The organism is Enterococcus cecorum DSM 20682 = ATCC 43198 (assembly GCF_000407565.1).
GTDB classification, from domain to species: Bacteria; Bacillota; Bacilli; order Lactobacillales; family Enterococcaceae; genus Enterococcus_E; species Enterococcus_E cecorum.
The window spans coordinates 966,716-1,024,386 of the sequence record NZ_ASWI01000004.1 but is presented as its reverse complement, the minus strand read 5'-3'; the positions used below and the strand labels follow the sequence as shown (position 1 = coordinate 1,024,386).

Annotated in this window: 57 protein-coding genes, 1 pseudogene and 1 riboswitch (2 of these 59 running past the window's edge); of the genes and pseudogenes, 47 read left to right on the top strand and 11 right to left on the bottom strand. The window is 34.7% G+C overall.

Annotated features, from left to right (window positions below):
• From I567_RS11020 to I567_RS12545, 12 genes are all read left to right on the top strand, one after another.
• Positions 1 to 523, top strand: the 3' portion of a protein-coding gene (locus I567_RS11020; RefSeq protein WP_016252304.1) for an NAD(P)-dependent oxidoreductase. Its footprint begins 107 nt before the window's first position; 523 of the gene's 630 nt are visible here — the last part of the coding sequence; the start codon falls outside the window, past its left edge; it ends in the stop codon at positions 521 to 523.
• A gap of 89 nt (positions 524 to 612) precedes the next feature.
• A complete protein-coding gene (locus tag I567_RS11015) occupies positions 613 to 1,044 on the top strand; it encodes a hypothetical protein (protein WP_016252303.1) in 432 nt (143 codons plus the stop codon).
• Positions 1,045 to 1,085: 41 nt separating this feature from the next.
• A complete protein-coding gene (locus tag I567_RS11010; protein WP_016252302.1) occupies positions 1,086 to 1,715 on the top strand; it encodes an HAD family hydrolase in 630 nt (209 codons plus the stop codon).
• Positions 1,712 to 2,122 carry a peptide deformylase gene (locus tag I567_RS11005; protein ID WP_016252301.1) on the top strand — a complete coding sequence of 137 codons (411 nt, stop codon included), beginning with the start codon at positions 1,712 to 1,714 and terminating at the stop codon, positions 2,120 to 2,122. The genes I567_RS11010 and I567_RS11005 overlap by 4 nt, the downstream gene beginning before the upstream one ends.
• 12 nt (positions 2,123 to 2,134) lie before the next feature.
• A complete protein-coding gene (locus I567_RS13060) occupies positions 2,135 to 2,266 on the top strand; it encodes a pyridoxamine 5'-phosphate oxidase family protein (RefSeq protein ID WP_016252300.1) in 132 nt (43 codons plus the stop codon).
• Between the two features lie 27 nt (positions 2,267 to 2,293).
• Positions 2,294 to 2,608 (top strand): pyridoxamine 5'-phosphate oxidase family protein, encoded by a 315-nt coding sequence (locus I567_RS11000; RefSeq protein ID WP_016252299.1) that lies wholly within the window; start codon positions 2,294 to 2,296, stop codon positions 2,606 to 2,608.
• A gap of 84 nt (positions 2,609 to 2,692) precedes the next feature.
• The gene (locus tag I567_RS10995) at positions 2,693 to 3,655 is read left to right on the top strand and encodes an L-lactate dehydrogenase (RefSeq protein ID WP_016252298.1); all 963 of its coding nucleotides are present in this window, start codon (positions 2,693 to 2,695) and stop codon (positions 3,653 to 3,655) included.
• A 1-nt stretch (position 3,656) separates the two neighbouring features.
• Positions 3,657 to 3,974, top strand: a complete 318-nt coding sequence (locus I567_RS10990) for a thioredoxin family protein (protein ID WP_016252297.1) — start codon at positions 3,657 to 3,659, stop codon at positions 3,972 to 3,974.
• Positions 3,975 to 4,019: 45 nt separating this feature from the next.
• Positions 4,020 to 4,340 carry a hypothetical protein gene (locus tag I567_RS10985; RefSeq protein WP_016252296.1) on the top strand — a complete coding sequence of 107 codons (321 nt, stop codon included), beginning with the start codon at positions 4,020 to 4,022 and terminating at the stop codon, positions 4,338 to 4,340.
• A gap of 31 nt (positions 4,341 to 4,371) precedes the next feature.
• Entirely contained in the window at positions 4,372 to 5,727 is a 1,356-nt protein-coding gene (locus I567_RS10980; RefSeq protein WP_018345282.1) for an MATE family efflux transporter, read from the top strand.
• A 61-nt stretch (positions 5,728 to 5,788) separates the two neighbouring features.
• Positions 5,789 to 6,058: a DUF1294 domain-containing protein gene (locus tag I567_RS10975; RefSeq protein WP_016252294.1), complete on the top strand. Its 270-nt coding sequence runs from the start codon at positions 5,789 to 5,791 to the stop codon at positions 6,056 to 6,058.
• Between the two features lie 74 nt (positions 6,059 to 6,132).
• A protein-coding gene (locus I567_RS12545; protein ID WP_111736131.1) for an IS3 family transposase occupies positions 6,133 to 7,553 on the top strand; the annotation gives its coding sequence in 2 pieces (ribosomal slippage) (positions 6,133 to 6,700 and positions 6,700 to 7,553; 1,422 coding nt in all).
• Between the two features lie 76 nt (positions 7,554 to 7,629).
• Here I567_RS12545 and I567_RS10960 read toward each other — a convergent pair.
• Positions 7,630 to 8,406, bottom strand: a complete 777-nt coding sequence (locus I567_RS10960; protein WP_016252293.1) for a MerR family transcriptional regulator — start codon at positions 8,404 to 8,406, stop codon at positions 7,630 to 7,632.
• 83 nt (positions 8,407 to 8,489) lie between these two features.
• Here I567_RS10960 and I567_RS10955 point away from each other — a divergent pair, with 83 nt between their 5' ends.
• The 6 genes from I567_RS10955 to I567_RS10930 all read left to right on the top strand — a co-directional run bounded on the left by I567_RS10955 (position 8,490) and on the right by I567_RS10930 (position 15,854).
• Positions 8,490 to 10,442 carry a heavy metal translocating P-type ATPase gene (locus tag I567_RS10955; protein ID WP_016252292.1) on the top strand — a complete coding sequence of 651 codons (1,953 nt, stop codon included), beginning with the start codon at positions 8,490 to 8,492 and terminating at the stop codon, positions 10,440 to 10,442.
• Positions 10,443 to 10,570: 128 nt separating this feature from the next.
• Complete coding sequence (gene abc-f / locus I567_RS10950; protein WP_016252291.1) at positions 10,571 to 12,046, top strand: ribosomal protection-like ABC-F family protein; 1,476 nt, start codon at positions 10,571 to 10,573, stop codon at positions 12,044 to 12,046.
• Positions 12,047 to 12,156: 110 nt separating this feature from the next.
• Positions 12,157 to 12,525, top strand: coding sequence for a hypothetical protein (locus tag I567_RS10945; protein WP_016252290.1), 369 nt, complete (start codon positions 12,157 to 12,159; stop codon positions 12,523 to 12,525).
• Positions 12,518 to 12,835 carry a hypothetical protein gene (locus I567_RS10940; protein WP_231940201.1) on the top strand — a complete coding sequence of 106 codons (318 nt, stop codon included), beginning with the start codon at positions 12,518 to 12,520 and terminating at the stop codon, positions 12,833 to 12,835. Before I567_RS10945 ends, I567_RS10940 begins: the two co-directional genes overlap by 8 nt.
• Before the next feature lie 123 nt (positions 12,836 to 12,958).
• Complete coding sequence (gene uraA / locus I567_RS10935) at positions 12,959 to 14,218, top strand: uracil permease (RefSeq protein WP_018345292.1); 1,260 nt, start codon at positions 12,959 to 12,961, stop codon at positions 14,216 to 14,218.
• A gap of 244 nt (positions 14,219 to 14,462) precedes the next feature.
• On the top strand, positions 14,463 to 15,854 hold the full coding sequence (locus I567_RS10930; RefSeq protein ID WP_016252287.1) for an L-cystine transporter: 1,392 nt from the start codon (positions 14,463 to 14,465) through the stop codon (positions 15,852 to 15,854).
• Between the two features lie 48 nt (positions 15,855 to 15,902).
• Here the strand turns inward: I567_RS10930 and I567_RS10925 are convergent, their stop codons facing one another.
• Positions 15,903 to 16,319, bottom strand: coding sequence for a DUF4809 family protein (locus I567_RS10925; RefSeq protein ID WP_016252286.1), 417 nt, complete (start codon positions 16,317 to 16,319; stop codon positions 15,903 to 15,905).
• A 146-nt stretch (positions 16,320 to 16,465) separates the two neighbouring features.
• Between I567_RS10925 and gloA2 the strand changes: the two genes are divergently transcribed.
• The 10 genes from gloA2 to holA all read left to right on the top strand — a co-directional run bounded on the left by gloA2 (position 16,466) and on the right by holA (position 26,279).
• Entirely contained in the window at positions 16,466 to 16,846 is a 381-nt protein-coding gene (gene gloA2 / locus I567_RS10920; RefSeq protein ID WP_016252285.1) for an SMU1112c/YaeR family gloxylase I-like metalloprotein, read from the top strand.
• Between the two features lie 42 nt (positions 16,847 to 16,888).
• A riboswitch (Fluoride riboswitch) is annotated at positions 16,889 to 16,962 on the top strand.
• Between the two features lie 45 nt (positions 16,963 to 17,007).
• Complete coding sequence (locus tag I567_RS10915) at positions 17,008 to 18,228, top strand: chloride channel protein (protein WP_016252284.1); 1,221 nt, start codon at positions 17,008 to 17,010, stop codon at positions 18,226 to 18,228.
• A gap of 317 nt (positions 18,229 to 18,545) precedes the next feature.
• Positions 18,546 to 19,211, top strand: a complete 666-nt coding sequence (locus I567_RS10910; protein WP_016252283.1) for a 3D domain-containing protein — start codon at positions 18,546 to 18,548, stop codon at positions 19,209 to 19,211.
• Positions 19,212 to 19,373: 162 nt separating this feature from the next.
• Positions 19,374 to 19,640 (top strand): ACT domain-containing protein, encoded by a 267-nt coding sequence (locus tag I567_RS10905; RefSeq protein ID WP_016252282.1) that lies wholly within the window; start codon positions 19,374 to 19,376, stop codon positions 19,638 to 19,640.
• 13 nt (positions 19,641 to 19,653) lie between these two features.
• Positions 19,654 to 21,003 (top strand): PFL family protein, encoded by a 1,350-nt coding sequence (locus I567_RS10900; protein WP_016252281.1) that lies wholly within the window; start codon positions 19,654 to 19,656, stop codon positions 21,001 to 21,003.
• Between the two features lie 110 nt (positions 21,004 to 21,113).
• A complete protein-coding gene (locus I567_RS10895; RefSeq protein WP_016252280.1) occupies positions 21,114 to 21,731 on the top strand; it encodes an HAD-IA family hydrolase in 618 nt (205 codons plus the stop codon).
• A gap of 71 nt (positions 21,732 to 21,802) precedes the next feature.
• On the top strand, positions 21,803 to 22,468 hold the full coding sequence (locus I567_RS10890; protein WP_016252279.1) for a ComEA family DNA-binding protein: 666 nt from the start codon (positions 21,803 to 21,805) through the stop codon (positions 22,466 to 22,468).
• Between the two features lie 27 nt (positions 22,469 to 22,495).
• Positions 22,496 to 22,966, top strand: coding sequence for a ComE operon protein 2 (locus tag I567_RS10885; RefSeq protein WP_016252278.1), 471 nt, complete (start codon positions 22,496 to 22,498; stop codon positions 22,964 to 22,966).
• Positions 22,938 to 25,214, top strand: a complete 2,277-nt coding sequence (locus I567_RS10880) for a DNA internalization-related competence protein ComEC/Rec2 (protein WP_016252277.1) — start codon at positions 22,938 to 22,940, stop codon at positions 25,212 to 25,214. Before I567_RS10885 ends, I567_RS10880 begins: the two co-directional genes overlap by 29 nt.
• Positions 25,215 to 25,268: 54 nt before the next feature.
• Positions 25,269 to 26,279, top strand: a complete 1,011-nt coding sequence (gene holA, locus I567_RS10875) for a DNA polymerase III subunit delta (RefSeq protein WP_016252276.1) — start codon at positions 25,269 to 25,271, stop codon at positions 26,277 to 26,279.
• 43 nt (positions 26,280 to 26,322) lie between these two features.
• Here the strand turns inward: holA and rpsT are convergent, their stop codons facing one another.
• Positions 26,323 to 26,577: a 30S ribosomal protein S20 gene (gene rpsT, locus I567_RS10870; RefSeq protein WP_016252275.1), complete on the bottom strand. Its 255-nt coding sequence runs from the start codon at positions 26,575 to 26,577 to the stop codon at positions 26,323 to 26,325.
• A 288-nt stretch (positions 26,578 to 26,865) separates the two neighbouring features.
• Between rpsT and I567_RS10865 the strand changes: the two genes are divergently transcribed.
• Positions 26,866 to 27,897: an inorganic phosphate transporter gene (locus I567_RS10865; RefSeq protein ID WP_016252274.1), complete on the top strand. Its 1,032-nt coding sequence runs from the start codon at positions 26,866 to 26,868 to the stop codon at positions 27,895 to 27,897.
• Positions 27,898 to 27,909: 12 nt separating this feature from the next.
• On the top strand, positions 27,910 to 28,533 hold the full coding sequence (locus I567_RS10860; RefSeq protein WP_016252273.1) for a DUF47 domain-containing protein: 624 nt from the start codon (positions 27,910 to 27,912) through the stop codon (positions 28,531 to 28,533).
• A 59-nt stretch (positions 28,534 to 28,592) separates the two neighbouring features.
• Here the strand turns inward: I567_RS10860 and I567_RS10855 are convergent, their stop codons facing one another.
• The 3 genes from I567_RS10855 to I567_RS10845 are packed head-to-tail and all read right to left on the bottom strand — an operon-like array spanning position 28,593 to position 30,777.
• On the bottom strand, positions 28,593 to 29,420 hold the full coding sequence (locus I567_RS10855; protein WP_016252272.1) for an undecaprenyl-diphosphate phosphatase: 828 nt from the start codon (positions 29,418 to 29,420) through the stop codon (positions 28,593 to 28,595).
• 13 nt (positions 29,421 to 29,433) lie between these two features.
• Positions 29,434 to 30,138: a histidine phosphatase family protein gene (locus tag I567_RS10850; RefSeq protein ID WP_016252271.1), complete on the bottom strand. Its 705-nt coding sequence runs from the start codon at positions 30,136 to 30,138 to the stop codon at positions 29,434 to 29,436.
• Between the two features lie 12 nt (positions 30,139 to 30,150).
• On the bottom strand, positions 30,151 to 30,777 hold the full coding sequence (locus I567_RS10845; protein ID WP_016252270.1) for an MBL fold metallo-hydrolase: 627 nt from the start codon (positions 30,775 to 30,777) through the stop codon (positions 30,151 to 30,153).
• Positions 30,778 to 30,976: 199 nt separating this feature from the next.
• On the opposite strand from I567_RS10845, the gene I567_RS10840 reads away from it, so the two are divergent.
• Both I567_RS10840 and I567_RS10835 read left to right on the top strand, forming a co-directional pair.
• A complete protein-coding gene (locus I567_RS10840) occupies positions 30,977 to 31,486 on the top strand; it encodes a hypothetical protein (RefSeq protein ID WP_016252269.1) in 510 nt (169 codons plus the stop codon).
• Positions 31,487 to 31,550: 64 nt separating this feature from the next.
• Positions 31,551 to 33,881 (top strand): ATP-dependent DNA helicase, encoded by a 2,331-nt coding sequence (locus I567_RS10835; RefSeq protein ID WP_016252268.1) that lies wholly within the window; start codon positions 31,551 to 31,553, stop codon positions 33,879 to 33,881.
• Between the two features lie 46 nt (positions 33,882 to 33,927).
• Here the strand turns inward: I567_RS10835 and I567_RS10830 are convergent, their stop codons facing one another.
• A complete protein-coding gene (locus I567_RS10830; RefSeq protein WP_016252267.1) occupies positions 33,928 to 34,533 on the bottom strand; it encodes a TetR/AcrR family transcriptional regulator in 606 nt (201 codons plus the stop codon).
• Positions 34,534 to 34,743: 210 nt separating this feature from the next.
• Between I567_RS10830 and I567_RS10825 the strand changes: the two genes are divergently transcribed.
• The 5 genes from I567_RS10825 to I567_RS12540 all read left to right on the top strand — a co-directional run bounded on the left by I567_RS10825 (position 34,744) and on the right by I567_RS12540 (position 43,433).
• Positions 34,744 to 38,967 carry a 2-hydroxyacyl-CoA dehydratase gene (locus I567_RS10825; RefSeq protein ID WP_016252266.1) on the top strand — a complete coding sequence of 1,408 codons (4,224 nt, stop codon included), beginning with the start codon at positions 34,744 to 34,746 and terminating at the stop codon, positions 38,965 to 38,967.
• 136 nt (positions 38,968 to 39,103) lie between these two features.
• The gene (gene lepA / locus I567_RS10820; RefSeq protein ID WP_016252265.1) at positions 39,104 to 40,942 is read left to right on the top strand and encodes a translation elongation factor 4; all 1,839 of its coding nucleotides are present in this window, start codon (positions 39,104 to 39,106) and stop codon (positions 40,940 to 40,942) included.
• A 70-nt stretch (positions 40,943 to 41,012) separates the two neighbouring features.
• Positions 41,013 to 41,633, top strand: coding sequence for an NUDIX hydrolase N-terminal domain-containing protein (locus tag I567_RS10815; RefSeq protein WP_016252264.1), 621 nt, complete (start codon positions 41,013 to 41,015; stop codon positions 41,631 to 41,633).
• On the top strand, positions 41,633 to 41,971 hold the full coding sequence (locus I567_RS10810; RefSeq protein ID WP_016252263.1) for a GNAT family N-acetyltransferase: 339 nt from the start codon (positions 41,633 to 41,635) through the stop codon (positions 41,969 to 41,971). Before I567_RS10815 ends, I567_RS10810 begins: the two co-directional genes overlap by 1 nt.
• 35 nt (positions 41,972 to 42,006) lie before the next feature.
• Positions 42,007 to 43,433 (top strand): IS3 family transposase gene (locus I567_RS12540; protein WP_111736141.1). Its coding sequence is split into 2 segments (ribosomal slippage): positions 42,007 to 42,574 and positions 42,574 to 43,433, totalling 1,428 coding nucleotides; the frame shifts between segments, so codons are not numbered across the junction.
• Between the two features lie 305 nt (positions 43,434 to 43,738).
• Here I567_RS12540 and I567_RS10795 read toward each other — a convergent pair.
• A complete protein-coding gene (locus tag I567_RS10795; protein ID WP_016252261.1) occupies positions 43,739 to 44,503 on the bottom strand; it encodes a putative ABC transporter permease in 765 nt (254 codons plus the stop codon).
• Positions 44,504 to 44,714: 211 nt separating this feature from the next.
• Between I567_RS10795 and I567_RS10790 the strand changes: the two genes are divergently transcribed.
• Complete coding sequence (locus I567_RS10790) at positions 44,715 to 44,975, top strand: hypothetical protein (RefSeq protein WP_016252260.1); 261 nt, start codon at positions 44,715 to 44,717, stop codon at positions 44,973 to 44,975.
• A gap of 161 nt (positions 44,976 to 45,136) precedes the next feature.
• On the opposite strand, the gene I567_RS10785 is transcribed toward I567_RS10790, so the two are convergent.
• Together I567_RS10785 and I567_RS10780 are read right to left on the bottom strand one after the other, a co-directional pair.
• Complete coding sequence (locus I567_RS10785) at positions 45,137 to 45,769, bottom strand: DUF4811 domain-containing protein (RefSeq protein ID WP_016252259.1); 633 nt, start codon at positions 45,767 to 45,769, stop codon at positions 45,137 to 45,139.
• Entirely contained in the window at positions 45,769 to 47,235 is a 1,467-nt protein-coding gene (locus I567_RS10780) for an MDR family MFS transporter (RefSeq protein WP_016252258.1), read from the bottom strand. Before I567_RS10780 ends, I567_RS10785 begins: the two co-directional genes overlap by 1 nt.
• Positions 47,236 to 47,429: 194 nt before the next feature.
• Between I567_RS10780 and I567_RS10775 the strand changes: the two genes are divergently transcribed.
• The 5 genes from I567_RS10775 (at position 47,430) to cls (ending at position 52,768) form a co-directional block, all read left to right on the top strand.
• Positions 47,430 to 47,903 carry a MerR family transcriptional regulator gene (locus I567_RS10775; protein ID WP_016252257.1) on the top strand — a complete coding sequence of 158 codons (474 nt, stop codon included), beginning with the start codon at positions 47,430 to 47,432 and terminating at the stop codon, positions 47,901 to 47,903.
• Between the two features lie 240 nt (positions 47,904 to 48,143).
• Complete coding sequence (locus tag I567_RS10770; RefSeq protein WP_016252256.1) at positions 48,144 to 48,869, top strand: GntR family transcriptional regulator; 726 nt, start codon at positions 48,144 to 48,146, stop codon at positions 48,867 to 48,869.
• A 112-nt stretch (positions 48,870 to 48,981) separates the two neighbouring features.
• Positions 48,982 to 50,154, top strand: coding sequence for an MFS transporter (locus tag I567_RS10765; RefSeq protein WP_016252255.1), 1,173 nt, complete (start codon positions 48,982 to 48,984; stop codon positions 50,152 to 50,154).
• Between the two features lie 4 nt (positions 50,155 to 50,158).
• Positions 50,159 to 51,292 (top strand): cation diffusion facilitator family transporter, encoded by a 1,134-nt coding sequence (locus tag I567_RS10760; protein WP_018345247.1) that lies wholly within the window; start codon positions 50,159 to 50,161, stop codon positions 51,290 to 51,292.
• Between the two features lie 12 nt (positions 51,293 to 51,304).
• Positions 51,305 to 52,768, top strand: coding sequence for a cardiolipin synthase (gene cls, locus I567_RS10755; protein WP_016252253.1), 1,464 nt, complete (start codon positions 51,305 to 51,307; stop codon positions 52,766 to 52,768).
• Here cls and I567_RS10750 read toward each other — a convergent pair.
• Positions 52,754 to 53,161 (bottom strand): ribonuclease HI family protein, encoded by a 408-nt coding sequence (locus tag I567_RS10750; protein ID WP_016252252.1) that lies wholly within the window; start codon positions 53,159 to 53,161, stop codon positions 52,754 to 52,756. The two genes, cls and I567_RS10750, sit on opposite strands and share 15 nt — an antisense overlap.
• A gap of 66 nt (positions 53,162 to 53,227) precedes the next feature.
• Between I567_RS10750 and I567_RS10745 the strand changes: the two genes are divergently transcribed.
• From I567_RS10745 to I567_RS10725, 4 genes and pseudogenes are all read left to right on the top strand, one after another.
• The gene (locus I567_RS10745; protein WP_016252251.1) at positions 53,228 to 53,626 is read left to right on the top strand and encodes an EbsA family protein; all 399 of its coding nucleotides are present in this window, start codon (positions 53,228 to 53,230) and stop codon (positions 53,624 to 53,626) included.
• 139 nt (positions 53,627 to 53,765) lie between these two features.
• Positions 53,766 to 55,436 (top strand): formate--tetrahydrofolate ligase, encoded by a 1,671-nt coding sequence (locus tag I567_RS10740; protein WP_016252250.1) that lies wholly within the window; start codon positions 53,766 to 53,768, stop codon positions 55,434 to 55,436.
• An 82-nt stretch (positions 55,437 to 55,518) separates the two neighbouring features.
• Positions 55,519 to 56,921, top strand: a pseudogene (locus tag I567_RS12535) (IS3 family transposase).
• Positions 56,922 to 57,185: 264 nt separating this feature from the next.
• Positions 57,186 to 57,671 carry the 5' portion of a CBS domain-containing protein gene (locus I567_RS10725; protein ID WP_016252247.1) on the top strand. It continues 219 nt past the right edge of the window, so only the first 486 of its 705 coding nucleotides appear in the window; it begins with the start codon at positions 57,186 to 57,188; the stop codon falls past the right edge of the window.

Below are 57,671 nucleotides of genomic sequence, written 5' to 3'. Positions count from 1 at the left end.
GAATGAAGGAATTGCATTTATTCAAAAGGATTTATTTGATTTAACCAAGGAAGATTTAGCCAATGTGGATGTGGTCATTGATTCATTTGGTGCTTGGACGCCTGAAACTTTACCACTTCATACAGAATCACTAAAAAAATTAGGTAATTTAGTAGCAAATACCGAAAAACGCTTATTGGTTGTTGGTGGGGCTGGTAGTTTGTATGTAGATGATTCTTTAACAACCCAATTATTTCAAACTCCTGATTTTCCTGAAAGTTATTTACCAGTGGCTAATGCGATGGGAGAATCTTTGGCTTACTTGAGAACGCGTAATGATGTTAATTGGACATATGTATCACCTGCTGCCGATTTCCAAGTAGAAGGAAAGCGTACAGGAGATTACCTTTTAGCAGGTGAAGTCTTTACTGTAAATGATCGTGGAGAAAGTGTCATTAGTTATGCGGATTATGCCATCGCAATGGTGGATGAAGCACAAAAGGGACATCATATCAAAGAGCGTATCAGTGTGTTAGCGAAATAATTTAGTAATAAGTGGATGGTCAATCATTCACTTATTTTTTTTACACCAATATTTTGTTATAATGAACGAAAAGGAATGGAGCAATTTTCATGAGGGAAATGATTAGAAATAGAAATTCAATTACTGAGTATGGTCTTCATGACAGCAGAATCAAGAAAATTACTTTAGCGGATGATCATCTGGTTTTTACTGTGGATAAAGTTTTTCACTATTCTAAGAGTGGAGAAGAACAAGGATTTGAAGCAGAAGTTATTTTTACAAGGTGTCATTTGGAAGATTGTTGGGTTTTGGTTTATGATGGTGTACTTTCAGAGGAAAAGTTTTCAGGACAAAGGATAGCCATGCAGGACTTTATTCAACAGTACAATCATCAAGAATTTGAAATTATCACTGAGTTGCATAATGGCTATTCCACATTTTTTGTTGGCTGGCTATGGAAAAATAAAATTCCTGTATCTGCTCAAGTAGAAATATTTAATTTTGGTGAAATGATTATCCGAATAGGGCAACAGTTTTTTTAGATTAAAGGTTTGTGCAAAGAATAAAGTAAGGGGGCATTAAAATGATAGATACAATTATTTATGATATGGGCAACGTACTAATTGAGTGGAATCCAGAGAAATTTTTACATTTAATTGAAACAGATGAAGAACGAATTGCCAAGTTAAGAACAGCTATTTTTACTTCGGGTTATTGGCCAAGACAAGATACCGGTGAATTAGATGCAGATAAGGCCTATCATATGTCTTTGGCGCTTTTAGATGACTCTTATCAAGAAAGTTTACGACAAATTTATTATCATTGGTATGAGTATGCAGATGTTTTTTCCAAAATGCAAGACTATGCGCAAGAATTAAAAAAGCAAGGATATAAACTTTTTGTGCTCTCAAATACTGCGGCGTCTTATTATGATTTAGCAAAAAAAGGCTACTTACCCATTGATGAAATCTTGGACGGAAAAATATTATCTTATGAAGTAGAAATGGTGAAGCCTGATGTAGCAATTTATCAGTATCTATTGGATAAATATGGGCTAGAGGCTCAAAATTGCGTATTTTTAGATGATATTAAAGGTAATATTGAAGCCGCACAAAGTTTGGGTATGCAAGGCATTCAAGTTTTATCGGAGAACCAAGCTTTAGCAGATTTGAAAGTATTATTAAGTAAGCATGGAAGGTTGAGTGAGCAATGATCCGAGAAATCAATCACGATATTTTCTTTTTACAACAACCGAGTCAACGTGCAACGGCGCAGGATAAACCACATGCGCAAGATTTATTGGACACACTTCAAGCAAATCAGGAGAGATGTGTCGGACTAGCTGCGAATATGATTGGTGTCCAAAAGCAAATCATCGCTATTCAAACGCCTGCAGGTCCAGTTGTGATGTATAATCCTAAAATTGTAAAAAAAGAAAACCCATATGAAACTGAGGAAGGCTGTCTATCATTAGTCGGTGTACGTCCCACCATTCGTTATCAAAAAATAGAAGTAGTCTATTTTAATGATCAATTCAAAAAACAACGTGCTACCTTTACTGATTTTACAGCACAAATTATCCAACATGAAATCGATCATTGTAAAGGAATATTAATTTAAGTAGGTTAAAAAATGCATCGAAAAGATCGAGAAGTGACGGAATTAGCTCAAATAGAAGAAATATTAGAAAAAGGTAAAGTCGTGCATTTTGGCATGATTGATGGTGATTTTCCTTATATCGTACCCTTAAATTACGGCTATTAATGGCAAAATGAACAACTAATTTTGTTTATGCATGGGGCTAAGGCGGGAAGAAAGTTTGATGTGATTGCCCATAATCCAAATGTTTTTATCGAAATTACCGCGGATGTAGAAGCAATCGATGGAGGCGATAATCCATGTAAGTATTCTACTGCTTTTGGTTCATTGATGGGAGAAGGACAAGCATACATTGTGATTGATTCACAAGAAAAGATACGAGCGATGGAATGTCTGATGAAAACACAAACGAACCGTGATTTTGAATTTAATGAAAAAATGGTTGGTCGTGTTCAAGTGATAAAGGTGATTATTCAAAATTATTCGGCAAAACGTCATGAAAAGTAGCAAAGGCAGATTCGTTTCATCTTGAAAATTTTTGTGATAGAATAAATAAGCAATGAAATTACATGTAATAATTGGAGGATTATCATGGATTTTAAAAATTCAAAAGTAGCTATTGTCGGTATCGGTAATGTAGGTGCGACAACTGCTTATAGTATTATTAGTCAAGGATTATGTGCAGAGGTTGTTTTAATCGATGTGAATAAAGAAAAAGCCTATGCCGAAGCGATGGACTTACAACAATCCATTCATTTTTTAAATCGAAATATTAAGGTAACAGCTGGGGAATATAGTGATTGTAAAGATGCAGATATCGTGATTATCACGGCTTCAGCACCTATGCCAAAAGAATCGAATGACCGTTTGAAGATGTTAGCACCAAGTATTAATATCATGACTAGCATCGTGAACAGTGTGATGGCCTCTGGTTTTGATGGAATCTTTTTAATCGTTTCAAACCCAGTAGATATTATGACTTATTATGTACGTAAATTATCAGGGCTACCCGCTCATCGTGTGATTGGTAGTGGTACAACTGTTGATAGTGCCCGCTTGAGTTGTGAATTAGGCGCAATGTATGATTTGGATTCTAAGAGTGTTCAGGCTTTTGTTATTGGTGAGCATGGTGATAGCGAAATGGTGGCTTGGAGTAGTGCAACCATTGGCGGTAAGAAGGTAGAAGATGTGCTAGCTGATAATGCGACCCGTACAAAAGATGTAACGAAAGATATTTTATTACAAAAAACGATCAAAGCTGGTTGGGAAATTTTTAATCGTAAAGGGAATACTTGTTACGGTATTGCGGCTGCGACAACGGCTATTGCAAAATCGATCCTCTTTAACGAAAATCGTATCTATCCAGTAACTGTTGAATTAAATGGGGAATACGGTGTTGAAAAAGCCTTCTTAAGTGTACCAACAATTGTTGATTCAACAGGTGCCAAAGAAATTGTGGAAATTAAGTTAACCGATGAAGAATTAGCTGGCTTACAAAAATCAGCACAATTATTACAAGCTTTTTATCCGCAATTAGATAGTTACGAGGCTTAATATGTTTGAAATTCAAGATTTTGAAAGTTATCAAAAATTATTAGATGAAAAACAAACTTTTCTTCTTTATGGCAAACAAGTCAATTGTAGTGTCTGTATGGCGGATTTTCCAAAGGTTGAGCGTTTGGTTCAGCAATATGATTTTCCAGCTTACTTTGTCGATTTAGAAAAGGTGCCGATGTTAAAAGGGCAATTAAGTTTGTTTACTGCGCCAGTTGTGATTTTATTTCACTCTGGCAAAGAATTTCATCGCCAGGCAAGAATAATTGATTTTAAACAATTAACGCAACAGCTTGAAAGATTATCAACTGTCCGCTAGCCGATTTTGGTTAGCGGTTATTTTCATGGAATCGAGGTTTTTAAAATGATTGGCAAGTATAAAATTATTACGCTATGTGGGAGTACACGGTTTAAAGATGAATTCATAAAAGCGCAAAAGGATTTAACGCTTCAAGGGAATATTGTGATTAGTGTGGGATTGTTTGGTCATTCAGGTGATGTTGAAGCTTGGGACGGTCAGACAAAAACGATGCTTGATGATATGCATAAGCGCAAAATTGATTTAGCGGATGAAATTTTTGTGATTAATGTGGGTGGCTACATTGGTAAGAGCACGGCCTCTGAAATTCAATATGCGCATGAGCATGGGAAAAAGATCCATTATCTTGAACCTTTAACCGAATAAGAAAAGTGGAAGTTTAGAAAGAAGATGACTTATGGAAGAAGCAATGAAAAAAAGAGCAGAAATCCATTATCGTAAAATGACGGAAATGCCAGTCAATAAGTTGATTTTATCTTTATGTGTGCCGACGGTAATCAGCATGTTGATTACAACGATTTATAATGCCGCAGATACTTATTTTGTTTCAAAAATTAGTGTTTCTGCTAGTGGTGCTGTAGGAATATTATTTAGCTTAATGGCGATTTTGCAGGCATTCGGTTTTATGTGTGGGCATGGTTCGGGTAGTTGGATTAGTCGTTTATTAGGCGCAAGAGAGATTGAACGTGCGCGCCAATACAGTACAACAGGCTTTGCGATGGCTTTTTTAATGGGCATCTTTTTCTTGTTTTTTGGGCTTTGGTTGATTACGCCTTTGATGCGTTTTTTAGGGAGTACGCCAACTATTTTACCTTATGCGAAAAGTTACGGTTTTTACATATTAATTGCAGCCCCTGCGTTTACAACTAGTTGTGTCATGAATAATATATTACGTTATGAAGGCTTAGCGAAATTAGCGATGGTCGGACTTGTTACAGGCGGGGTATTAAATACGATTTTAGATCCCATCTTGATTTTTACTTTTCATCTAGGTATTCAAGGTGCCGGTCTTTCTACTGCAATTTCGCAGTATATCAGTATGTTTATCCTTTTTGCGATGTTTGCTCAGAAGCGGTCACAAAGTAGGATTGAATGGCGATATTTGAATTTTAGTCCAAAACTGATGTTAAATATTATTAAAAATGGTTTTCCAAGTTTAACACGTCAAGGTTTGAATAGTTTGTCTAATCTATGTTTGAATGTCCAAGCGGGTCTTTACGGAGATGCTTGTATAGCGGCGATGAGTATTGTGGCTAAGTGTATGCAATTGATGTTTTCTGTTTGTGTGGGGATTGGGCAAGGATTTCAACCTGTATCTTCATTTAATTATGGGGCAAAAAAATTTCAACGGGTGAAACAAGGAATTCTTTTTACATGGGGATTTTCAAGTTTAGTCATCGCTGTTTTAAGTATAGCTAGCTTTATTTTTGCACCTGAGTTGATTCATTTCTTCAGACACGATGTAGCAATTTTAAGCATCGGTGTATTGGCACTGAGAATTTCTTGTGTGGCTCAATTATTTTTACCAACTGTATCGATTGCCAATATGACTTTCCAAAGTACTGGTAATAGTGGGAAGGCAACGTTTCTAGCTTGTGCGCAAAATGGCTTGTTTTTCATCCCTCTAATCTATTTATTGCCAAATATTTATGGCTTAATGGGTATCCAAATGGCCCAACCACTAGCATTTCTTTTAGCGGCAATGATTTCTCTGCCATTTCTCTTAAGATTTATCAAAGTTTTAAGTCAATGATTTTCATTTTCATCTCTCTTAGACTATAATGTTTTTCAATAATACATAAGAAGGTGATAAAATGTTTGGTTATATTTATTTTGGAGTGATAAACTTATTAACTTTTTGTGTGTTTGGGGTTGATAAACAGCGTGCTATGCGTCATAAATGGCGGATTAGCGAGGCAACATTATTTGGACTATCGATAATTGGCGGAAGTGTCGGCGGTCTATTAGGGATGGCAGCCTTCCAACATAAAACGAGAAAATTTATGTTTCGTTATGGATTGCCTGTTATCTTTGCTATTCAATTTATAGTTGCCTTATTGTTAAAAGATTATATTTTTAAATAGAAAAAAAGGACGTGTTGTGTACCGACCCCCAAAAGTTAGACCATAAAATCTAACAATTGGAGGTCGGTATTTTTATGTCCAAATATTCTTTTGAGTTTAAAAAGCAAGTTGTAAATGCTTATCTTAATGGCGAAAGTGGTTATACTTATCTTGCAAATAAGTTCGGCATTCCATCTGCTAATAAAGTTAAACTATGGGTGGATAATTACAAAGCATTTGGTGATGAAGGATTAAAACGTTCTAGAAAAAAAGATTTTTATTCTTTTGAAAAGAAGCTTTCTATAGTAGAGTTATATTTATCAAGTGAAATCTCATATCAAGATTTAGCTCTGCAAGAAGGAATTACTAATCCAAGTATGATCACAAATTGGGTGAGTCGCTTTCGTGCAGCTGGTCCTGATGCCCTAAGACCACGCAAGAAGGGACGAAAGAAAACATTGAATACAACTAATGGCAATACACAAAACAAACCAGTTGAAGAATCTTCTGTTGATACAAGTGCAGAACATGTAAAAGAGCTAGAAGATGAACTTCTTAAATTGAGAATTGAGAATGCCTTTTTAAAAGAACTGAGGAGGCTGCGTTTAGAGGACGAGGAAAAAATGAGAGAACGGCACTCGTCATCAACAGTCTCCGACGAGAATTCAAACTAAAAGACCTTCTCTCTTATACAGGCATGCCTAAAGCAACATATATGTATTGGCAAAAACGATTTGATAGAGAAAATCCTGACAAAGAACTTGAAGAAAAAATCCAAGAAATCCGTAAGAATAATAAGGATTACGGATATCGTAGAATACATGGAGAGCTTCATAATCAGGGATATCTCATCAACAAAAAGAAGGTTCAGCGAATAGTTCAAAAACTTGGCTTGCAGGTGACATCCTACACACGCAAAAGTAGGAAATATAGTTCCTATAAGGGCAGGATTGGTACCATTGCACCCAACAGAATTCGCAGACGCTTTAATACGCACATACCCCATCAAAAAATCACAACGGATACGACTGAATTTAAGTATTATGAAGTTGATGTCAAAGGACATATGACAATGCATAAGCTGTATTTAGATCCATTTATGGATATGTGTAATGGAGAAATACTAAGTTACAGCATCGATAAGAAACCTTCAGCAAAGAATGTAATGAATGCCTTGGATAAAGCCATTGAAATCACTTCAGACTGCCCTTATAGACGAACATTCCATTCTGACCAGGGTTGGGCATACCAGATGAAGGCATACTCTCACAGGCTAAAAGAAGAACGAATATTTCAAAGCATGTCTCGAAAGGGCAACTGTCTAGATAATTCCGTAATGGAGAATTTCTTCGGTCTGCTTAAGCAAGAGATATACTATGGCGTTATTTACTATAGCTATGAGGAATTAAAAATGGAAATAGAACGATTTATAAAGTATTATAATGAACAACGAATAAAAGAAAAGTTAGGATGGATGAGTCCTGTTCAATATAGGCTCCATCTTTTAGCTGCATAATGAAAACGAGACGACCGGAGTCGTCTCGTAAAAAAGTCTAACTTTTGGGGGTCACCTCATTGAGTTGCGTCCTTTTTTAGTGCAATATTTGTAGTTCTAAATGAGGATGGTGCATGTGGTAGGTGGCTTCAAAAGTTTCTAATATTAGGAACTGATGGAAGTCTTTCTTGATTAATTGGTCTAGTTGTTGATCAAGCTCATTTTTTTGAATATGACAAATACAGGCTTCTTGGTTTTGTAAATGAAGGATTTGTAGGTTAGCTGTTTCTCGTGTGTGGCCTTCAATTTCTAAGGCTAGATATTTTTTTAATTCTCCGTTTTGCCAACAGATAAAGCACCCCATCCGATTATAATATTGAATATGTCTTTCTTGGATACATTCCAACATTTTTTGTAAACCAACATAATATTCACTAGTAAAAAACTCTCCTTCAAATGGTTGTAATAAATAGTCATTATGTTCTTTCGTGACGGCTAGTTCATGGGATTTGTGTACTTGTTTAGAAATATTTATCTGACTTTGTAAATTATGTAAGAAGGCGCGGTCTTTTTGTAATTGATTTTGATTTTCTTCTAATAGTTGTTGCATCAAGTCGATGATTTTTTGCATATCTATTTTATTGTCTTGAATTATAAATTCTTGAATGTTTTTCAGTGGAATCCCATAATTTGCACACATTTTAATAATATTGACATAAGTAACTTGATCATATGAATAATACCGATAACGATTGGTTTCATCGATATATCGTGGGGTTAATATTTGAATTTTTTCATAATAACGTAGGGCTTTAATGGGGATGCCGGTAAATTTAGCTAATTGATGAATGGTAAAAAGTTGAGATTTTTCCATAATAACTCTTGAGTCTCCCTTTAAGGTATAGTTTATACTATGAGTATAGCAAGGGAATTGATAAAAAGAAAGTAGGGATTATTATGGATATTCAACATGCACATCATCATGATTGTGAATACCATCATGTACATTCTCATGAAGGACATCATCATCACCATCATCATGAATCAAAAACAGCTTTACTATTATATTTTGCAGGAATAATTTTGACCCTTTTAGCGTTAATCTTACCCTTTTCACCAACAATCAAACAAGTGCTTTTTGCTTTGTCATTATTTATTTCTGGCTATCATGTGATGTTTGAAGGAATAGAAGATACGATTGAAAAAACAAAAATCCGCCATCGCTTGACACCTAATGCGCATGTATTGATGACATTGGCAGCAATTGGGACGGTATTGTTAGGTGAAGCACTAGAAGGCGCAGTGTTAATTTTCATTTTTGCGGGTGTCCACTTTTTAGAAGATTATGTGGAAGGAAAGAGTCGTCGAGAAATTACCAATTTAATGTCGCTTAGTCCTAAAAAGGCTAAAAGATTAAATGCCAGTCATCAATTAGAAGAAGTGTTGGTTGAAGAATTACATGTCGGCGATTATATTCAAGTAGCCAATGGTGAACAAATCCCAATTGACGGTTTGATTATTAAAGGGATGAGTAGTATTGATGAATCCACTATCAACGGTGAATCCATCCCTCGTGAAAAACAAGTGGGCGATACAGTATATGGTGCGACAATTAATCTTGATGCACCGCTTGTGATTCAAGTGACGAAAAAGTATTCACAGACTGTCTTTGCTAAGATTGTCCAAGTTGTTTCACAAGCTCAACAAAATGTACCAAAGATTGCAACAAAAATCGATCGTTATGAGCCAGTGTATGTCAATTTTGTTATTGGAATATTTATTTTATTACTACTCTTTGGATCAATGTTATTTGGGTGGAGTCGCGATGTCTCATTCAATCGTTCGTTAGTGTTCTTAGTTTCTGCTTCTCCATGTGCTTTAGCTGTTTCTGTTGTACCAGCTACTTTAAGTGCCATTTCAAGTTTGGCTAGAGCGAAGACCTTGTTTAAAGGGGGCAACTACTTATATCAATTAAAAGAAGTACAAGCCATCGCCTTTGATAAAACAGGCACCTTAACCCAAGGCAAACCGCAATTCGTGAATTATGAGATGCAATCACGCGATGGGTTTACAAGCGAAGATTTCGTTCAATTGGCCGTTTCAATGGAAGCACAAGTCAATCATCCACTTGCTCAAGCGATTGTCACACGCTTTTCTGATGTTGCACGAATAGAAGACATGGAAATAAAAAATGAAGTAGGTGTTGGGGTCAAGGGATATTATCAGGGAAATGAATTTTTAATTGCAAAACCGTCGCACTTTACCGCTTTAGATACCTTTTGGCAAGAAAAAGTGACAAAAAATGAAAAAGCTGGCTGTACGGTTGTCTTATTTGCGCTTAATCAAGAAGTCATTGGTTATTTTGCGTTTCAAGATTTACCAAAAGAACAATCTGCTGAAGTTATTGCACAACTAAGAAAACAGAATATCAAATCGATTATGATTACTGGTGATGCACAGTTAACGGCACAAAGTATAGCTGATAAATTAGAAATAGATGAAGTAATCAGTGAAGTATTACCAGAGGATAAAGCTGCAATTGTGCAGAAATTGCAACAAAAATATGATTTCGTGGCAATGGTTGGCGATGGGGTCAATGATGCACCTGCTTTAGCGAAAGCCGATATTGGGATTGCGATGGGCCAAGGAAGCGATATTGCTATTGAAACAGCGGACATGATATTAATGCAGGATGAATTGCCAAATATTACGCAAGCGATTCAAGTCTCTCACCGTTTGGAGAAAATCACCAACCAAAATATGATTTTTGCCATGTTAAGTGTATTATGTTTAATTGGCTTAACCTTCTTTGGGCATTTATCGGTTCTTGTAAGTGTTACGTTACATGAAGGTAGCACGATGCTTGTGTTGCTCAATTCATTACGTTTACTAAAATTAAGAAAGGAATGAGGATGTTGCTAGAAAGTGAAATTGTACATGTCTTACGCTATACACCATTATAAAGTCGGGAAGTGTGTAGCGTAATTACCCGCAATTCCGACTTAGATAAGCATCTATACTTACCTAGGAGGAAAAATATGTCAAATATTCAAATTTCAAATTTAAGCTTTCAGTATGAAGGTAGTTTTGATACTATTTTTAATCAAGTGAATTTACACTTAGATACTACTTGGAAATTAGGATTTATTGGCCGAAATGGACGAGGCAAAACAACTTTTTTAAAAATTTTAGCTGGACAACTACCCTGTAAAGGTGAAATTCATGCTTTAGTGCCAATGCTCTATTTTCCGTACGCCATGCATGATGAGCAACGTACACAAATGGCTATTGAAGTCGCCCAAACAGTTAATCCACTGGCTGAAGATTGGGAGATAATTCGCGAGTTGACCTTGTTACAATTTGATATTGAACATCTTTATTTGCAATATCAGCAATTATCAAATGGTGAGCAGACCAAGCTTCTTTTAGCAAGTCTTTTCGCCGGAGAAGCACGCTTTTTATTAATTGATGAACCAACCAATCATTTGGATGACGAGGCAAGAGAGGCTGTAAGTCATTATTTACAACAAAAATCAGGCTTTATTCTTGTTTCGCATGATCGAAAGTTACTGGATAGTTGTATTGACCATGTTTTAGCATTAAATAAAGCTAATATCGAATTACAACAAGGAAATTTTTCCAGTTGGTATGAAAATAAAAAACGACAAGAGCAATTTGAAATCCATAAAAATGAGTCTCTTAAAAAAGAAATCAAGCGTCTAGGTCAGAGTGCGCGTCAAAAAGCTGGGTGGTCAGACCAAGTGGAAGCAACTAAAATTGGCCATGGTGTAGCAGATCGTGGCTTTGTTGGTCATAAAGCAGCAAAGATGATGAAGCGCTCAAAAGTGCAAGAAGCGCGAATGAATCAAGCAATAGAAGATAAGAAAAAACTTTTAAAAAATGTTGAAGAAGTAGAGCAGTTAACCTTACCTATTTTAGATTTTCCTAAAAAGCGAATGATTTATGTTGAAAATTTAAATATTTATTTTAATCAGCATGCCTTGTATGAAAATCCAGTCAGTTTTGAAGTCAATCAAGGGGATAGAGTGTTGATTACTGGGAAAAATGGCTCAGGAAAATCCAGTCTTTTAAAAGTTTTATTAGATCAACATTCTCAGTATAAAGGGAAGGTCGAAATTAGTCCGCAATTAATGGTTGGTTATGTAGCGCAAGATGCTAGCCAAATAAGTGGTACTTTTAAAGAATTTGCTCAAGATCAGCACTTGGATGTCACCCATTTTTTGATGCTATTACGAAAATTGGGGTTTGCACGTGAACAGTTTGAAAAAAATTTATCAGATTTGAGTGCTGGGCAAAAGAAAAAAGTGCTCTTAGCTGCCGTTTTGTGTCAACCTTGTCATATGTATATTTTTGACGAACCGTTAAATTATATTGATTTAGAGTCTAGAATGCAAATTGAAGCGATGCTATTAGCTTCTAAAGCGACCATTATTTTTGTGGAACATGATGAAGTTTTCCAAGATAAAATTGCTACAAAACGAATTGAATTATAAATTTTTAGTCCCTAGCCAAGATAACAAGATAATAAGTGTGGTTAGGGACTTGTATTTTAGATAGATATTCATTATTATGGAATAAATGTTATCCAAAAAGAGGTGCTTTTTTGAAATTTAAAGTTACACCGACACATAAATCGATACTTCAAGAAATATTAGATCGCTTATATCATCATTATCCGTCTGCATTATATCTTCCAGAAACTTGTCAGGTGGTTTTTCCTATGATAAAAAAATTTGATTACGATAAATTCTGTAAATTTACAAAGAAAATCTACCCAAATTTACATGCTTGCTATGATTGGCCAGGTGCTGATGTGAACGTAGCAACGTCATTTTGTTTAGCAGTCACTGTCAAATCATTCAGCAAATTTCAAGATAAGATGGCTTTTATTTGTGAACGCCTTTCCTTGAAAATGAATGCCCTACCAACAGAAATCTATTATATCAGTACGATGATTTATTTTTTTGAGTGAGAATGTAGTCGAAGGGATTCAAAGATTTTTGGATTATTTAGAAGATATTGATTGTTTTGATTATCAAATTCATTGTAAAGAGGAATATTTGATGATTTGCTATCTCGCATTGATTGATCTCAATCAAGAAAATGAGGCCCTATTAGCTATTGATTGGGAACAGGAAGTTAAGCGACCCAATCACTTAAAAATGCTGTATGAATTTGTCCAACAATATGCACCAGATAAGATAACTACTCATTCACAGTATGCTTCTTTTGCTTATCAAATCATTGAAAACCATATTCAAAAAATTGGTGAGAAACTTTAAACGATAAAAGCCGAATATTTTTTCTAAAACACATATTTTTTTGCGATTTTTACTAGTTTTTTACCAGAGTTTATGCTATCCTAACAAAGATAAAATTTTTTATCTGAATAATTCAAGGAGGCAATGATTGTGGCAGAAAGAAAGATCATTCAAGTTGAAGAAAAAGTACCATTTAAACTTTTATTACCTTTGAGCTTGCAACATATGTTTGCGATGTTCGGTGCTTCTGTTTTAGTTCCGTTTATTTTTGGGATTAATCCAGCAATCGTTTTATTTATGAATGGTTTAGGAACACTATTATTTATTTTTATTACTAAAGGTAAGGCTCCAGCTTATTTGGGATCTAGTTTTGCTTTTTTGGCACCAGCTAGTATCGTCATTTCTAAGTGGGGCTATTCTTATGCACTTGGAGGCTTTGTGGCTGTTGGTTTCTTAGGGTGCGTTTTATCATTTATTATTTACAAATTTGGCTCTAATTGGATTAATGTAGTATTACCGCCAGCTGCGATGGGTCCAGTTGTAGCGCTCATTGGATTAGAATTAGCCGGGACAGCAGCTGGTAATGCGGGATTGACCGGGGATAAAATTTCTAGTGCCAACGTAACAGTCTTTTTAGTTACATTACTCGTAGCTGTATTTGGGTCTGTGATGTTTCGTAAATTTTTATCGGTTATTCCAATCTTAATCGCAATTATTGTCGGTTATATTGCCGCGGTATTTTGTGGCATAGTAGATTTTGCTCCAGTCGCTCAGGCACCTATTTTCTCACTTCCTAACTTTTCAATGCCGAAGTTTAAATTAGAGGCGATTGTAACGATTATCCCGGTGTTGCTAGTGGTTACTTCAGAGCATATTGGCCATCAAATTGTAACAAGTAAGATTGTCGAACGAGATTTATTGCAAGATCCAGGCTTGCATCGGACTTTATTTGCGGATAATTTTTCTACAATGATTTCTGGATTTATTGGTTCTGTTCCAACGACTACTTATGGTGAGAATATTGGGGTTATGGCGATGACGAGAGTTTACAGTGTTTATGTCATTGCCGGTGCGGCGGTTTTATCGATTATTAGTTCATTTATTGGTAAGATGACAACGTTAATTAGTACTATTCCTGGGCCGGTTATTGGTGGGATTTCTTTCCTACTTTACGGTATGATTGGTGCGTCAGGTATCCGTATTTTGGTGGATTCACAAGTAGATTACAGTAAATCAAGAAATATGGCGATGACTTCAGTAATTATGGTCACAGGATTATCTGGGATTAAAGTCCAATTCGGTTCTATCCAACTAACTGGTATGGTTTTAGCTTGTGTTGTGGGGATGTTAATGGGCTTAATCTTTTATGTTTTAGATAAATTCAATCTAACTAATGATCGTTAATGAAAATGATTTTTTACGTCAGGCTTTAGGGCTTGACGTTTTTTGCGATAAAAACATTCTATCGCTAAATTCGCTTGGATTAGTTTACATAAGAGAAATTTCTCCCTATACTAAACACTGTCACTAATGAAGCGCGCAATTAGAGTGAACTGTTGGAGAATGGTCACTGTGGAACCTTTACTTCCTCTGATAGACTTGTCAAAAAGAAAAACCTGGTTTCAGTGTATTTAAAGGAGTGCAGAAATTGACAAATCTAATTACTTTAATGATTATTGCAATTTTTATTATTGGTTTAGTTACGTTTTATCAATTACAAAAAAGGCATGTGAAGTTTTCAAATCGAGTATTTATCGGATTGTTTGCCGGAGTAATCTTCGGAGGCATTTTACAAGTGGTGTTAGGTGTTGGACATCAAAGCCTAACTACCAGTTTAGAATGGATTCAAATTGTCGGTTCAGGCTATGTGCATTTACTACAAATGTTAGTTATGCCGCTAGTGTTTGTTTCTATCGTAGGTGCTTTTGTGCGAATAAAAGAAAGCAATAAAATCGGTAAAATCAGTGCCAATGTATTATTTGTCTTACTTTCAACTACAGCTATTGCGGCAACGATTGGTTCCTTGATAGTCTTAGCTTTCCATTTAGATGGGGCTACTTTTACAAAAGGTGCCGCCGAAACAGCTAGAATTGCTCAATTAGCTGAGCGTCAAACCCAAGTGGAAAACCTTTCTATCCCACAACAAATTATTTCGTTTATTCCTACAAATGTTTTTGCTGATTTAGCAGGAACACGTCCAACAAGTACCATTGGCGTGGTAATCTTCTCAGCATTTGTCGGTATTAGCTATCTAGGTGTGAAAAGAAAAGCACCTAAAGAAGCAGAAACTTTTGCAAATTTGATGGAAAGTTTATATAAAATTACGATGCGAATTGTGACTTTAGTTTTGCGTTTAACTCCATATGGTGTATTTGCGTTAATGACTAATGTTTTAGCAACCAGTGATTTTGAGGCAATCATTAATCTTGGTAAATTTATCTTAGCTTCATATAGTGCCTTAATTATTGTATTAGGGGTTCATTCATTATACTTATTAAGTGTTAGAGTTAATCCGATTACTTATTTCAAAAAAGCCTTACCTACCTTAAGTTTCGCTTTTACTTCACGTTCAAGTGCAGGGACTTTACCATTAAATATCGAAACGCAAACCAAGGCTTTAGGTGTAGATGAAACAACCGCTAACTTTGCTGGAAGTTTTGGTTTATCAATTGGACAAAATGGTTGTGCAGGTGTTTATCCAGCGATGTTAGCGACAATTGTAGCACCAACAGTCGGAATTAACGTTCATAGTCTAAGTTTTATCTTGATGTTGATTGTGGTGGTAACGATTAGTTCATTTGGTGTCGCAGGTGTCGGTGGGGGCGCAACTTTTGCTTCCTTAATCGTCTTAGGTTCAATGAATTTACCAGTTGCCATTGTCGGATTAGTTATTTCTGTTGAACCTTTAATCGATATGGCTCGTACTTTGGTAAATGTCAGTGACAGCATGGTTGCCGGTGTAGTGACTAGCCATCGTATTCATGAGTTAAATCGTGATGTGTTGAATGATCAAGAAGCATTAATTGCTACAGAAGAATAAAAAAGAGGCTAGGAAGTATGTTGATGCACTTACTTCTTAGCCTTTTGTTTATTTGTCGATTTCAACTAATGAAAAATGGATTTCATCAATAGCGAAAATGGTTTGCAAGATTTGGTTAATAGTAGAAAAAAGTTTTTCGTTGGAGTCGTATTGATTATCAACGACTAACATTTGATTTGTTACTTGATTTTTGTAGCGCATTTGTTTTCCTAGTTTTTCAACTTCAACAAAGATACCGGCTTTTGTTAGTCCATCTATTTCTTCACCAATCCCAATTTCTTGATAGTCTTGACGCCATTGATTGACTTGGGCGATGGCTTGAATCAAACTTTCAATATCTAAAAAGGAAAAACCAACTTCTTTATTTAAATAATCCATACTGTAGGTTTCACAACGTAAAACACCACATGCATTACAGCCACCATCAACGTATTGATGATCAAATTTTATTACTGCATTTTCCATGGGAACACCTCCAAACTAATTATAGCAAAAACATTCACAAACGAAAAGTGCCATTATGTATTCCTTTTCATTTGTCTCAATGCATTGTTTTTTGTAATGGGAATTGCTAGAATGATTAACAAATAAGGAAAGATGTGAGGTTATCAATGAATTTAAGTCAAATCCATCATGTAGCAATTATTACAGCAAAATATGAAGCAAGTAAAACTTTTTATGTTGATAAATTAGGATTTCAAGTCATTCGTGAAAATTATCGGGCGCATCGTGATGATTACAAATTAGATTTACAATTAGGTGATTGTGAATTAGAAATTTTTGGTGTGAAAGATGCACCTAAAAGACCAAGTTATCCTGAAGCGTGTGGGTTACGTCATTTAGCTTTCAAAGTAGAAAATATTGAGGAAGTTGTGGCAGCATTGATTGAAAAAGGGATTGAATGTGAGCCTATACGAATAGATGACTATACGGGTGAGAAGATGACGTTTTTCTTTGATCCAGACGGGCTACCACTAGAACTTCATGAATAAAATAAAAAATGATTGACTCACTCAAATTTGTCGGCTATACTTCCAAATATAGGGAATGAGGTTCTCCCTTGGTTTTTACCTAAACTGCTATTACAGCTGATGACTTCTATGATTTTTTTTATCATGGAGGCATCAGCTTTTTTTGTGAAAGGAAGATGAAAGTGAAAAAAATATGGTTACAGTTAAGAAGTTATTATGGTGAGTATCTATTGTTGATTGCGTTGGCTGTTATTATTGGTTTAATTGTTGGTGTGATTGATGCCTATTTTGGTATGGGATTATTGGCAATTACGGATATTAGAGATGATCATCCGTATTATTTTATTCCATTTTTAGCCATTATTGGGGTGTTCATCATCTTTATGTATCAAAAATATGGAAAGAATAGCCAGCAAGGCATGGGCTTGATATTTGATGTTGGGCAAAAAAATGCGTCGGATATTCCGTTACGTTTGGTACCATTTATTATTGGTGGGACTTGGTTAACACATTTATTTGGGGGGAGTGCTGGTCGTGAAGGTGTTGCTGTCCAAATTGGGGCTACAGTTTCACATACAGTAGGTCAGAAATTAAATCTGAAAAAACATCAAACGACTTTAATCGTGATTGGTATGGCAGCGGGGTTTGCTGGATTGTTTCAAACACCAATTGCAGCGACATTTTTTGCGTTAGAAGTGATGTTTGTAGGTCAATTAGTTTATCCAGCGTTGATACCAGCATTGATTGCAGCTTTTATTGCAAGTGGGACTTCTCATTTCTTAGGTCTAGAAAAATTTCAAGTGTTTGTTTCCGATGCATTTGCTTTTCATTTTGTAAATTTTGCCAAACTGATGATTATCGGAGTAATCTTTGGGTTGACAGGTAGCTTATTCGCTAAAGGATTAGCTTATCTTAAAACCTTTATGGCTGAGAAAATTGTGAACCCTTATTGGCGTATTTTTATTGTTGGTATTGTCTTGAGTATACTTTTATTACTTTGTCATGGTGGGAGATATGCCGGTTTAGGAACAAATTTAATTGCCGCTAGCTTTTCGGGGCAAACCATTTATTTATATGATTTTATCGCAAAATTATTATTTACAATTGTTACTTTATCAGTTGGATTCCAAGGCGGCGAAGTGACACCACTATTTTCAATCGGAGCATCCTTGGGTATTGTATTAGCCGGTCTTTTTCATATGCCTGTCATTTTAGTGGCTGCTTTGGGATATGCGGCAGTTTTTGGAAGTGCGACCAATACTTTATTAGCCCCTATCTTAATTGGATGTGAAGTGTTTGGTTTTAACTATTTTCCTTATTTCTTTATCGTGTGTGCTTTTGCTTACTTTTTCAATTTTGATCAATCTATTTACGGTAAGCAATTGAATAAAATCCAAATATAAAACGATTTCTTTTTTGTAATAATTATTAATGAAGTGAAATATTTACTCATTTTAGGGTAAATATCACTTCATTTTTTTATTTTTTTATGCAAAATCATAGGGTTTAACTTCTTTTTTTGCGGAGGTGACAATAAATGAAAATGTTGCTTTCATAATGTTTATGCCTACTTTTATTAAAAAATCGACAATATCTTGCTTACGTTTAATTAACTTGCAATTTTTCGTTACGTAATTGAAACCTATAAATGCAATTTTTCAGATATGATATTCAACGTTGGTTTACAACAAACAACATTGAAGAGGAGAATATACATACAATGAAGACAATTAAAGCACTCGTCATTGGTTTGATGGTGATTGTGTCATTTGATGTTAGAAGTGTGAATGCACATGCAGAAGAAATAAAACATGTTGTGACTTCAAGCGATACACTTTCGAAAATTTCAGAAAAATATTTTGGGTCAACCGATTTTGTCGATAAAATTGCAAAAGATAATCAAATAGATAATCCAAACTTGATTTTTGATGGTCAAGTATTAAAGATTGAAACGCAAGAATCTGAAGGTGGTATCAAGTTAATTCGTCACAATAAAGTAATTATTGATCAAACACCGAAAGAGACAAAAGCTGAAGAAACCGTACAAGAAAAGCAAGTAGCGGATTCGCAAAACACGCCTGATGAAGTAACTGGAAAAGTTCTGTATATGGAATCAACGGCTTATAGTTCAGATCCAAGAGACAGTTTAGGTGGAGGAACAGTAACGGCAACTGGCCAAAATTTATTAACGAATCCAATGGCTGTAGCAGTTGATCCAAATGTGATTCCATTAGGTACGCGCTTATATGTTGAAGGTTATGGTGAGGCCATTGCTTCGGATACTGGTGGTGCGATTAAAGGTAATATTATTGATGTTCATTTTTCTACATACGAACAATGTATTCAGTGGGGTAGAAGAACAGTCAAAGTAACAATTTTAGATTAATTTATCATTTTCCCTTTTGTTTTTACAGAAGGGATTTTTTTCTTATTGAGGGGATTGTTCGGAAATAGACGATAATCTATCTAAAAAAAGCTGTTTTTATGAAATATTTATTTTTAAAGCAAAATTTTTGTGTTATACTGTACAAAAAAAGGAGGACTCGTTATGAGAGCAATTTTAACGGTTATTGGTAAGGATAAAGTAGGTATTATTGCTAAAGTTAGTCAAACCTTAGCAGATTTAGACCTAAATATTATTGATGTCACACAAACAATATTAAATGAATATTTTACGATGATGATGGTGTTAGAATCAAAAGGAAATGCTGATTTTAAGGTTATTTGTGAGAAGCTAGATCAAACGGCTGAACAATTGGGTGTGGATATTCGTATTCAAAATGCCGAAATTTTCGATGCCATGCATAAGTTGTAGTGGAGGGAATACGATGGAAGTAAATCAAATTTTAGAAACCATACGAATGGTCGAAGAAGAAAATTTAGATATTCGTACAATCACTATGGGTATTTCTTTGTTAGACTGTATGGATGAAGATATTGATCGAAGTTGTGAAAAAATTTATCGGAAAATTATAACAAAGGCAGCTAATTTAGTTGCAGTAGGTGAAGCGATTGAATTAGAATATGGCATTCCGATTATTAACAAACGTATTTCTGTTACCCCAATCGGAATTGTTGCTGCGGCTTCTAAGGCTGATGCAAAAGATTGTGTGAAGTTTGCTAAAGTTTTAGATAAAGCTGCCAAAAAAGTGGGGGTTAACTTTATCGGTGGGTATTCCGCTTTAGTCGAAAAAGGGTTTACGGCTGGTGATTTAGCCTTAATTGAATCCATTCCAGAAGCACTAGCGCAAACTGATTTTGTTTGTTCAAGTGTCAATATCGGTTCGACAAAAGCTGGTATTAATATGGATGCAGTTAAATTGATGGGTGAAGTCATCAAAGAAACTGCTGCTAAATCTGATATGGGTTGTGCCAAATTGGTCGTATTTGCCAATGCAGTAGAAGATAATCCTTTCATGGCCGGAGCGTTTCATGGTGTAGGTGAAGCTGACTGTGTCATTAATGTGGGTGTTAGTGGACCGGGTGTTGTCAAAAGAGCGCTTGAAAAAGTAAAAGGTGAGAGTTTTGATATTGTTGCGGAAACGGTCAAAAAAACGGCATTTAAAATTACGCGTATGGGTCAAATGGTTGGTAAAATCGCCTCAGAACGGTTAAAGGTCCCTTTTGGTATTGTGGATTTGTCCTTAGCGCCGACACCTGCTGTTGGTGATAGTGTAGCTCAAATTTTAGAAGAAATGGGTCTTGAATCAGTTGGGACTCACGGGACTACTGCAGCACTTGCCTTACTGAATGACGCGGTCAAAAAAGGTGGTGTCATGGCTTGTAATCATGTTGGTGGGTTATCAGGTGCTTTTATCCCAGTTTCCGAAGATGCCGGAATGATTCAAGCTGCGGAACAAGGCTATTTAAATATTGAAAAATTAGAGGCAATGACTGCAATTTGTTCAGTAGGTTTAGATATGATTGCCATTCCAGGAGATACACCAGCGAGTACGATTGCGGCAATGATTGCAGATGAGGCAGCTATCGGCGTGGTTAATCACAAAACGACTGCTGTAAGAGTAATTCCAGCCAATCAGTTAAAAGTTGGTGATACCATCGAATTCGGTGGATTACTGGGAAGTGCGCCAGTTATGAAGGTTAACTCAGCTAGTTCGGATGTATTTATTCAACGTGGCGGACGAATTCCATCACCAATTCATTCATTCAAAAATTAACAGCATCGTCTTTTTATGGAAATTTTCTGTAAAAAGACGATTTTTTTCTTGAAAAATAAAGCTATTTAGGATAAGGTAAAAAGGAATTATCTTTGAAAGTAGGAATCAAAATGTATCAAAACTTCATTTGGGATTTTGATGGCACATTATTTAATACCTATCCGAAAATGTTGAAAGCTTATGTAAAAACGATGCAACATTATCAAATTTCGATTACGCCATCAGCTATTTACAGAACGCTTAAAATCCAATCATCCAAAGACTTAGCAAACCAATATCAGTTAGATTTTGAAGAATTTGATCAAATATATAAGCAGTTTGAAAAAAGTGATACGAGTAATGTTTTTGCCTATGATGATGCAAAATACATATTAGAAAAAGTGATTGAAAAAGGTGGTAAGAATTATTTACTGACCCACCGCGAAAATGCTTCTGCCAAGGCGTTATTACAAGGTTCACAATTAGATGGACTGTTCGTTGAAATCGTTGGTCCAGAAAATAAGTTTCCCCGCAAACCTAATCCGACTTCACTCTTGTATTTAGTTGAAAAATATCAGATGGATAAAACAGAGACAGTCATGATTGGTGATCGACCAATGGACATCGATGCGGGAATTAATGCCGGTGTACAAAGTATTTTTTATAATGATGAGCGACTTTTTAAAATCAAACAGGCCCATCATGAAGTTCACTCATTAACAGAAATAGTAAAATTTTTAGGCGAATAGTTTATTTATTCGTCTTTTTTTGACGCTTTTTTTCATTTTTTTCGTATTTATATATTAGAGAGGTGAAAAAAATGCAAAATTGGTGGCGTAAAATAAAAACTTGGCAGCTTGTTGTCGGCGTATGTGGCATAGTTTTGTTAGGTATAGCAGTATTTTTACTTGTTACGCAACAAGAAAAGGAAGACAAAGAATTACTAATTGAGACTTCATCGACTACTGAAGTAACGGTAGACACAAAAAAGGAGCAAGATCAAGCGAATGATGAATCTAAATCTGCAAAAATTTATGTAGATATTTCAGGTGCGGTTAAACAGCCAGGCGTTTATCAGTTATCAGAAGGGGCTCGGCTTTTCGATTTATTAAAACAAGCGGGAGGGTTAACTGAAGATGCAGCGATTCAAACGGTAAACCAGGCGATGGTTATACAAGATCAACAAAAAATAATAATCTTAACGCAAGATCAAGCACAGAGTCTAGATACAGAAAATATCCCTAATAATGGTCATTTGGAGGAAAAATCTGCTGAAAAATCGCCAAAAGATGCTGAAAAACTAAATATTAATCAAGCAGATTTGACACAACTTCAACAGCTAAGTGGCATAGGTGAAAAAAAGGCACAAGCAATTATCGATTATCGCAATGAAAATGGTTCATTCAAGACTATTGAAGACTTAGCCAAAGTGACAGGAATTGGTGAAAAGACGGTTGAAAAATTACGTGACTCGATTACAATATAACTAAAAACAAGTTTTGGAGGTGCCAATATGGTAGATCAAAGAATTCCCTGGAATCAGTATTTTATGGCTCAAGCGGTACTGTTATCTTTAAGAAGTACTTGTACGCGTCTGGAAGTTGGAGCTACTTTAGTAAAAGATCGTCGTATCATTGCTGGTGGATATAATGGGGCAGTTAGCGGAGATAATCATTGTATCGATCATGGCTGTTACGTTGTGGATGGTCATTGTATTCGGACCATTCATGCTGAAATGAACGCTTTATTACAATGTGCTAAATTAGGTATTTCAACGGATGGTGCCGAAATTTATGTTACGCACTTTCCTTGTTTACATTGTACGAAAGCTATTTTACAAGCAGGAATTAAAAAAATCTATTATCTACATGACTATCATAATGATCCTTATGCAATCGAGTTAATTCAAAAACTTGGAGTAGAGATTCAACAAGTGAAGTTGGATCCAAAGTATTTTGAAAAACTTACTTCCATTACCAAATAGTTTTAAGCATTGCGATTTTTCATGGATAAACCAAATAGCCTATTGTACGCTTTTTACCGTCTGTAGCTACTATGGCTTGGTTTTATCGCAATTGATATTGTTACTCATAGCAGGATATGTATTCATTTATTTATTATATGCTAGAAAAGTTACTTTATGTATTTTGAGCCTTATTGTACTAATTTTGTGCTTAGGAAGTGGCTATTTGCAAAGACATCAGCAGTCGCCAAGTAGTCAGTTGCTTCAAACGGAATGCCTTATCTATCCAGATTCGGTGACAGTGAATGGTGATTTATTAACGGCAGATGGGCGTATGAAAGGAAAATTAGTCCGACTTCAAATTCAATTAAAATCTGAAAATGAACAGCAAAAGTGGCGAATGGATGCCCCTAGCTTTACCCGTTTATCTTGTACGGGTCGTTTTCAGTCAGTAAATACTTCTCGTAATCAGCATGCCTTTGATTATGAGAAGTATTTGCAAGATAAAAATTATTTCGGCTTGTTTGTTGTTGAAAAATATCGTGTGCTTTCTGGTTCAGCTGGGCAAACTTTGCTATCTCAATTACGTTTTTATTGCATAAAGCAAGTACATGAACAATTATCAAGAAAAGCAAGTCAATACGTGCAAGCTTTGGTATTTGGATATAAAAATCAGGATTTTCAAGAAATGCAATCTCTGTACAGTATGAGTGGTATTTTACATTTATTTACGATCTCAGGTATGCATGTCATTTTCTTCTTGGGATTATTCGATTATTTTTTTCGTCGCCTTCATTTATCTTTTGCGCAAAGAATGCTACCGTTTATTGTTTGTGCATTGACGGCTATGTTTTTATTTGGTATTTCGATGAGTGTTTTACGAGCAACTTTTACGTATTTACTCACTTATTTACTGAATCATCTTTCTATCAAGTTATCCCGTTTAGATCGATTTAGCATCGTCCTCTTAATTTTAATGGTTATATTTCCAAATACGCTCTTAGTTTTATCAGGTCAGCTATCACTACTTGTCTCATTTTTGCTGATTTTTATACCGCATGCAAAATCAAAATGGCAGTCGCTTCTTTTCATGCAATATTTACATGTATTAACTGCACCATTTTTGTTTTGTGTCTTTTTTCAATGGCCGATTTTAGGTGGGATATTAACCGCTGTTTTTTCCTATCTATTTACTTTTCTTTTATTACCTTATTGTTTTGGATTGTTTCTACTAACTTTTATCCCACCATTGCTGCCATTTTTTAATCTGCCTTTTGATTGGATTGTCAAAGGAATCGAGTATAGCTTACAATTTTTAGTGAATTTTCAACTTCATTTTGGGACTATCCCTAGTTGGTTGGTCGGTATTTGTTTGATTTTAGGATTATTATTCCTGCAATCAAGCTATCATTATCTTGTGCCGGTTATCTGTCTGTTCTTACCTTTTTTATATTTTTCATTTACGCATCTGTTTGTGCGTGTGACTTTTGTAGATGTTGGGCAAGGGGCGTGTAGTGTGATCCAGAGCGCATTTAATCAAGAAGTTATTGTAATTGATATTGGAGGTAAAATAGCAATGGAGAAGAAAGGGTGGCAAAAAAGAAAATCAAAGCCGAATTGTAACTATTCATTAGTGCCATATCTCAAAGGGGAGGGTATTCACCGCATTGATGCACTGGTTCTTTCGCATGGAGATATGGATCATATGGGTGATTTGTTGCCTATATGCGAACAATTTAATGTTAAAAAAGTTTATCTAACAAAAGGTGCACATCATAATGAAAAAATCAACCGAAAATTAAAGCAGCTTCCAAAGCAAACAAAAATTTATGAAGTTTTAGCCAACCAAATTATCGGTCATAAAATACCATTACAGGTTTTGGCGCCTAGTAAAGCTGGTTTAGGAGAAAATAAAGATTCTATGGTACTTTACACGAAAATTCATACGCTATCTTTCATGTGGACGGGTGATTTACCTAAAGAAGGTGAGATTGAGTTGATAAGGAAGTACCCTACACTTAAAGTGGATATCTTGCATGTTGGACATCACGGAAGCCATACTTCAACAGATGCAACCTTTATTCAACAGATTCGGCCGCAAATGGCTATTATCTCGGTCGGTGAGAAAAATCGTTATGGTCATCCTCACCAACAGACAATCCAAACGCTAAAAGAAAACCATGTGCAAATTAGGCGAACTGATCAGCTTGGCATGATTCAATATCGTTGGCATTTTTCTTCGCACATTAAGGAATATCTTGGGCATTAATTTACTAAATTTGTTATAATGTATGTAGAAAAAAGTGGGAAAGGAAATATTTCATTGAGTATACAACAGTCATTACAGGCTATTTCGCAACAAGCACTAGCTAATCTTTATTTGGTAAGCGGCCAGGAAAAGTATTTAATTGAAGAAGTCAAAAAAGCATTTATGAATCGTTTAAATGTACAAGAGGATGATTTAAACTTTGCTGCTTTTGACGGGGAAGAAGTAGATATGCAAATTGTACTTGAGGAAATCCAAGCAAGTCCTTTTTTTGGCGATTATCGGTTAGTCTTTTTAGAGCATCCCTATTTTTTAACAAGTGACAAGCGTGCCATAGAGGAAGAACAGTTAAAACAATTGATTCACTATTTCCAACAACCGAATGAATCGACAATATTTGTTTTATTTGCAGATTATCCAAAATTGGATGAACGCAAAAAAGTGACAAAAGCTTTAAAGAAAAATGCGAAGATTATTGATGTGCAATATTTAAAAGAAAATGAAGTACGACAATATTTCCAACATTTTTTAGAAAACGAAGGTATGACATTTCCTAGAGAAGTGTTGGAATATTTTTTGAAACAATGTGATTTTCAACTTTCTAGAGTGATTCAGGAATATCAAAAGTTACATTTATTTTTAGGTGAGGACAATCAAGTAAGTAAAAATGATATTGACCGATTAATACCTAAAACCCTAGAGCAGAACATTTTTGAATTATCCCAATATATATTGCATCATCAAACGAATTCAGCTTTGCAATTATTTCATGATTTGAGCATTCAAAATGAAGAGCCGATTAAACTAATTGCAATATTAGTTGGCCAATTTCGTTTACTCATTCAAGTGAAATATTTGATGAAACAAGGGTATCAGCAAGGAAATATTGCGGATATGCTGAAAATCCATGCTTATCGTGTGAAATTAGCGATGCAAGAGGTTAGAAAATATCAAATGCATGATTTATTACACTTATTTGATCAATTAGTCGAGTTGGATTACCAAATAAAGTCTGGTCAGGTAGAAAAAAACTTTGCCTTTCAAATGTATTTATTAAAAAATTGCTAAAAAAAATCCACGGTTTTTAACCGTGGTTTTTTTATCGATAGCATTATTTAGCTAATTTTTTGCTTAAACGAGATTTATCACGACCAGCTTTGTTTTTGTGGATTAATCCTTTTGATTCAGCCATGTCGATCGCTTTGATTGCTTCTTTGTGTAACTCAGCTACGTTTTCAGCACCAGCTTCAACAGCTTGTTCGAATTTCTTAACAGCTGTACGCATTGCGCTTAATTGAGATGAATTCTTAGCATTAGCAGCTTCACTTGTACGAACACGTTTGATTGCAGATTCAATGTTTGGCATTTATTTCACCTCCGATAATTAGTTCTTATACGAATTTCGTATAAATCAACAATTGTCATTATACCTAATGGCGGCACGCTTTGCAACAATAAGTTGTAAAGAATTTTTACTTAACACAAATTTTTTTGTTTTTGATGAAGGAATGATTAAAATAGATAGATATTTACAACAATAGTTACGATATTTGATTTAAATGAGAAACTTTTTAGATAATTGTTTAAAACTTTCTTAAGGTCAAATATACACATCTTTCTTTTTTTATGCTATCATAACAGGTGGAGTAAATTTATGGTGGTGAATTATTTGAGTATTGCACTATTTATAACCGTTGCCCTTGTATTAGGGGTGATTTTTGTTAACGGTTGGACAGATGCGCCAAACGCGATTGCTACTGCGGTATCTACAAGAGTTTTAGCTCCTAATTTTGCAATTTGGATGGCTGTAGTGATGAATTTTGCGGGTGCCTTAGTAATGACATATTTTAATGCTCAAGTTGCCGAAACTATCAGTAATATTGTGAGTTTTGATGCACAAGGAATACAGGCTGCACAAGTCGCCTTAGCCGCTTCATTGTTTGCAATTGTTGTATGGGCAGTAGCAGCTTGGTATTTTGGTATTCCAACAAGTGAATCGCATGCGTTAATTGCCGGTCTAACTGGAGCAGCGATGGCCTTAGGTGGACTAAACGCAGTTAATGTTGATGAATGGCTTAAAGTTATTATCGGTCTAGTCGTTTCAACAATTATGGGATTTTTTGGAGGTTACTTATTAACTAAATTATTAGTATTAATATTCCAAAATATTCCTCGAAGAAAAGCGAATAAATTCTTTACAATTGGTCAAGCTATTTCGGCTGCTGCTAATGCCTTTTTACATGGTGCGCAAGATGGTCAAAAATTTATGGGCGTATTCATGTTAGGATTATTTTATAATGGGTTAGCAGACAAAACTGGCAATGGCTTTACTATTCCGCTTTGGGTGATGGCGCTTTGTTCAATTACCATGGGATTAGGAACCAGTGTTGGTGGAATGAAGATTATTAAGTCAGTAGGTATGGATATGGTTAAGTTAGAAACTTACCAAGGTTTTTCAGCAGATTTAAGTGCGGCGATATGCTTATTCTTAGCTTCTGTATTTGGTATTCCAGTTTCAACAACCCATACGAAAACAACAGCCATCATGGGGGTTGGTGCCTCAAAACGCTTAAGTAGTGTCGATTGGCGCATTGTAAAAGAAATGATTTTTGCTTGGGTAATGACATTCCCTGGTTGTGGGGTTATTGCCTATGTAATGGCTAAGTTTTTTGTAGCTATTTTTTAAGGAGAATTTATTATGGCAAGAAGAAAAAAGTATGATTATTTTAAGACATTAGAGAATATTGCAGAGAATGGCTATAAGTCAGCAGAAGTTCTAGAAAAAATAATGCAAAATTATTCTCTAGACCATTTAGAAACTGAATCAGAATTGATCCATCACTTAGAAAAAGAAAATGACAGATTAATTTTAGAATTAACTAATGAATTATATGATGCCTTTATCACACCGATTGATCGCGAAGACATCATGCTGCTAGCTGAATCACTTGATGATATTTTAGATGGAATTAATGGCATTACATATATGTTTGAAAATCTATCTATTAAAGAATTGCGTGCGGATACAGATTTATTTGCTAACTTGGTTGTAAAGGCAACAAAGGGTGTATTAGATGCAATGCGCGAATTCCCTAAATTTAAAAATTCCAAAAATTTACGTGATTTATTAAAAGTTGTGAGAAATACTGAATCTGAAGCAGATCGATTATTCAGTCGTTTGAAAAAAGAATTATTCTCTGGAGATAATGATTTGTTAGAAATTATCAAATGGAAAGAGATTTATGAGCGTTATGAATGGATCTCAAATAGTACTGAAAATGCAGTAGACTTAATTGGTAATTTAATCATTAAAAATACTTAGTAACTTATATAAAAAAGTAGCTTATCCAATGCGATAAGCTACTTTTTTTTAATGTATCTTTAAAAAATCATAGTTAAAATAATTATGCTTCCTAAGATGATACGATACCATCCGAAAACCGAAAAATCGTGTTTCTTAATATAATCCATTAAGAACTTAATGACTAAAACAGAAACGATGAAGGATACAATCATACCTGTTAATAAAATGAAAGTTGATTGTAAGTCAAAGAAGTTACCGTTTTTGATAAATTTAAAAATCTTAAGTCCACTTGCGCCAAACATTGTTGGAATTCCTAAGAAGAAAGAAAATTCAGCGGCCACATATCTTGAAGCGCCAATAAGGATTCCACCTAGAATAGTTGCACCAGAGCGAGAAGTTCCTGGAATTAATGCTAAAACTTGGAAGACACCAATCATAATCGCTGCTTTGTAGGTGAAACGATTTAAATCAGTACATTTAGGTTTGATATTGCGATTACGATTTTCAACCCAAATAAAGCCAATACCGTAAATAATCAACATAAGTGCAACCGGGAATGGTTTATAAAGATGGGCATCTAACCAATCGTCAAATAAGAGCCCGATAACTGCAGAAGGAAAACAAGCAACGACTACTTTTAACCACAAATCCCAGGTTTGTTTTTGTTCTAGTTTACTTTTTTGTTGATCAAAAGGGTTTAGTTTATTAAAGTATAAATAAACAACTGCCATAATTGCCCCTAATTGAATGACTACATTAAACATCGAAGTAAATTCTTTGCTGATTTGCATTTTTAAAATATTATCAACAAGAATTAAGTGTCCGGTACTACTAATAGGAAGCCATTCTGTGATTCCTTCTACGATACCAAGGATGATTGCTTTTATAAAATTTGCAAAGAACATCTAAAAATCCTCTCTATTCCGTTTTTTCGGAAAGTTTAGCTAAACCATTTTCTTTAAAAGATTTATCACCAATTGTTTCGATACTAAACTGTCCATTTTCATAGTTTAAAATAGAAATTGAGCCATTGTCAATATCAATTCTTAAACCATTTGATTCATCGACCAAATGCATTAAAAAGGCAATAGTTAAGCCATGAGAGACGATTAGAGCTTTACCACCGCCTTGTTTTTCAACACGATAAGCGACATCTTCGAAACCTGTTAAGACACGGTTTTTTAGTTCATCATATGTCTCAGCCCAATTTGCTGTATCTGCTTCATAGATAGCTTCACAAATTTCTTTGTAGCTGACTTGATTTGCGATTAATTCATCATAGGTACGATAATTTAAGACACGAGGTAAAACACCCCACATTTCAGCATCATATCCGCCTTCAAGTGAGCCAAAATTCCATTCTCGAATTCTAGGATCTGTGTGATAAGGAATGTTTGCACCGTTTTTATGTTTAGAAAGTAAAATGCGCATTGTTTGAATCGCACGTCCACTATCACTTGATACAGCTTCAACAAAATCAATATCTTGAATCCCAATTCCTGTACCTTCTATTCCATGGACACCAACAGCAGTAAGCGGCGTATCACACCAGCCTTGAACGCGTTGTAAAGTGTTGAACATTGTTTTTCCGTGACGTACAATATAAAGTTGTGTTTTAGCCATAAGAATCTCCTCCTATTTGAAACCTCTTAAAAATGGATTGGTTTGCTTTTCGTGAATGATTGTTGTAGGTAAGCCATGCCCTGGATATACTGCAAAATCGTCAGGTAAAATTAGTAATTGCGTTTGAATGCTATGAAGTAATTGTTCAAAGTCACCAGTTGGCAAATCAGTACGTCCAATGCTGCCGTTAAACAAAGCATCACCAGATACAACAAAAGTATCGAAAATAAAACTTACAGAACCGTAAGAATGTCCAGGGGTTGGGACGACTTTAAAATGAATACTTCCTAATTGATAGTCGGTCATTTCAAATAAATAATCCGCAGGTCTAGCAGTTATACGACCAAATTCTGGATGATTTCCTGAAAGATTCATTACCGGATCAGATAGCCAAGCGTTTTCTAGTGGATGGACATATACTGGAATATGATAATAATCACGTAAAGTATCAACTGCACCGATATGATCATAATGAGTATGTGTTAATAAGATTGCTATTGGTTTAATTCGAATTTCTGAAATCAATTGAATAATCTGGGGAGCATCTTCGCCCGGATCAATAATTAAAAGTGTATCATCGTTATATACAAGATAACAATTTTCTTGAATTGGGCCAGTAGCTAGTCCTTTGATATGCATGCAAATTCCTCCTTTGTGACGAATACAAATATAGTATATCTTAAATTGAGATTATAAACAATGAAAGTGAAGGGGATTTAGAATTTTATAATTATCTGAAAACAAAATAATAATTTGTTTATAGTCAGTTAAAAATATTCTATAAAAAAATATTTTATACAATATTTTGCTATAATATTTAGTAAGGTTGGTGGTAGTAATGAAAAGAAATTATTTATTAATTGTTTTCGTATTTGTCTTGCCATTGCTTTTGGGCGGATGTAAGGATAATGAACAAAAAATCAATCCTGTTAAAGCAACTACCAGTCAAATGAAAAAGCAAGAAGATATCGTAAATGATTTTATGATTATGCAAGTGGATAATCAAGGCTTTCCACAAAGTCAAGGTGTGTTTGACTATAAAAAGGGTGTTTTGCATATCGTCAAACAATATATCCCTGAAATTCAAAGTTCAGAAGAAGATACGATGTTACAAGAAAAGCGGAATTATCGCCAAAAAATAGCAGCAGATTTTCAAAAGACATTTCCTAATCAGCAGCTTGAACAGGAGCCTTACTCAGTTTATCAGCGTTCTATAAAAAATTGTAAAATCACTGATGACGGGAACCATCTTTATATCCATTCGAGTGATTATAGTATCCGCTTTGATTATGTGACCGAAAATAAGTTAATTGATGAAAATTATGTAGAATATCAAATATACCGATAAATGAGCAGACCGTCTAGCGTGTTTGTTCATTTTTTGTTAGACTGAGATTGAAAGTAGGGGTAGGATGCAAAGTAAAAAAGTTTCAGTAAGAGAATTAGTTGCTTTTGTCCATAATGAAGAAAGCATTGATAACCGCAAACAAAGTAATCATACTGCACTTGAAGGAAGTAAAATTCATCGAAAACTACAGCAATCAATGGATGAGAATTACCAATCGGAAGTATCCTTAAAAACGGTTTATCAAGGGAAACAATTTGATATTCAGTTAGAAGGTCGGTGTGACGGAATATGGCAAAAGGAAAATCAAATTATTATCGATGAAATCAAGACGGGTGAACACACTTTTGAGCAATTAGAAGATGCGACACTGCAGCTATTTATGGCACAGGCAAAAATTTATGCTTACATTTATGCCTTGCAAGAAAAGTTAGAAGAAGTTGTCGTGATGGTACGTTATTTTTGTACACAAGATGAAAAAATCGATAAATATCAAAATCAATATAGTTTCGATGAATTAAATGATTATTATCAAGAGACAATGAAAGAATATGAAAAGTGGCTCATATTCTTAGATAAATATCGGCAAAATCGGCAAAAAAAATTACAAGCATTACAATTTCCCTATAACAATTATCGAAAAGGACAACGTGAATTATCCATTGCAGTCTATCGTACATTGTCCCAAGAAAAATGTTTGTTTATGGAAGCACCTACGGGAACGGGAAAAACATTATCAACCCTTTTTCCTGCACTGAAAGCTATGGGAGAATACAATCAAGGACGTATTTTTTATCTAACAGCCAAAACGATTACAAGACAAGTTGCTTTAGATACGATGAAGTTATTTGAGGAGCAACAAAGTGAAATTAAAACGATTGAAATTTCAGCTAAAGAAAAAATTTGCTTCATGAATGAGTGCAAATGTAATCCGGATTATTGTCCCTTTGCAAAAAATTATTACCAAAAACAAAAATTAGCGATTTGGGATTTATTAAATAATGGGCATTTCTATTCCCGTGAACAAATTAGTGAAGTTGCAAAGAAATATGAATGTTGTCCTTTTGAACTTAGTCTTGATTTAAGTCTGTATTCAGATGTCATTGTGTGTGATTATAATTATCTATTTGATCCACAAGTCTATCTGAAACGCTTTTTTGAATTAGAAGAAACGGATAGCTATTTTCTTGTTGATGAAGGGCATAATCTTATTTCAAGAGCAAGAGAGATGTATTCTAAAGCGTTAAGTCTGCAATTGATTAAAGATTTTAAAAAGCTTTTACCCAAACATCACCGCAAACATCATAAAATACTACAACAATTCATCGAATATTGTGAGGAATCAAGAAAACTTTTAAAAGACCGAGACTATTTGTTTCAAAAAGAACTGCCTGATAAATTAATTGATTTAGGTTATCGATGGAGTGAATATTTTCGAGATTTTTTATTGGAATTAAAAGACGAGATTCCTACTTGGTTGCAAAATCTATATTTTGATTTAATGAGTTTTTTAAAAATCTCGGAATATTATGATGACCATTTTTCGTTTTTAGTAGAACTGGTTAACCATGAGTTGCAATTTAAAATTTTCTGCTTGGATCCCGCTCACTTCATTAAGCAGAAGTTGGATTTCGGAAAGGGTAGTGTTTTGTTTTCAGCTACTTTATCACCTGTACAATACTATCAAAATTTATTAGTAGGACATACAGACGATTTAACGTTTAGACAATCTAGTCCCTTTAATCAGAATCAATTTCAAGTATTAGTAGCTGATTATCTACCAATGACTTATAAATATCGTAGCCAAGTTGTAGATTCTTTATGTGAATTGATTAAAAAAGCGACGGATATCAAAGCGGGTAATTATTTTTGCTTTTTCCCTTCTTTTTCATATATGGAAGAAGTCTATCAGCGCTATATCCAATTGTATCCAGAAGCTGAGGTACTCATACAAAGTCGTGAATTGAAAGATGTGGAGAAGGAAGCATTCTTGGCTAATTTTCAGGCACAAAATGAGCAAGTCGTCCTTGGTTTTTGCGTGTTAGGTGGTGTCTTTTCAGAAGGAATAGATCTAAAAAAGAACCGATTAATTGGCTCAATCATTGTTTCTGTTGGCTTGCCACAAATTTCCAAAGAACAAGAAGAATTAAAGAGATATTTTGATGAGAAAAATCAGCAAGGCTTTTATTATATCTATCAACTACCTGGATTTAATAAGATGATGCAGGCGGCAGGCAGGGTGATCCGAACTGAAGAAGACCGAGGGGTGATTCTATTAATCGATCAGCGCTTTAGTCGTAAGGATTATATGCAGCTTTATCCTTCGCATTGGTCAAAAGGTGTAGTTGTGCATGATTTATTTAGTATGTTAAATCAGTTGAAACAATTTTGGTATTAAAAGACGCTCAACAGTATGAATGGTAGACATATTGTTGAGCGTTTCTTTATTCTTTAATTTGAATACCTAATACTTTCAGATGATTGCTACCGACTAGTTTAATGATTAATTGTGCCATTTGCTTTGGAGAAAAACTAATTTCTTGATTAATCCACCAGTGTAAACTTGCCATAAAGGTCGAACTCATATATTCAATTATAAAATCAATAGGAACGATAAAGTCTTTTTCCCGAATTTCAACTTGGTCAAAAATATTGGCATAAGTGGAACGAAGGATTTGACTGATTTGTTTACGTAATTGTTCATTACCATGCGCATTCAAGACTGTTTTAAAAAAGACGCGATTTGCTTGAATTTTCTCAAAAATATGCGTGATGATTTGTTCAATGGTATGTAATTGTAATTGATTGGTCTTGCCAAGTTGGACAGGAGCTAAAACCATCATAAATTGCTCGACCGCTTCTTTAAAAATATAATCATAGACATCTTGTTTGTCTTTAAAGTGAGCGTAAAAGGTTGCACGATTAATCATGGCTTGGTTGGCAATATCTGAAACTGTAACGTGTTCATACCCTTTTTCTTCCACAAGATTGATAAAAGCCTCTAAAATCATTTTTCTTGTTCTTTTCGTACGTAAATCTTCTTTTTTCAATTTATTCTCACCAAATTTCAATTTTTTTCAACAAATAATATTTGTCTGTTGTTTATCTCACAAATGCTTTTTTATTGTCGATTGCTTTTTTAATCACGAATTTTTAAAATATATTATGTATTATATCAAACACTTTGCTCAATATTCAACAGGTGTTGGAAATCTAATTTATGATTATTGATGATAGTTTGAAAGAAAAAGGGTGGAAACATGAGAATAGGAATTGATGTTGGCTCAACGACAGTCAAAGTGGTCATTTTAAATGAGGATAAGCAACTCATATTTAAAAAATATCAAAGACACTTTGCTGATGTGGCAAATTGTGTATTAGATGTTTTAAAGCAGGCACAAAAGGTATATGATGGTCCGGCAAAATTAACAATCACTGGTTCAGCAGGAATGGGATTAGCTGAAATATTGGACTTAGCTTTTGTGCAAGAAGTGATTGCCTGTACGGAAGCGATTGAAGAAAAAATTCCACAAACCGATGTCGCTATTGAATTAGGAGGCGAAGATGCAAAGATTACTTTTTTTGAAGGTAGTTTAGAACAAAGAATGAATGGAAGTTGTGCTGGCGGGACAGGAGCATTTATCGATCAAATGGCTGCACTATTACAAACCGATGCCGTTGGTTTAAACGAGTTAGCAAAAAATTATGAACAAATTTATCCGATTGCTTCTCGTTGTGGCGTATTTGCCAAAACCGATGTACAGCCCTTAATCAATGAGGGAGCTTCCAGAAATGATATTGCTGCCAGTATTTTCCAAGCAGTTGTGAATCAAACGATTGCTGGTTTAGCGAGCGGCCGTAAAATTAAAGGAAATGTCGCTTTTTTAGGCGGTCCTTTAACTTTCTTATCTGAGTTACGCCATCGTTTTATCGAGACCTTACAATTGTCGTCTGAACAGGTTATTTTCCCGGATGATTCACAGTATTATGTTGCGGTTGGTGCGGCTATTTTAGCAAATAATGGACAAACCCGAACGATTGATTCATTGATTCAACAATTAGAATCAGAGAAAAATGCCAGTGTGAGTGTAAGTCAGACGCTGCCACCTCTTTTTAAAAATCAAGCAGAATTGGCTGAATTTCAAAAAAGGCATCAGGAAAGTACTGTCTCTTACCAATTACTTTCTCAGCAAAAAGGACCGCTGTTTTTAGGGATTGATGCTGGTTCAACCACGAGTAAAGTTATCTTGATTAATGAAAACTCCCAAATTTGCTATCAATCGTATGGCAATAATAAAGGTAAACCATTGGAAAGTGTCATCGAAGTTATCCAAGACATTTATCAAAAATTACCTGAAGATTGTTATATTGCCAAGTCCTGTGTTACCGGTTATGGTGAACATCTGATTAAGCATGCATTAAAGCTTGATTTAGGTCAAGTTGAAACCATTGCTCACTATAAAGCTGCGAATCATTTTCAACCAGGAGTGGATTTTATTTTAGATATTGGTGGTCAAGATATGAAGGCGATGACCATAAAAGACGGGGCTTTAAGTGCCATTCAATTAAACGAAGCTTGTTCATCAGGTTGTGGTTCATTTATTGAAACTTTTGCCAAAAGTTTAAATTATGATATTGAAGATTTTGCTAAAATTGCTCTTACCTCTGCTCATCCGGTTGATTTGGGCTCTAGATGTACGGTCTTTATGAATTCAAAAGTAAAGCAAGTCCAAAAAGAAGGCGCAAGTGTAGCAGATATTTCAGCTGGACTATCCTATTCAGTCATTAAAAATGCCCTATTTAAAGTGATCAAAGTCAGAAAGCCAGAAGATTTAGGCGAAAAAATCGTTTGTCAAGGCGGTACTTTTTATAATGATGCTGTTTTACGTGCTTTTGAATTATTATCTGGTCGCCAAGTCATCCGTCCGAGTATTGCTGGGTTAATGGGGGCGTTCGGTTGTGCGCTGATTGCTTTAGAAAATGCCGAAATTGATGAAAAATCTCAAATGGCTACACAAGAAGAATTAGATCACTTTACTTGTGAAAAAGAATTTACTCATTGTGGTCTATGTGAAAATAATTGTATGCTAACTGTCACACTTTTTAACGATGGCCGTCAATTTATCACTGGTAATCGTTGTGAACGTGGGGCTAAAATTAAAATCCCTAAAGAAAATCGTCGTACCAATTTAGTAGATTATAAGTATCGTCGAATATTTAGATATCGCTCATTAAAAGATAAAGATGCAGTATATGGTACATTAGGTATTCCTCGGGTGTTAAATATGTATGAAAACTACCCATTATGGCATACAATCTTCACTAAAGTTGGGTTTAAAGTCGTTTTATCGCCGCGGTCGAATAAAGAATTGTTTGAAAAAGGGATTGAAACGATTCCAAGTGATACAGTTTGTTATCCTGCTAAGTTAGTTCATGGGCATATTCAAGCGCTTATTGAACAAAACGTCGATCGGATTTTTTATCCAAGTGTTGTATTTGAGCAGAATCAATTTGCCGATGCCCAAAATCATTTTAACTGCCCGATTGTCCAAAGTTATCCAGAAGTGATTGCAAATAATTTTGATGAAATTAGAGCAGGAAAAGTAGATTATCGTCATCCTTATTTCGATTTATCTAAACCTGAAGTGGTTGCCCAAAATCTAGCTGAATGTTTTAATGATTTTCCTATTTCCATAGTAGAATGGCAAACAGCGGTTACTGAAGGGTTTGCGGAATTAACGAGGTGTCGTGAAGATATTCAACAAAAAGGGGAAGACTTGCTTGAAAAAATGTTGTCGAAAAATCAACGAGGCATTGTTTTGGCAGGCCGGCCTTACCATTTGGATCCAGAAATTCATCATGGAATTGCAGAAATGATGATTCAAGAAGGTTTCCACGTGTTTACTGAAGATAGTATTGCACATTTAGGGGATGTTGAAAAATTACGTGTAGTTAATCAATGGATGTATCATTCGCGTTTATATGCTGCGGCCAAGGTAGTCAGTCATACACCAAGCTTGGAACTTGTACAATTAAATTCTTTTGGATGTGGGATTGATGCGGTGACCTGTGATCAAGTGCAAGAAATATTAAATCGTCATCATCGACTATATACTGTTTTGAAAATTGATGAAGGAACTAATTTAGGTGCTGTTCGGATTCGCCTACGTTCTTTAAAAGCCGCTATTGATGAAAGAGAACAAAAATCTATGCTTGATTATAGCGAAGTTGTCGTGCCAGATTCGATTGTGTTTACAAAAGAAATGAAGAAAAAACATACTATACTTTTACCAATGCTTAGTCCAATTCATCAAGAAGGTTTATTAGACCAAGCCTTTCAAGCGTGTGGTTATAATGTCGTATCTTTACCGACTGAAAATTCTCAGGCTATTGATGTGGGGTTACGTTTCGTGAATAATGATGCATGCTATCCCGCAATTATTTCCATTGGCCAATTATTAGAAGCGCTCCAAAGTGGGGAATATGATTTAAACAATACTTCAGTCATGTTGACCCAAACTGGTGGTGGTTGTCGCGCTACGAATTATATCCCGTTGTTGCGAAAAGCATTAAGTGATGCAGGGTTTGCCCAAATTCCTGTTATCTCACTATCAATGGGAAATAAAGGTGTTGAATCCTCACCAGGCTTTAAATTAACGATTCCGCTCGTCAAACGAATTGGGCTTGCTGCGATGTATGGTGATTTATTTGAACGTGTGGTTTATCGCACAAGACCTTATGAGAAAAATCAAGGTGAAGTGAATCATTGGTATGAACATTACTTAGAAATTGCTAAAGAAGATGTTCGCAAAGGTTCATTTTCACGTTTCAATCATCATATGAAACAAATTATTCGCACTTTTGATCAAATTGAACTTCTAGATATGATAAAACCGCGTGTTGGAGTTGTAGGTGAAATCTTAGTGAAGTATTCGCCAATTGCAAATAATAATATTGTTGAATTGTTAGAATCAGAAGGGGCTGAAGCAGTTGTTCCTGATTTGATAGGCTTTATGAACTATTCTTTATACAATCAAGTTTGGCGTAGTAAGTATCTTGGTCAGAGTAAACAAGCACAATATTTATCTAGTTTAGCCCTTAAAATTATTGAAGAGTTAGAAAAACCAATGCATAAGGAGCTAGAGAAGTCTCAACGTTTTGACGGTATTGCATCGATTAAACATTTGGCACAATCGACGCAGGAATACATTTCGATTGGTAGTCATACAGGAGAAGGTTGGTTCTTAACAGGCGAAATGATACATCTATTAGAATCAGGAGTTGATAATATCATTTGTATGCAACCATTTGGCTGTTTACCAAATCATGTCGTAGGTAAGGGGATGCTTAAAACCTTACGTGAATCTTTCCCAAATGCCAACATTACAGCAATTGACTATGATCCGGGAATATCGATTGTGAATCAGTTAAATCGTATTCGTCTAATGTTATCAACTGCCAATAAAAATTTACAAAAAACATAATAGTTATCATGCAGTCTAGTACGAATCATTAGGCTGCATGATTTCTTTAATGTGCGTGTATTTTTTAACTATTGCCAAACAGCTAGAATCATTGGTATAATAAAAAGACTGAAAAAAAGATGTGAGGAAGAAAAACATGCATACGATTGAAGAAATGAAAAAACGCCAAGAGATGATTCGTAATTTTTCAATCATCGCCCATATCGACCATGGGAAATCTACCTTGGCAGACCGTATTTTAGAAAAAACAAATACTGTATCTTCTCGTGAAATGCAAGATCAGTTGCTTGATTCAATGGATCTTGAACGCGAACGAGGCATTACGATTAAGTTAAATGCTGTTGAATTGAATTATGCTGCTAAAGATGGCAAAACATATATTTTTCATTTAATTGACACACCGGGGCATGTCGATTTTACCTATGAAGTATCACGTAGTTTAGCAGCCTGTGAAGGGGCAGTTTTAGTGGTTGATGCAGCACAGGGGATTGAAGCTCAAACTTTAGCAAATGTTTATCTAGCTATTGATAATGATTTAGAAATATTGCCAGTGATTAATAAGATTGATTTGCCAGCTGCTGATCCAGAGCGTGTTCGTACTGAAATAGAAGATGTAATTGGCATTGATGCTTCTGAAGCGGTATTAGCAAGCGCCAAAGCAGGGATTGGTATTGAAGAAATTTTAGAGCAAATTGTAGAATATGTACCTGCTCCAACTGGGGATATCGAAGCACCATTGAAGGCTTTAATTTTTGACTCAGTTTATGATTCTTATCGCGGGGTTGTATTGAATGTGCGAATTATGGAGGGGATGGTTAAGCCAGGCGATAAAATCCAATTAATGAGTAACGGTAAAACATTTGAAGTTACTGAAGTAGGTGTTTTTTCTCCAAAGGCCATCCAACGTGATTATTTAATGGTGGGCGATGTAGGTTATATTACTGCTTCAATTAAGACCGTTCAAGATACGCGTGTAGGGGATACGATTACCTTAGCCAATAATCCAGCAAGTGAACCTCTAGAAGGATATCGCCAAATGAATCCTATGGTTTATTGTGGGTTATATCCAATCGATACTTCGCGTTATAATGATTTGCGAGAAGCTTTAGAAAAACTCCAATTAAATGATGCGGCCTTACAATTTGAACCAGAAACGTCTCAAGCTTTAGGTTTTGGTTTTCGTTGTGGCTTCTTAGGCTTATTGCATATGGATGTGGTGCAAGAACGTTTAGAACGAGAATTTAACTTGGAATTAATCACCACAGCACCGTCAGTTATTTATAATGTTTATTTAACAGATGGTACGATGATTACAGTAGATAACCCAGCAGATTTTCCAGAACAAGTGAAAATTGATCGTGTAGAAGAGCCTTATGTTAAAGCGCAAATTATGGTACCAAACGATTATGTTGGCGCAGTGATGGAGCTCTCTCAACGAAAACGTGGTGATTTTGTGACGATGGATTATTTAGATGATTATCGGGTAAATGTTGTTTATGAAATTCCATTATCTGAGATTGTTTTTGATTTCTTTGATAAATTGAAATCAAGTACAAAAGGTTATGCTTCACTTGATTATGAAATGGCTGGTTATCGTGCAAGTCGTTTGGTTAAGATGGATATCTTATTGAATGGTGAAAAAGTGGATGCGCTAAGCTTTATTGTGCATCGTGAATTTGCTTATGAACGTGGTAAATTAATTGTTGAAAAATTGAAGAAATTAATTCCTCGTCAACAATTTGAGGTGCCAATTCAAGCAGCGATTGGTCAAAAAATTGTCGCTCGTACAGATATCAAGGCTTTACGTAAGAATGTCTTAGCTAAATGTTATGGCGGGGATGTTTCACGTAAACGTAAACTGCTTGAAAAACAAAAAGAAGGTAAAAAACGTATGAAACAAATCGGTTCTGTGGAAGTACCTCAAGAAGCATTTATGGCAGTTCTTAAAACAGATGATGAAGATAATAAAAAATAGTAAAGAACATAGGCGATTGGTTATTTCGCCTGTGTTTTTTGCTATAATTTGATAAAAAGTGGTGAAAGAAATGAATCAAGAAGAGAAATGGCTGAAGTGGGCGATGGAAATTCAAGCAATTGCCCAAAATGGTTTATGGTATGGTAAAGACGAGTTTGATAAAGAACGTTATACTAGATTAAGAGAATTATCTGTAGAAATCTTATCTGAGTATACCGAAGTTTCAAAAGAAAAAGTTTATGACTTATTTTGCACGGAGTTTGGCTATCAAACCCCGAAATTAGACACCCGAGCAGCTATCTTTAAAGATGAAAAAATATTATTAGTTCAGGAAAAGGACGGTCGCTGGTCACTTCCGGGTGGTTGGGTGGATTTTGATTTGTCCATTCGCGAAAATACGATCAAAGAAGTCAAAGAAGAAGCGGGACTAGAGGTCGAATGTCAAAAAATAATCGCACTTCATGACCGCAAAAGACATAACTTGCCAATATATCCATACAATATTTGTAAGGTGTTCGTATTATGTAAACTAATTGGCGGTCAATTCCAGGAAAATAGCGAAACCCTGGGCTTTCAATATTTTGCGTTAAATGAACTTCCCGAATTATCAGGTGCTAAAAATACGGCAGAACAGATTGCTCTTTGTTTTCAAGCTAAAAATGATCCAAATTGGCAAGTTGTGTTTGATTAATGAATAAGCAAATATCCTTAAGAACTTTGCAGCCTAATGATGAAGAGGCATTATATTTGCTTGTAAAAGAGAATCAAGCGCAATTCATTCAATGGTTAGATTGGGCAGCAATGATTCAAAATCATGCCGACTTTACGCAATTTTTTCACTATTATCAATCTCAGATGAAAGAACACTTAATGGAAGTTCAAGTGATTTGCTACAAAAATCAAGTTATTGGTATTGTTGAGGCGCATGAAATCAATTATTCGTTGAAATCAGCCTATTTAAGTTATTGGCTAGATCGAAATTTTCAACAAAAAGGGATTATGTCTAATGTACCGACCCCAAAAAGTTAGACCATAAAATCTAACAATTGGAGGTCGGTATTTTTATGTCCAAATATTCTTTTGAGTTTAAAAAGCAAGTTGTAAATGCTTATCTTAATGGCGAAGGTGGTTATACTTATCTTGCAAATAAGTTCGGCATTCCATCTGATAATAAAGTTAAACTATGGGTGGATAATTACAATGCATTTGGCGATGAAGGATTAAAACGTTCTAGAAAAAAAGATTTTTATTCTTTTGAAAAGAAGCTTTCTATAGTAGAGTTATATTTATCAAGTGAAATCTCATATCAAGATTTAGCTCTGCAAGAAGGAATTACTAATCCAAGTATGATCGCAAATTGGGTGAGTCGCTTTCGTGCAGCTGGTCCTGATGCCCTAAGACCACGCAAGAAGGGACGAAAGAAAACATTGAATACAACTAATGGCAATACACAAAACAAACCAGTTGAAGAATCTTCTGTTGATACAAGTGCAGAACATGTAAAAGAGCTAGAAGAGGAACTTCTTAAATTGAGAATTGAGAATGCCTTTTTAAAAGAACTGAGGAGGCTGCGTTTAGAGGACGAGGAAAAAATGAGAGAAAGGCACTCGTCATCAACAGTCTCCGACGAGAATTCAAACTAAAAGACCTTCTCTCTTATACAGGCATGCCTAAAGCAACATATATGTATATGTATTGGCAAAAACGATTTGATAGAGAAAATCCTGACAAAGAACTTGAAGAAAAAATCCAAGAAATCCGTAAGAATAATAAGGATTACGGATATCGTAGAATACATGGAGAGCTTCATAATCAGGGATATCTCATCAACAAAAAGAAGGTTCAGCGAATAGTTCAAAAACTTGGCTTGCAGGTGACATCCTACACACGCAAAAGTAGGAAATATAGTTCCTATAGGGGCAGGACTGGTACCATTGCACCCAACAGAATTCGCAGACGCTTTAATACGCACATACCCCATCAAAAAATCACAACGGATACGACTGAATTTAAGTATTATGAAGTTGATGTCAAAGGACATATGACAATGCATAAGCTGTATTTAGATCCATTTATGGATATGTGTAATGGAGAAATACTAAGTTACGGTATCGATAAGAAACCTTCAGCAAAGAATGTAATGAATGCCTTGGATAAAGCCATTGAAATCACTTCAGACTGCCCTTATAGACGAACATTCCATTCTGACCAGGGTTGGGCATACCAGATGAAGGCATACTCTCACAGGCTAAAAGAAGAACGAATATTTCAAAGCATGTCTCGAAAGGGCAACTGTCTAGATAATTCCGTAATGGAGAATTTCTTCGGTCTGCTTAAGCAAGAGATATACTATGGCGTTAATTACTATAGCTATGAGGAATTAAAAATGGAAATAGAACGATTTATAAAGTATTATAATGAACAACGAATAAAAGAAAAGTTAGGATGGATGAGTCCTGTTCAATATAGGCTCCATCTTTTAGCTGCATAATGAAAACGAGACGACCGGAGTCGTCTCGTAAAAAAGTCTAACTTTTGGGGGTCACCTCATAAGGCTATTAGTGATTTTTTAACTTATTTGTATTCAAGTAGATCCCTGAAACATTTCTTTTTAGTAATTAATTGTCAAAATACGCGTAGCATCCGTTTAGCACAGAAATTAGGTTTCCATTTAGAAGGATATGCGAGTGAGTTTCAGTTTGAGGCGCAATTTTTACCCGATTCTTATTTTTTTCATTTGAATTATCAACCATAAACAAAAGCGAAGGCGCAAATTCGCAGCCTTCGCTTTTTAGCTTATTTGTTAAAATATCGCAAAATATCTTTAATATCTTTTGTACTAGATGCATCTTTCAGTTTTTTGAATTTCATATGTGGGAAGGAAAGGAATAGACGTTTTTCTTGGAAATTAAGTTTTGGCATTTCACGTTTCGTTTCATCAAATAATAGATGAGATAATTTTTCAGTATCTTGTCTAAATAAGCTGAATTCTTTACCAAGCTCTTGTTTTTTGTTTTCCATTCTTTCGTTAATTTCCTTAACTGCTTTTGTAAAGCTAGCAAGATTAGCTAAAGTATAACCAAAATCCCAGGATGTAATCGCAATTAAGAGAATAGGAAGAAAGACTGAATATTTTTGATAGGCTAATAATGCATGATCAAGCATCCAAGGTTGGACAACTTTGACAATAAATACACAACAAATTCCCCAAAATATCGAAACAGGGACAGCAACTCTACCATTAATATTTAAAGGAACATCATTGTAATCCCACAATGATAATGAAAATAATTTTTCTAGCAAGAAACTTGTCACATATTCTAATAAACTAACTAAGATTGCTGAAACGAAAAATAAGACGAAAATATTTTTCTGATAAGGGTCGACAAAATAGAGCACCCCTAGAATACCAAATCCGTAAATTGGTGTTATGGGACCTAATAAAAATCCACGATAAACAAAATGACGGGCATTAAAAGAGCAGTAAATTGTTTCCCAAAGCCAGCCGATAAAAGAATACGCAAAGAATAGTAAAACAACAATAGAAAATATTTTAATCATTCACTAGTACCTCCACTCATTTTTATTTATATTTAACTCTATGATAATACAAAAAATATGAATTGTGTAGATAATATACAATATTATAACAAGATATAAAAAAACAAGAATAATAAACATAAGCTAATAAGTAAAGGTTCAGGTTTCCATAGTGATTGATTCATTTAACAAATAACAAATTTTGTGGTAAAATAATCTTGAGAGGGCAGAGATGATTAAAAGGAAGGTGATTCATATGCAATATCCAGTTAACCAATTTTCAGAGTATTCGATTACTAGTGCGAATGAACCAGCTTCTCCTGATGCAGTACGATATTATGAATTGAATGATTTTTCGTTCAATAAAGAAAATAAAGCAAGATGGAATAACGTAGAGCTTATTGATTGTTTTGAGTTTGTGAATCAAGTAGATAATCCAGTACAGCAATCTCCAGATGATTATTTTATACAAATCTTACATGCGTTACAGTAGAAGAATAAACGGAAAAATTTTTAATTGAAAAGAAACCTCCAAGAATGATGTAGGGAATGCATTCTTGAAGGTTTTGTTTATTTTTCATTTTTTACTTTTTGAATGATTTCAGCGATGGCTTTTGATTGATATTCTTTTTGGAATTTTTCACTTAATTGTTTTTAAGCCACTTCATCCATTTGCAGATTAGTTAGGATTGCTTCTTTCATTTTTTTCATGACATATGCCTGGACTTCTTTAGCCATTTTTGCTTGATTCTTTTTTACTTGTTCTTCTAGTGCTTTTGCTTGTTTGACACTTAAAGTAACCCAAGAAGCAGGTAAGTAAAATTCGTTTGTCTGTTTGATGTATTCATGGTTATTATCCGCGATATTAAACAGAAATCGATAAAAGCTATTTTTATAGACCCATTGTTTTTTCTTATTGGTCAGATAGGCTTTAGTGCCGTCTATAGGTTTAACAACATTTTTTACCTTATCAGTATTTGTTGCTTTGGGTTTCTTTTGTTGCTCATCTGTTCGATAAAGATACACTTTTTCAGTTCCATCACCTAAACCTTGATACAACAAGATTGGCATCTGGCTTTGTGCCACAGATGATTGTAATTCAACTTTTTTGGTGATTACTTCTTGTTTCATACCAAAGTGGTGGGTGACATTAAGTGTTACTAAAGTTAAGGAAGCAATAAAAATAAAGCCAAATACAAAGGACAGTCCGATTTGCCATTTATTACTTGCAAAGACATTACTTATGGCGAAAAGTATGACACTTAAGACTAATAAGATAAGTAGCATTATTTATCTCCTCCTTGTACATAGTTTTTCTTTTTAGCTAATGTAAAAGTAATTAACCAACCGATGAAGCCAAAGATGACCGCTACTAAGAAAGCTGCGTGATATCCCGAGAGTGTAGCGTTGATAGCTTGATCTTTATAAGCTAGAGGTGTTGCTTCTAATATAGATTTTGTTGGTAAATTATTTTTAGTTACATTTGTTAATACACTAATTAAAATGGCTGTACCAATGGAACTAGCGACTTGTCTAAAAGTATTGTTGACAGCTGTACCATGACTAATTAAGTGGGCAGGTAAAGCATTCATTCCAGAGGTTGTTACTGGCATCATTACCATTGAAATACCAAACATTCGAATGGCGTACAAGACAACTATTACTATGACTGAAGTTTTACTTGTTAAAAAGGCAAAAGGTAAGGTTGCACTGGTTAAAATGAACATACCCGTAATCGCTAATTTTCTAGCGCCGCGTTTGTCGAATATTGCCCCAGTTATTGGCATCATTAAACCCATTACTAAGGCTCCAGGTAACAACATTAGCCCAGAATGAAAGGCGCTCTCTCCACGAATATTTTGAATATATAAAGGTAAGACCATCTCAGCACCAATCATCGCCATGTTGGTAACCCCAGCTAAAACAGCAGCAATTGTAAAGATTTTCGATTTAAATACGCGTAATTCTAAAAATGGATGTTCAATTTTTAATTGGCGTTTAGAAAATAAGAAGATAAAGATGATACCAATAATTAAGAAACCTAATACTTCTTTACTTAGCCAACCTTTATCACCTACACTTGAAAAACCATAAAGTAAACTACCAAAGCCAATAGTAGATAGTATAGCAGAAATAGTATCAATTTTAGGATGGGTCAGTTCAATGACACTTTTCATAAAGAATAAGGCTAGTACTAAAACTAAAATAACAATTGGAATAACCATGCCAAACAAATCACGCCATGAATAATGATCAATAATCCATCCTGATAATGTTGGGCCCAATGCTGGAGCTAAGCCGATAACGATTCCGGCCATTCCCATTGCTGAACCACGTTTTTCAGGCGGGAAGATTGTTAGCATAATGTTTTGTAATAGTGGCATGGACAGCCCAACACCAATAGCTTGAATTAATCTACCTATTAATAGAACAGAAAAATTTTGGGCAAGAAAACATATGATTGTTCCTATTAAAAAGGTAGTCATTGCACTAATATATAATTTTTTAGAACTAAAAGAATTGATTAACCAAGCGCTGACTGGAATCATAATCCCGTTTACTAATAAAAAGCCAGTGGTTAACCATTGAACGGTTGAAGCGCTGATATCAAATTCTTTCATTAATGTTGGAAAAGCAGTTGCAAGTAAGGTTTGATTCAATACTGTACAAAAGGTACCAATCAATAAAACGACAACTAATAAACCGCGGTTATATTTTTTACCATAGATATCAACTGCAGTAAAATCTTTCATGAAATTCACTCACTTTCTTGAAATTTTCAAAATGACAAAAATTAATATATTCTGAATCCGAAAAATTGTCAACTAACTTGACATTTATGTTGCAGTTTCTAAAATATTATGTGAGAGAAGAAAAATATTAAGAAAATATTTACTTAAAACAACATTTTAAAATAATATATTTTTTGATGAATAATGGAGGAAAAATGAGTGATTTTCTTAAACAAATTTTTGCAAATGATAATGTATTGGTGGGGATTAGTGAATTAAGTAAAATGTGCAACCTTTCGCCAAGACAGTTACGATATTGGGAACAAAAGGGATATATTCAAAGTGTGGAAGAAAAGTCTGGAAATCCGGTTGCGAGAAAATATCGTTTATTTATGGTTGTAAAAGTCCAGCTTATAAAAAATTATATGGATCAAGGGGATTCTTTAAGTAAAGCAGTTGAGAAGGCAGAACAAAAATTTACCTTAGTCCGTTCCTTTCAACAACTATTTAAACAAGGAGCAATTCAACTGAAAGTATTAGATAATAATGTTGTTTTTATTATTTTTGGACCGATTGAAAATGTAGAAACGTATTTTGTTGTGAAATTTGACCAAAGTAGTAATCAATTAACAACTTTTGTTATTAACGATACTTCAGATAAAAGCTTGAAAAATTTTTTGAATCCATAACAAGAAAGAAGTCATATAAATATTGTTTTCTGTCAAGTTCATAAATGTGACTTTGATTTTTAACGCTTTTAACTAGATTTTTATGTTTAATTTAGTATAATGATATTGAAGAGTAAATATGATGATGTTCTTTTAATATTATTTGTTCATAAATTTACATGTGTTTTTTTGTTTCGATGCACTTTCTTTGAAAGAATTATAGTAAGCTTAAATATATCTGTCAAGGAGGGGTTCAGTAGTATGTCAAGATCAGGTTACTACCATCGGGTGGCAGAGGATTTAATTAGCAGAATTGAAGATGGCGAATTTACGCCTGGTGACCCTCTTCCAAAACAAATTGAATTAGCTGCTTCCTATCAAACAAGTCGTTTAACGATTCAAAAAGCTATTCAAATATTAATTACTGAGGGTTATGTGTATGTAAAAAAAGGAAATGGCACTTTTGTTAAGACTGAAAATAAACAATCTTCCATTATGCAATCTAATATTAATGAATGCATTGGATTAACAGCTAAGTTTAAAGGAATCATGGATATTAATAATAAAGTTATTTCTTTTCATGTCAGGCAAGCCGATGATGATGAGTGTGAAAAACTGGAATTACCTGAGGGTAGTCGCGTCTATGATATTATTAGATTAAGATACTTGAATTCACAACCTTTTAGACTAGAGTATATTATTATGCCTGTAAATATTGTAAAAAACCTTGATCAATCAGTGGTTGAAAAGTCATTATATGATTATATTTCGAATTCCTTATCACTTAAGATTGGTTCTGCCTTACGTAAAATAAAAGCCGATCGTTCTGACCAATATGATCATGATTTTTTAGATTGTCAAGAGGCTGATCCCGTATTAGAAGTCGAGCAAGTCGTAAGTTTAAAAGATGGACGACCTTTTGAATTTTCACAATTAAGATATCGATATGATAAAGGACAATTAATTTCTAATCATGTCATTGAATAATAGCTGTTCACAATGAGTTTTCGTGAATCAGCTATTTCTTTTTTGTTTTTACTGTTCAATATTTCTATCATTTAGTAAAATAGAAACATCTATAGAATTGGGAGATGATTAGTTGGAAAAAAAGAATTTAATGTTGATTATTGCCATTAGTAATTTATTTTTAATTTTTACTGGGGTAGGATTAGTTATTCCAGTGATGCCTTTATTGATGGAGGATATGCATTTTAATGGGACAATTATGGGCATGATGTTGTCTGTATTTTCAATCACTCAATTGCTTGCTTCCCCGATTATGGGCTATTTATCTGACAAACTTGGCCGCAAAAAGATGATTGTGCTTGGAATGTCTTTATTTGCTATTTCAGAATTTATTTTTGGATTTGCTAATGATAAATACATTTTTTATTTATCTCGTGGCTTAGGTGGTGTGGCCGCTGCGTTATTAATGCCTGCGGTTACTGCATTTGTGGCGGATATGACAACTGTTGAGCAACGACCTAAAGCAATGGGGTATGTTTCTGCTGCAATTAGCGGCGGATTTATTATTGGTCCTGGAATTGGTGGGGTACTGGCAAGTCTTGGTCATCGTGTACCATTCTTTGTAGCAGGTATGATTGCAATCGTTGGCTGTCTGTTAACACAAAGTATCTTGATTGAACCACATCATGATATTCAATTCAAAAAGTCTTCTCAAAATACAAATGCTAAAGAAATTGTGCGAGAGTTTCTTACTAAGCCAGGAGTTTTATTTATTTTTATCATTATATTTATTTCCTCCTTTGGCTTACAAGCTTTTGAAAGTATTTATACAATTATGACAACGATTATTTTTGGCTTTAATCCTGCTCAAATTGCTGTTATAATTACAGTAAGTGGCATTCTCGCATTATTTTTCCAATTATTTTTATTTGATCATATTATTCGAAAAATTTCAGAGATTGGTTTAATTCAAATTACCTTTTTTGTAAGTGCAATTTTTATTTTTATCATTGCTTTTACAAAAAACTCAACCATATTTGTTATCGCGACTTTTGTGGTCTTTTTAGCATTTGATTTATTCAGACCTGCAGTGACGACTTATCTATCAAAAATCGCTGGTGAAAATCAAGGAACGATTAATGGCTTAAATTCGACATTTACAAGTTTTGGGAATATTATCGGCCCTGTAGCTTCTGGTGCGTTATTTGATATAAACCAACATTTTCCATATTATATTTCTGCTAGCATATTATTAATTACTGGTATTTTATCTTTATTTATTCGTAAATCACAAAATAGAGAGTAGGCATATGATGAAACTGTGTGAAAATATTGGACAAAAATACAACCGCAATCAAATTGGAATATTAGCTGGTATTTTAGGTTTAATCAGTAATTTTGTCCTTTTTATCGGAAAGTTTTTGATAGGGGTTTTTGCGCATTCGGTTTCTATTATGGCAGATGCAATTAATAGTTTATCGGATACTATTTCTTCTCTATTAACTTTAGTTGGTTTTAAAATAGCTGGCAAACCGGCAGATAAAGAGCATCCATATGGGCATGAACGTTTTGAATATGTGAGTGGTTTGATTGTTTCGATATTAGTTTTATTTGTAGGCTTTAAGTTTTTGGAAAGTTCAGTCCAAAAAATCATTCATCCGGTCGCTATTAAGCTATCACCGATTGTTTTTTTTGTTTTAGTGCTTTCCATAGTGATTAAAATCCTGCAAGTATTGATGTACCGTTATTTTGGAAAAATGATTAAGTCCAATGCATTAATGGTAACCAGTCAAGATAGTTTAAATGATGTTTACACTACCTTGATTGTGTTAATCTCAGCTGCTGTTCAATGGGTAACTTCTTGGCGGATAGATGGTTATTTTGGTTTTGCTTTAGCCATTTATATTCTTTATTCTGGCTACCAAATGATTACGGAATTTATGGATGTATTATTGGGGAGTCGGCCAAAACAAGAAGAAATTGAGAAAATGGAGCAGTGTTTGCAAGCATGTGAGGATATCGTAGGGTTTCATGATTTACTCGTTCATTCTTATGGTCCTAAAAATCGTTTTGCCTCCGTTCATATAGAGGTGGACGAAAAATTAACCTTGAATCAGGCACATGATATTATTGATGGTATTGAGCGAACATTTAAAGATGAGTTAGATGTGGAACTTGTTTGTCATTTAGATCCAGTGCCAATTGACAATCAAACCCATATTCGTTTAAGACAGCTGATTAAAAATGAACTAGCAGAAATCGATGGGCAACTAAGGATGCATGATTTACGCTTGGAAAAAAATCGTATTTGTTTTGATTTAGTCATTCCTTTAAATTTTCCTTTCACTGATGAGTTTTTAGAAGCAATTCTGACTAAAAAAGTAAATCAGGAATTTCCAAATCATCAAGTTGAAATCATTTTTGACCATAATTATTTATTATAAGGAGACAAGAAGATGTTTGCCAAAGAATTTGATATTCTTTTTCAAGTTTCGGTGTTTTTTATTGCGATTAATACAATTGGGGCTTTTATTACCATATTCAGAAAGCCGCGTTCCATTGCAAGTATCTTTGCTTGGATGATGACTTTAGTATTTATTCCAGGATTTGGATTCTTACTTTATTTGTTTTGCGGTCGGGGAATTGATGGGGAGATTGTTTATAAGTACACGGAAAAATATCAAGGCAGAATTACAGAAATTAATCGTTCCATTCAGGAATATAATTTACAATATCATCAAACGGTTAAAACCCCGGAATCTAATCTTTTAAAAAACTACTTTAGAAATACAGAAGAATCGCCACTTTCTAAAGGAAATGATATAGCGTTTTATACGGACGGTTATACTAAGTTTGAATACTTATTTAAAGATATCAGGCAAGCTAAACACCATATCCATATTGAGTATTACGCTATTTTTAAAGATCAGATAGGTACCCAATTAAGAGACTTATTGGTTTCAAAGGCTAACGAGGGTATAGAGGTACGCTTGATATTTGATCCTTGGGGAGGCAATGTCAATATGCGCTTTTTCAAACCGTTAATTGATGCAGGTGGCCAAGTGGTTCCATTTATCACTTCACGCAACTTAATTAAAAAAACGCGTTTAAATTATCACTTACACCGCAAAATTGTGGTTATTGATAGTGTGATTGGCTGGACGGGTGGTTTTAATGTTGGTGATCAATACCTAGGTAAGAGTAAGAAATTTGGGCCATGGCGCGATACTCATGGCAGAATTTTTGGTACAGCTGTTTTTACTTTACAAGAAATATTTATTCGAGATTGGAATGCTTCAGCCATTAAAAAGGCCAATAAAATGGATTATGTAGATGAGTATTTCCAGTTGCCGACTTATGATCCAAAACGCAATATCAGTATGCAAATCGTGGCAGATGGTCCAGAAAACTTTGAGGAAATCTTACATGGTGGTTTTATTAAGATGATTTTAGCGGCTGAAAAACGTGTTTGGCTGCAGTCCCCATACTTGATTCCGGACGATACGATGATTAATGCTTTATTGATTGCTGTAAGATCAGGAATAGATGTACGTATTATGATTCCGAGTATGCCGGATCATCCATTTATTTATCGGGCTACGCAGTATTATGCTAATTATTTAACAAAAAGAGGCGTCAAAGTCTATTTATATCAAAAAGGTTTTATTCATGCTAAGACGGTTATTATGGATGATACGATTGCGAGTTTCGGTACAACGAATCAGGATATTCGCTCTTATTCTTTAAATTTTGAAGTAAGTGCTTTTGTTTATAATCGGGATGTGGTCGATACTTTGACTGGCCATTTTGAAGATGATATGACACGTTGTATCTTATTAACGAATGAAATGATAGCTGAGCAATCCTATTGGTTACGATTTAAGCAAAGTTTTTCTCGTTTACTTTCACCGATTCTTTAGTGCTTTTTGTAAACCTTGGCGTGCTAGATTGTCCGCGCCTTTATTTTGACTATCGCTAATCCAATGAAAAAAGACAAATTGGAAGGTTGTCAGTTTTTCGTTAATGAGTGTTAAATATTTACTAAATTTTTCATTACGCGTGTAGTTTTTTTCTAAAGTTTGGACTACAATTTTACTATCTGAGTAAATATTGATAAATTTATCTTGAAAGTGATGTTTGCAACATTCTTCTAGCGCGTAAAGGACTGCTTGGAATTCTAATTCATGATTGTCAAAGTCGCCTTGGATAGGGATGGCAATTTGTTGATAGAATTCTTTTTCACTTAGGACAATCCCAATTCCACCATAAGGCGTTTGTGGTTTACTTGCAGCATCAACGTATACTTTTAACATATTTATCCCTCGTTTCTAATTAAAATAAAGTACTATAAATTTTAAAGGAAAAGTAAGGAAGAATCAATGAAGAAACAAAAAATTTTTTGGCAACCAGAATTATCACAAATGATTATTTTTTGGTCTGTCGCACTGGGAATTATATTTTATGGCTTGATATTAGCACTAGAAAACACAGCGCCCTATTTAACGAGTAATCTTGTCATGGGACTAGGAATCATTTTATTCTTTTCTGGTTTTCATCGTTACATGATTATTGATGAAGATAAGCTCATCATCTACTATGCACGTATTTGGAAGAGGAAAGAAATCGCCTTATCTGCTATTTCTAATTGTCAAATCAATCAGCGTAATGTGGTTTTAAAAGGTGATTTTGGCTCATTTGAATGCCAGATTTCAACTAAGAACCAAAAAAAACTTTTAAAACAAATAAATATTGAAGAATTGACAGCTAATGTAAATTAAAATTTAGCTGTCATCTTTTTGTTTCGATATAAATCCGAACGTTCTATTGAAAATCATTTGTTTTGTTCAATTTATTTGCTGATATTTTTCCTAAAATCGTCTATAATATTCATGAAAATATATTTAAAGGAGAAAAAAATTGAAAACTGATATCGAAATTGCTCAAGCTGCGACTTTAAAACCTATTGTTGAAATTGCGGAAAGAATTGGTCTAACCTTTGATGATTTAGAACTATATGGGAAATATAAAGCGAAAATTGATTATCAAACCATCGAAAAAGTAAAGCAAAATAAAGATGGAAAATTAATTTTAGTAACAGCGATTAATCCAACGCCGGCTGGTGAAGGAAAATCTACTGTTACAATTGGTTTAGCGGATGGTTTAAATCAGATTGGCAAAAATGCGATGATTGCTTTGCGTGAACCTTCTTTAGGACCTGTGATGGGGGTAAAAGGCGGGGCTGCAGGTGGTGGATATGCCCAAGTATTACCTATGGAAGAAATCAATTTGCATTTTACAGGTGATATGCATGCCATTACAACTGCCAATAATGCTCTTTCAGCTTTTATTGATAATCACATTCATCAAGGAAATGAATTGAATATTGATACTAGAAGAGTGATTTGGAAACGGGCAGTCGATTTAAATGATCGCGCTTTACGTGAGGTTGTTGTTGGTCTAGGTGGTCCTATTCAAGGAGTGCCACGCCAAGATGGATTTGATATCACTGTAGCAAGTGAAATCATGGCTATTTTATGTTTAGCGACTGATTTACAAGATTTAAAAACAAGGCTTGCCAATATCGTGATTGGATATACTTATCAACGTAAAGCGGTCACTGTGGCAGATTTAAAGGTTGAAGGCGCCTTAACCTTATTATTAAAAGATGCCTTAAAACCAAATTTAGTGCAAACGATTGAAGGCACACCAGCGTTTGTTCATGGTGGACCGTTTGCGAATATTGCACATGGCTGTAATAGTGTTTTAGCTACTCAAACAGCTTTGAAATTAACCGATTATGTCATAACTGAAGCAGGGTTTGGTGCTGATTTAGGAGCAGAAAAATTCTTAGATATCAAAGTTCCCCACTTATCCAAAGCACCCGATGCGATTGTAGTTGTCGCAACAATTCGAGCATTAAAGATGCACGGCGGTCTTGATAAAACTGCTTTAACTGAAGAAAATGTTGACGCGGTAATCAAGGGGTTTGCTAATTTAAAACAACATATTCAAAACATGCAACAATATCAAATTCCAGTTGTCGTTGCCATCAATGAATTTGTGACGGATACCCAAAAAGAATTTGAAACTTTAGAAAAACTTTGTCAAGAAATGGATGTTAACATTTCAAGAGCTAGTGTTTGGGCCGATGGTGGTAAAGGTGGCCGTGCATTAGCGCAAGTCCTTGTTGATACAATCGATATGCAGCCATCGAACTATCAAAGACTTTATCAAGATGAGCAATCAATTGAAGAAAAATGTTTAGCGATTGTTCAAAAGATTTATCATGGAAAACAAGTAACGTTCTCGAAAAAAGCCTTAAATCAATTAGCTACATTCAAAAAAGAAGGATGGGATAAATTGCCGGTTTGTATGGCAAAAACCCAATATTCATTTTCAGATGATCCAAGTAAATTGGGTGCACCACAAGACTTTGAAATTCATATTCGCGAATTTGTACCTAAATTAGGCGCTGGTTTTATTGTGGCTTTAACAGGCGATGTGATGACGATGCCGGGACTGCCTAAGAAACCAGCAGCTTTAAATATGGATGTTGACGAAAAAGGAAATACGCTTGGTTTATTTTAAGAACGATAAAGAGTGATTTAGTACTTTGTACCGACCCCAAAAAGTTAGACCTGAAAATCTAACTTTTGGAGGTTTTTTTTGTATGGCAAAATACAGTTTTGAATTGAAACTTAAACTTGTCCATGACTACTTATCTGGTCAAGGAAGTATATGGTTTCTCGCAAAGAAGTATGGGGTTAAAACGAATTCTCAAATAGAAAAATGGATTAATGCCTATAAAGAACTTGGTGAAGAAGGACTACTTCGTAGTCGAAAAAACAAGAATTATTCTATTCAATTTAAGCTAGATGCGATAGAGTTGTATTTAACAACAGAGTTGTACTATCAAGAAGTAGCCAATTGTCTTAAAATAAACAATCCATCATTGATTGCGTATTGGCTTAAAACGTATCGTAAGCTTGGTGTAGATGGACTCTCTAAACAGAAAGGACGTCCACCTACAATGACCTAGAAGAAACGAAATGACATCCAGCCATTACCAAGTGAACTCTCTCGATTAGAGAAACTAGAAAAAGAAAATAGAATGTTAAAAATTGAGAATGCCTATTTAAAAAAATTGAGGAGGCTGCGTTTAGAGGACGAACAAAAAATGAACGAATCGCACGAGTTATTCACAGCCTCCGAGGACACTTTCGATTAAAAGATATTTTGGAAACCTTAGGGTTTCCAAAAGCCACTTATATGTACTGGCAAAAACGCCTCGACAGAACTACTTCAACACAAAAGTTGGAAGAAGAAATTCAAGTGATTCGTAAGAAACATCAACATTATGGCTATAGAAGAATGACACAGGAGTTAAAGCGACGTGGATATCCAGTAAATAAAAAGAAAGTACAGCGATTAATGCAAAAGCTACAGTTACAAGTCAAAGCATTTACCAAGAAATCTAGGAAATATAATTCCTATAAAGGAACCGTTGGGAAAGTAGCTAAAAATTTGATTCATCGAAGATTCAACACTTCAGTCTCTCATCAAAAAATCACGACAGATACAACTGAATTTAAATACTTTGAAGTAGATAAAACAGGCATTCTTCGTCAGAAGAAACTCTATTTAGACCCGTTTATGGATATGTATAACCGTGAAATTCTAAGCTACAGCCTTTCAACTCAACCAAATGGTAAAACCGTTATGGCAGGTCTGGAAGAAGCAATCTCTCAAACAAATGATTGTCCCTATCGTCGCACCTTTCACTCTGATCAAGGTTGGGCGTACCAAATGAACAGCTATGTACAAACATTAAAGGATAATGGTATCTTTCAAAGTATGTCTCGGAAAGGAACTTGTTTAGATAATTCTCCTATGGAAAATTTCTTCAGTATTCTAAAACAAGAATTGTATTATGGAAAAGTTTATCAAAGCCAAAATGAGTTACGCCAAGCCATTGAGAACTATATTTATTATTATAATCATTACAGAATCAAAGAAAAACTTAACTGGAAAAGCCCAGTAGAGTTTCGTCAATTCAATCAAAAAACTGCATAAAAAATAGAGTGGAAAAATCCACTCTATAAAAAGTCTAACTTTTTGGGGTCACTACACTTAACTAAGTTGCTCTTTTTTAGCATGAAGTGGGTGGATTTGCTCCAGTCAGATGAGGTTTCCAAATTTGGAAGAAAGCCCATAAGAATTAACCTTTCGTAGCCAAAGCGGCTTATATGATAGGGAACCACCCACTGAATGTAGACTATTTATTTTTACGTTGTTTTTTGCTATGATATTAATTGCTTAGAAAATGAGGTGTGTAACATGGAAGCGGCTGAAATCTTTTTGTCAAGTTTTAATCGGATAGAAAAATATTTACAAAATAGTTTCAAACTTGATAAGTCAATCGGTTTTACCAATTTGGTGCGTAAGGCTCGTGCAAATGGTGATGCCACGATTGCTAAATATGAGGATGATTTAATACAGATTGCGCAGTTAAGAAATGCGATTGTACATGAAACCATTGCCCCGGATTTTATTATCGCCCAGCCGAATCAGTGGATTGTCGATCGGATTTTGACTATTGAAAAGCAGCTCTATCATCCCAAAAAAGTGGGCGATGTCTTTTGTAAGAAGGTTGTGTCTTTTGAACAAGGGACGCCTTTGTTAGAACTATTAAAAATTGCAAGCCATAAAAAATATTCGCAATTTCCGTTACACAATCAAGGGAAATTCGTTGGGGTGATTACATTAAGAATGTTGGGCTATTGGTTTAGTCAGTATCTCACTGAAGCCAATGATACGCCTATC

Coding starts and splice junctions, on each gene's coding strand:
- I567_RS10770 (WP_016252256.1), top strand. CDS start 48,144: ATGTCAAGATCAGGTTACTACCATCGGGTGGCAGAGGATTTAATTAGC.
- gloA2 (WP_016252285.1), top strand. CDS start 16,466: ATGAATTTAAGTCAAATCCATCATGTAGCAATTATTACAGCAAAATAT.
- I567_RS10840 (WP_016252269.1), top strand. CDS start 30,977: ATGAAAAGAAATTATTTATTAATTGTTTTCGTATTTGTCTTGCCATTG.
- I567_RS10980 (WP_018345282.1), top strand. CDS start 4,372: ATGGAAGAAGCAATGAAAAAAAGAGCAGAAATCCATTATCGTAAAATG.
- I567_RS10960 (WP_016252293.1), bottom strand. CDS start 8,406: ATGGAAAAATCTCAACTTTTTACCATTCATCAATTAGCTAAATTTACC.
- cls (WP_016252253.1), top strand. CDS start 51,305: ATGTTTGCCAAAGAATTTGATATTCTTTTTCAAGTTTCGGTGTTTTTT.
- I567_RS10815 (WP_016252264.1), top strand. CDS start 41,013: ATGAATCAAGAAGAGAAATGGCTGAAGTGGGCGATGGAAATTCAAGCA.
- I567_RS10885 (WP_016252278.1), top strand. CDS start 22,496: ATGGTAGATCAAAGAATTCCCTGGAATCAGTATTTTATGGCTCAAGCG.
- abc-f (WP_016252291.1), top strand. CDS start 10,571: ATGTCAAATATTCAAATTTCAAATTTAAGCTTTCAGTATGAAGGTAGT.
- I567_RS10785 (WP_016252259.1), bottom strand. CDS start 45,769: ATGCTACTTATCTTATTAGTCTTAAGTGTCATACTTTTCGCCATAAGT.
- I567_RS10990 (WP_016252297.1), top strand. CDS start 3,657: ATGTTTGAAATTCAAGATTTTGAAAGTTATCAAAAATTATTAGATGAA.
- I567_RS10955 (WP_016252292.1), top strand. CDS start 8,490: ATGGATATTCAACATGCACATCATCATGATTGTGAATACCATCATGTA.
- I567_RS10745 (WP_016252251.1), top strand. CDS start 53,228: ATGAAGAAACAAAAAATTTTTTGGCAACCAGAATTATCACAAATGATT.
- I567_RS10825 (WP_016252266.1), top strand. CDS start 34,744: ATGAGAATAGGAATTGATGTTGGCTCAACGACAGTCAAAGTGGTCATT.
- rpsT (WP_016252275.1), bottom strand. CDS start 26,577: ATGCCAAACATTGAATCTGCAATCAAACGTGTTCGTACAAGTGAAGCT.
- I567_RS10890 (WP_016252279.1), top strand. CDS start 21,803: ATGCAAAATTGGTGGCGTAAAATAAAAACTTGGCAGCTTGTTGTCGGC.
- I567_RS10985 (WP_016252296.1), top strand. CDS start 4,020: ATGATTGGCAAGTATAAAATTATTACGCTATGTGGGAGTACACGGTTT.
- I567_RS10860 (WP_016252273.1), top strand. CDS start 27,910: ATGGCAAGAAGAAAAAAGTATGATTATTTTAAGACATTAGAGAATATT.
- lepA (WP_016252265.1), top strand. CDS start 39,104: ATGCATACGATTGAAGAAATGAAAAAACGCCAAGAGATGATTCGTAAT.
- I567_RS10775 (WP_016252257.1), top strand. CDS start 47,430: ATGAGTGATTTTCTTAAACAAATTTTTGCAAATGATAATGTATTGGTG.
- I567_RS10910 (WP_016252283.1), top strand. CDS start 18,546: ATGAAGACAATTAAAGCACTCGTCATTGGTTTGATGGTGATTGTGTCA.
- I567_RS10795 (WP_016252261.1), bottom strand. CDS start 44,503: ATGATTAAAATATTTTCTATTGTTGTTTTACTATTCTTTGCGTATTCT.
- uraA (WP_018345292.1), top strand. CDS start 12,959: ATGATTGTGGCAGAAAGAAAGATCATTCAAGTTGAAGAAAAAGTACCA.
- I567_RS10760 (WP_018345247.1), top strand. CDS start 50,159: ATGATGAAACTGTGTGAAAATATTGGACAAAAATACAACCGCAATCAA.
- I567_RS10750 (WP_016252252.1), bottom strand. CDS start 53,161: ATGTTAAAAGTATACGTTGATGCTGCAAGTAAACCACAAACGCCTTAT.
- I567_RS13060 (WP_016252300.1), top strand. CDS start 2,135: ATGCATCGAAAAGATCGAGAAGTGACGGAATTAGCTCAAATAGAAGAA.
- I567_RS11005 (WP_016252301.1), top strand. CDS start 1,712: ATGATCCGAGAAATCAATCACGATATTTTCTTTTTACAACAACCGAGT.
- I567_RS10790 (WP_016252260.1), top strand. CDS start 44,715: ATGATTAAAAGGAAGGTGATTCATATGCAATATCCAGTTAACCAATTT.
- I567_RS10905 (WP_016252282.1), top strand. CDS start 19,374: ATGAGAGCAATTTTAACGGTTATTGGTAAGGATAAAGTAGGTATTATT.
- I567_RS11015 (WP_016252303.1), top strand. CDS start 613: ATGAGGGAAATGATTAGAAATAGAAATTCAATTACTGAGTATGGTCTT.
- I567_RS10925 (WP_016252286.1), bottom strand. CDS start 16,319: ATGGAAAATGCAGTAATAAAATTTGATCATCAATACGTTGATGGTGGC.
- I567_RS11010 (WP_016252302.1), top strand. CDS start 1,086: ATGATAGATACAATTATTTATGATATGGGCAACGTACTAATTGAGTGG.
- I567_RS10780 (WP_016252258.1), bottom strand. CDS start 47,235: ATGAAAGATTTTACTGCAGTTGATATCTATGGTAAAAAATATAACCGC.
- I567_RS10895 (WP_016252280.1), top strand. CDS start 21,114: ATGTATCAAAACTTCATTTGGGATTTTGATGGCACATTATTTAATACC.
- I567_RS10850 (WP_016252271.1), bottom strand. CDS start 30,138: ATGGCTAAAACACAACTTTATATTGTACGTCACGGAAAAACAATGTTC.
- I567_RS10835 (WP_016252268.1), top strand. CDS start 31,551: ATGCAAAGTAAAAAAGTTTCAGTAAGAGAATTAGTTGCTTTTGTCCAT.
- I567_RS10855 (WP_016252272.1), bottom strand. CDS start 29,420: ATGTTCTTTGCAAATTTTATAAAAGCAATCATCCTTGGTATCGTAGAA.
- I567_RS11000 (WP_016252299.1), top strand. CDS start 2,294: ATGCATGGGGCTAAGGCGGGAAGAAAGTTTGATGTGATTGCCCATAAT.
- I567_RS10845 (WP_016252270.1), bottom strand. CDS start 30,777: ATGCATATCAAAGGACTAGCTACTGGCCCAATTCAAGAAAATTGTTAT.
- I567_RS10975 (WP_016252294.1), top strand. CDS start 5,789: ATGTTTGGTTATATTTATTTTGGAGTGATAAACTTATTAACTTTTTGT.
- I567_RS10995 (WP_016252298.1), top strand. CDS start 2,693: ATGGATTTTAAAAATTCAAAAGTAGCTATTGTCGGTATCGGTAATGTA.
- I567_RS10900 (WP_016252281.1), top strand. CDS start 19,654: ATGGAAGTAAATCAAATTTTAGAAACCATACGAATGGTCGAAGAAGAA.
- I567_RS10810 (WP_016252263.1), top strand. CDS start 41,633: ATGAATAAGCAAATATCCTTAAGAACTTTGCAGCCTAATGATGAAGAG.
- I567_RS10865 (WP_016252274.1), top strand. CDS start 26,866: ATGGTGGTGAATTATTTGAGTATTGCACTATTTATAACCGTTGCCCTT.